A 54963-nucleotide genomic window follows, 5' to 3' on the forward strand; every position below is an offset into this window, starting at 1 on the left:
CGCCCCGGGCCCCACCCGGACGGCCGGTGGGCCGGCGGACCGGACGGGCACCGCCCGGTGTGCGCCGCTGCTGCATCACACCCCTCCCCCGGAGCCTCGCCGTCTCAGGCGGAACGGTAGCGCGGGAAGGCACCCACCCCGGCGTACCGCGCCGCGTCGCCCAGCTCCTCCTCGATGCGCAGGAGCTGGTTGTACTTGGCCACCCGGTCCGAGCGGGCCGGCGCGCCGGTCTTGATCTGGCCGCAGCCGGTGGCCACCGCCAGGTCGGCGATCGTGGTGTCCTCGGTCTCGCCGGACCGGTGGCTCATCATGCACCGGAACCCGGCCCGGTGCGCCAGGTCGACCGCGTCCAGGGTCTCGGTCAGCGAGCCGATCTGGTTCACCTTCACCAGGACGGCGTTGGCGGCACCCTCCGCGACGCCCCGGGCAATCCGCTGCGGGTTGGTGACGAACAGGTCGTCGCCGACGACCTGGATCCGGGCGCCGACCGAGGCGGTCAGGCCCTGCCAGCCGCTCCAGTCGTCCTCGGCGAGCGGGTCCTCGATCGACACGATCGGGTAGTCGTCGGCGAGCTTCATGTAGTACGCGCTCATCTCGTCGGCGGTCTTCGCCGTGCCCTCGAAGGTGTAGGTGCCGTCGGCGAAGAACTCCGTGGCGGCCACGTCGAGGGCGAAGACGATGTCGGTGCCGACCCGGTAGCCGGCCTTCTCGACGGCCTCGGCGATCAGGTCCAGCGCCGCCGCGTTGGTCGGCAGGTCGGGGGCGAAACCGCCCTCGTCGCCGAGCCCGGTGGAGAGGCCCTTCTTCTTCAGCACCGACTTCAGCGCGTGGTACACCTCGGCGCCGGAACGCAGCGCCTCCCGGAAGGTCGGCGCGCCGATCGGAGCGATCATGAACTCCTGCACGTCGACGTTGGTGTCGGCGTGCGCCCCACCGTTGAGGATGTTCATCATCGGCACCGGCAGCAGGTGGGCGTTGGGCCCGCCCAGGTACCGGAAGAGGCTCAGGTCGGCGCTGCTGGCGGCGGCCTTCGCCACGGCCAGGGAGACGCCCAGGACGGCGTTCGCGCCCAGCTCGCCCTTGTTGTCGCTGCCGTCGATGTCCAGCATCCGCTGGTCGATCAGCCGCTGCTCGCTGGCCTCGTACCCGATGAGCTGGTCGACGATCCGGTCCTCGATGTTCTGGACCGCCTTCTCGACACCCTTGCCCAGGTAGCGGTCGGTGTCACCGTCGCGCAGCTCGACCGCCTCGAAGGCGCCCGTGGAGGCGCCGGACGGCACCGCGGCGCGGGCGATCGTGCCATCGTCGAGCCCGACCTCGACCTCGACAGTCGGGTTGCCACGGGAGTCGAGAATCTCCCGGGCGACGATTGCTTCGATGGTTGCCACTGTCGCTCCTCGTTCCTGTGGTACCGGCGCGGTTCCGCCGCGCCGGGTATGCGCCGGAGGTGGGCTGATGAACGCAGCGTATCGGGCGCCGCTGAACGCTCCGGCGACACCCGGTACCCGTCGGCGAGGACGGACATTCCCGAATTCTCGTGGCCCAACCGGGCAACCAGTTTGCGCCTGGTGGACCTGATCGACAAGGCTGGGCGCCATGCCCGCCGCCACGACTACTCTCCGTGTGCTCGCCATCTCGGTCACCGCGTTGCTCACCGTCACCGGCTGCCAGACACTCGACGACGCCGGCCGCGTACTCGGGCGCTCCGACCTCGTCAACGACGTCGCCGCCCGGATGGACCAGGCGATGGAACTGACCTACACGGCCGAGTACCGGCTCGCCGGGGGCGAGGCCGCCTCGATCGCCCAGGAGCAGAAGCCGGCCCGCTCCGCGTACACGTACCCGGGTGGGAAGCTCACCGTCACCAAGGAGGCGACCACCGAGTGCGAGACCGCCGAGGGCCGGCCGGTCTGCACGGTCGCCGCGCCCCCGACCACCGGCAAGCCGACGGTGGCGGTCTTCACCGAGGCCAAGCGACGCGGCCTGGTCACCCCGCCGGTCGTGGTCGGGCTGCTCACCGCCGCCGCCCTGGAGCCGGCCGCGGTCATCGAGCAGAGCGACACCACCCTCGCCGGCCACCACGCCACCTGCGTGGCCGTCTCCCAGGTGCCCGACCCGTTCAGCGCCTGCGTCACCAGCGCCGGGGTGCTCGGCAGCTTCAGCGGCGCGGTGGACGGCACGACCGTCGAGCTGGCCCTGACCCGGTACACCACCACGGTCGACCAGGCCGCGTTCGAGGTGCCGGCCGGGGCGGGCGTGGTGGACCGCCGCCCGGCGGATTCGTGACCGGTCCCCGTCCCGACCCCGCGACCCACACTGCGGCCGATCCCGCGCCCGGCACTGCGGCCGACCTTACGGCCGACGCCGGGACCGGTGCCGGGACGGGCACCGGGGGCGGCCGGTTCGGGACGGGGCGGTTCGTGCCGGGTGCCGGATGCCCCGGGTCACCGGCGCCGGAGCACCCGGCCGTGGTGATGGCCGGCCGTGAGTTCCTGACCGGCCCGGCGGGTGAGATCCCCCGGGTGGCCGGGCTCCCCGCCGACACCGCCTGGCTGCCGCTGGGCACCCTCGACGGCGTACCGGTCTGGGGTACGGCGGTGGCGTCCACCGAGGGCCTCCCCGGTCGCTGGCTCGACTGGCGGGCGTACGCCGCCGAGGTGCCCGAGCCGCTGGCCGCGCTCGCCGGGCGGGCCCTGCAGGTCGTCACCTGGCGGGCGGCGCACACGTACTGCGGGTCCTGCCGCACCGAACTGACCGACGTACCCGGGGAGGCGGCCCGCCGCTGCCCCGACTGCGACCGGTACCTGCCGATGCAGCTCTCCCCCGCCGTGGTGGCGGCGGTCGTCCGACCCGGCGTGGCCGGGGCGGTGGCCGACCTGCTGCTGGTCCGGCACGCGTACGGGCCGACCCGGGTGTGGGCCCTGGTCGCCGGGTACGTCGAGGTCGGCGAGTCGCTGGAGGCGGCGGTACGCCGGGAGGTCGCCGAGGAGGTCGGGCTGGACGTCGGCGAGCCGGTCTACTTCGGCAGCCAGCCGTGGGCGATGTCCGGGCCGGGCGTGACCCTCGCCGGGTTCACCGTCCCCGTCACCGACCCCGCCGCCGAGCCGGTCGTGGACGGCCGGGAGCTGGTCGAGGCCCGCTGGTTCCCGCTGGACGCCCTGCCGGAGGCGTTGCCACCGGCGTACTCGATCTCCCGCTGGCTGATCGACGCCACGGTTACCCGCGCCGCCCGCCCGTCCTGACCCCCGCGCCACCCGCCCGTCCTGACGCCCCGCCCTCGCTCGCCCGGACGCCCGCGCCGCTCGCTGCCGGGGCCCGTCGCGCCGGGCCGAGGTGTTAACAGGGGGCCCTTCCTCTACCGAAAGCGTTAAGAGGGGGCCCTTCCTTACACCCCCAGGAGGGTGCGGAGGTGGCGGGGTGGGGGGCAGTCGTGGGCCAGCATCTCGTCGTGCCACTGCCGCACCGACACCCCGTCCGGACGGGACCGGGCGATCTCCGCCATCTCGGTGTAGCCGACGAAGTAGGTGGAGAGCTGGGTGGAGGTGAGCAGCGACCGGCGCCACTTGCCGACCGCCTCCCCCTCCTCCTGGAAGCCGCGCCCGGTCATCAGCGCCATCGCCTCCGACTCGGGCAGCCCGTCGCAGTGCACGAGCTGGTCGAGCAGGGCGTTGATGGTCATCCGGAGCTGCATCTTCAACTGCTGGAGCCGGACCGGCAGGCCGCCGAAGCCGCGCTCGACCATGACCTCCTCGGCGTGCACCGCCCAGCCCTCGACGAAGACGCCGGAACGGGTGACCGCACGGACCCGGGTCGGGCCGGCGTACCGGCGGGCGTGGGCGAGCTGGAGGAAGTGGCCGGGCATCGCCTCGTGCACGGTCAGGTTCCGGATCATGTGGTCGTTGTACTCGCGGTAGAACGACTCGACCCGGCTCGCCGGCCACCCGGCCGGGGTGGGCGAGATGCAGTAGAAGGTAGGGATTCGCGCCGTCTCCAGCGGGCCGGGCGCGTCGCAGTACGCCACCGCGACGCCCCGGGCGAAGTCGGGCATCTCCTGGATCACGCACCGGTCGTCGACCAGGCTGACCAGGTCGTGGGCCCGGACGAAGTCGGTCGTCTCGTCCATGGTGACCGAGGCCAGCTCGACGACGGTGTGGTCGTCGGGGTGCTCGGCGGCGAGCAGGTCCAGCGCCCGACGGACCGTCTCGTCGTCGGCCGGCCCGCCGACCAGCTCCACCGCCGCCGCGCGGATCTCCTCGGTGACCCGGTCCAGGTTCGCCCACGCCCGGCGTTGTATCTCCGCCGCGCCCAGTTCGGTGTCGAGGGTGTGCCAGAGCCGAGCCTCCCAGCGCCGCCGCCCCAGCCGGGGGTCCCGCCCCGGGCCGGCGTCGGCGGCCAGCCCGATCCGCAGCCAGGCCACGAACTCCTCCAGCGCGGCGATCGCGGCGGTGGCGGCGGGCTCGACCCGGTCGTGCAGCGCGGGCACCTCGGCGAGCAGCCCCGGCACCTCGTCGCGGATCAGCGCCGCCGTGCCGGTGAACTGCCCGACCGCCGTCTCGGCGTGGATCCGGGGCAGCTCACCCAGGGTGGCCCGCGCGGTCGCCAGGGCGTCGGGTACGGCGGCCAGCCGGCCGGCGAGGGCGGTCAGCCGCACCTCGGCCGGCGCGTACGGGCGGGCGAGCAGGGCGTGCAGGAGCGGGCCCGGGTTGTGCGCCAGCGGGTCCCACTCGTGGGCCCGGATCTCGGTGGACTCGAACAGCTCCCGGTCGACCAGCGCGGTGAGCAGCGCGTGGTCGACCTGCTCGGTGACGTCGAGGGCGTCCGGGTCCAGTTCGGAGAGCGCGTGGGAGGCGTCGGTGAGCATCGCCCGGTCGGCGGCGACCGCGTCGACCCCGAGGTCCGGCAGCCGGTCGTCGTACCGGTGGTCCCCGGCCAACGTGGCGAGGCCGGGCCGGCTCTCCAGCAGCGCGTCGACGATCCGTTCCGCGAGGGGCACGAACGACTCCATGTCCCGGCACCCTACCGCCCACTCACCCCCGGGGGTGGGGGTGAGTGGGTCAGCGGGTGGAGTGTTCGGCGGCGCGGACGCGGTCGGCGTACGCCAGGGTGGCGCGGCGCAGGGCGGCCTCGGGGTCGAGGCCGGCCTCGCGGGCGGCGGTGACCGTGGCCAGCAGGTCGGCGCCGAGGCGGTCCTCCGGCCCGGTCTGCGCGTCGGCCGGTGGCGGCGGCACGGCCAGGCCGACCCGGCCGGCCCGGTCCAGGATCTTCGCGGCCAGGGCCAGGGCGGGCTGGCTCAGGGCGATGCCGTCCAGCACCGAGGCGCGGGACTTCTCCGCCTGCTTGATCTTCTCCCAGCTCGCCTCGATCTCCTCCAGGGTGCCGGCCTCGGCCCCGGAGAAGACGTGCGGGTTGCGCCGGACCATCTTGTCCACCAGGGTCCCGGCCACGTCGTCCACGCTCCACCGGGCGCCCTCGGGCAGGTCCTCGGCGAGGCGGGCGTGCAGCAGCACCTGGAGCAGCACGTCGCCCAGTTCCTCGCGGAGCGCGTCGGTGTCGTCGGCGCTGATCGCGTCGTACGCCTCGTAGCACTCCTCCAGCAGGAACCCGGCGAGGCTGCGGTGGGTCTGCGCCCGCTTCCACGGGTCACCGCCGGGCGAGGCGAGCCGGTCCATCACCTCGACCGCGTCGAGCAGCCGGGCCCCGGGCGGGTCCCAGGAGCCGTACATCAGCTCCAGCTCGGCCAGGCCGGGCTCCCGGGCCAGCCGCAGGCCCAGCTCCCGGGCCAGGGACTCGTCCCCGGCCGGGCCGGCCAGCCAGACCACCGTGCCGTGCGCGGTCACCGCGTCGAGCAGCGCCCGGGTCGCCCCGGCCTCGACCACGGTGACCTCGCCGCCCGCCGCGCGCACGGCCGTGGCCAGCGCGCTCTCCGCGCCGGTCAGCACCGGGTTGCCGCGTACCACGTCCCAGGCGGACGCGGTCAGCAGACCGGCCGGGAGCCGGGGCGAGGTGACCAGCAGGACGATGCGTCGGGTCACCCTCAGTGCCCGTGACCGTCGTCGGGGGTGTGCTCCTCGGCGGCCGGCCTGGGGCTGGAGATGTCGGTCACCGGGCCGGTCCGGTCGATGTACGGCAGCGAGTAGAAGACCAGCGACTGGCCGGTGCTGACCACCGACGGGACGCCGACCGGGCGGTAGCGCGGGTTGATCGTCGTGCCGGCCCGCTCGGCCTCCTCGGTGAGGGCGGCGCTGAGCGCGCTGGCCTGGCGGACGAAGGCGCCCTGGCCGAACGCCTGGCGCACCTCGGCCACCGACAGCCCGGCCTGGATCGCGCCGGTCTTCTCGATCGCCTTGTACACCGCCATCACCGAGGCGTCGCTCAGCTCGGCCGGCGGCAGCGCGGCGCTGAGCGAGCCGGAGATGTTCAGCCACTCGCTCCACAGCCGGGCGTACTCGGCGGTCGGCGGCATCCGCAGCTGCGCCGCGAGCTGGTCCGGGGTGATCTCGTTGGCCACCTGCACGTTCTGCGCCTCGGCCACCCGCTTGCCCAGCTCGATGCTGACCAGCAGGTCGATGACGTCCTGCCGGGTGAGGTCCGCCCGGAGCTGCTCGGGCGCCGGGGTCACCCCGGTCTCCTCGCCCTGCTGGCGGATCACCGCGCTGTACTTGGTCTGGGCGTCGTCGAAGACCTCGTCCACCCGGTCGACGGAGTACCGGGTGTCACCGACGTACGCGGCGACGTCCGGCGAGGCATTGCCGCACCCGGCGACGGACAGGACACCGATGGCCGCGACGCTGGCAGCGGCGATGAGACGACGAACACGCATGCGCATCACTCTCTCACATCCCGGAAGGGGTCCTTTCCCAGCCAGGGGGTCATGTCCGGGCCCCGGCCGGGGTGGGGGCGCCGAGCACGTCGGCGAGGAGTTGGCCGCACCACTCCAGCAGGGCCTGGTCGCGCAGCGGCTCCCCGCCGACCCGGCGGGTGCTCGGGCGCGGCACGCTGACCTGGTCGGTGGCCTGCTTGTAGACCGAGTCCGGGTGGTACCGCTTGAGCCGCAACTGCTTCGAGTCGGGCAGCGGCAGCGGGCTGAACCGCAGGTGCTTGCCCTGCATGCTGACGTCGGTGAGGCCGTACCGGCGGGCCAGCAGCCGGAACCGGGCCACCGCGACCAGGTTCTGCACCGGGGCGGGCGGCTCGCCGTACCGGTCGGTCATCTCGGCGACCACCTCGCGCAGCCGGTCGTCGTCGCGGGCCTCGGCGAGCTTGCGGTACATCTCCAGGCGCAGCCGCTCCACCCCGACGTAGTCGTGCGGCAGGTGCGCGTCGATCGGAAGGTCGATCTTGACATCGATTTCCTCCTCGGGGCGCTCGCCCTTGAACGCCTGCACCGCCTCGCCGACCATCCGGACGTACAGGTCGAAGCCGACGCCCTCGATGTGCCCGGACTGCTCCCCGCCGAGCAGGTTGCCGGCGCCCCGGATCTCCAGGTCCTTCATCGCCACGTACATGCCGGCGCCGAGTTCGGTGTGCTGGGCGATGGTGGCCAGCCGCTCGTGGGCGTGCTCGGTGAGCGGCTTCTCCGGCGGGTACAGGAAGTACGCGTACGCCCGCTCCCGGCCCCGGCCGACCCGGCCCCGGATCTGGTGCAACTGGGCCAGGCCGAGCAGGTCGGCCCGCTCCACGATCAGGGTGTTGGCGTTCGGGATGTCGATGCCGGACTCCACGATCGTGGTGCAGACCAGGACGTCGAACTCCTTCTCCCAGAAGCCGACCATCACCTTCTCCAGGGCCTCCTCGCCCATCTGGCCGTGCGCCACCGCGACCCGGGCCTCGGGCACCAGCTCCCGCAGCCGCCGGGCCGCCCGGTCGATCGACTCGACCCGGTTGTGCAGGTAGAACACCTGGCCGTCGCGGAGCAGCTCCCGGTGCACGGCGGCGGCCACCTGCCGCTCGTCGTACGCCCCGACGGAGGTCAGCACCGGGTGCCGCTCCTCCGGCGGGGTGGCGATGGTGGACATCTCCCGGATGCCGGTGATCGCCATCTCCAGCGTGCGGGGGATCGGGGTGGCCGACATGGCGAGCACGTCGACGGAGGCGCGCAGGGTCTTCAGGTGTTCCTTGTGCTCGACGCCGAAGCGCTGCTCCTCGTCGATGATCACCAGGCCGAGGGACTTGAACCGGGTCGCCGCCGCCAGCAGCCGGTGGGTGCCGATGACGATGTCCACGGTGCCGTCGGCGACCATCTCCATGGTCCGCTCGGCCTCCTTCGGCGTCTGGAACCGGGAGAGCTGCCGGACGGTCACCGGGAACTGGCTCATCCGCTCGGCGAACGTGTTGTAGTGCTGCTGCACCAGCAGGGTGGTGGGCACCAGCACCGCCACCTGCTTGCCGTCCTGCACCGCCTTGAAGGCCGCCCGGACCGCGATCTCGGTCTTGCCGTACCCGACGTCGCCGCAGATCAGGCGGTCCATCGGGACGGTCTGCTCCATGTCCCGCTTGACCTCCTCGATCGCGGCGAGCTGGTCGGGGGTCTCCTGCCAGGGGAAGGCGTCCTCCAGCTCCCGCTGCCACGGGGTGTCCGGGGCGAAGGAGTGCCCCTTGGAGGCCTTGCGGGCGGCGTAGAGCTGGATGAGCTGGGCGGCGATCTCCCGGACCGCCTTGCGGGCCCGCGCCTTGGACTTCTGCCAGTCCGCGCCGCCCATCTTGTGCAGCGTCGGCTGCTCCCCGCCGACGTACCGGGAGAGCTGGTCGAGCTGGTCGGTGGGGACGAAGAGCCGGTCGCCGGGCTGGCCGCGCTTGCTGGCGGCGTACTCGATGACCAGGTACTCCCGGCTCGCGCCGTTGACCGTGCGCTGCACCAGCTCGACGTAGCGCCCGATGCCGTGCTGCTCGTGCACGACGAAGTCGCCGGCCCGCAGCTCCAGCGGGTCGATGGTGTTGCGCCGCCGGCTGGGCATCTTGCGCATGTCCCGGGTCGAGGTGCCCCGCCCGCCGGTGATGTCGTCGGAGGTGAGCAGCGCGAACCGGGACGCCTCGTCGACGAAGCCCTGGCGCAGCGAGCCGCAGGTGACCAGCAGCTCGCCGGGGGCGGGGGCGGCCGGCACCCGCTCGACCAGGCGGGCGCCGAGGCCGGCGTCGCGGAGCACCTCGACGGCCCGCTGGGCGGGACCGTGCCCCTCGAAGACCAGCGCGATCGACCAGCCCTCGCCGGCCCAGCGCTTCAGGTCGTCGACCAGGCGCGGGGCCTCCCCGTGGTAGAGCGGGGCGGGCTGGGCGGCGAGAGCGACGGCGATCGCGTCGTCCGGGGTGACGTCGGTGACGTCGGGCTCGTCCTCCCAGGGCTGCCGGACCGGGGCGGCCTCCCCGTCCACCAGCCCGAACGGCGACAACGTCCACCAGGGCTGACGCAGCGTCGCGGCGGTGGCGCGGACCTCCGCCAGGGTCTTGAAGGCGGCGGCGCCGAGGTCCACCGGGGCCTGGCCGCCGACGGCGGCGGCGGCCCAGCTCGCCTGGAGGAACTCGTCCGAGGTACGGACCAGGTCGTGCGCCCGGGTCCGGATCCGCTCGGGGTCGCACAGCAGCACGTGGGTACCGGCCGGCATGGTGTCCAGCAGCAGCTCCAGCGAGTCGGCGCCGACCAGGGCCGGGGCCAGCGACTCCATCCCCTCGACCGGGATGCCCTCGGCCAGCTTGTCGCAGATCTCGGCCAGCTCCGGGTGCCGAGACGCCAGGTCGGCGGCGCGCTGGCGGACCGCCGGGGTGAGCAGCAACTCCCGGCAGGGCGGGGCCCACAGCCCCGGTACCGCCTCGATGGTGCGCTGGTCGGCGACGGCGAAGGTGCGGATCTCCTCCACCTCGTCGCCCCAGAACTCGACCCGGGACGGGTGCTCGTCGGTCGGCGGGAAGACGTCCAGGATGCCGCCGCGTACCGCGAACTCGCCCCGCTTGGTGACCAGGTCGACCCGGGCGTACGCCAGGTCGGTCAACCGGCGGGCGACCGCCTCCAGGTCGGCCTCCGCCCCGGCGGCGAGCTGCACCGGCACCAGGTCGCCGAGCCCCTTGAGCTGCGGTTGCAGCAGCGACCGCACCGGTGCCACCACCACCCGCAGCGGGCCGGTCCGGCCACGTGCGTCGGCGGCGTCCGGGTGGGCCAGCCGGCGCAGCACGGCCAGCCGCCGGCCGACCGTGTCCGAGCGCGGCGAGAGCCGCTCGTGCGGCAGCGTCTCCCAGGACGGGAAGACCGCCACCTGCTCGGCCGGGAGCAGGCAGCCCAACGCGGCGGCCAGGTCGTCGGCCTCCCGGCTGGTCGCGGTCACCGCGAGCACCGGCCGCCCGGCCCCACCAGCCCCGCTGGTCCCACCGGCCCCGCTGGTCGCACCGGTTCCGGCGGCGTCGGCGGCGACGACGGCCGCCGCGAACGGGCGCAGCGCCGCGGGTGCGGTCACGTCGAGCCCGTCGGCCTGTGCCGCCCCGGAGCGGGCCAGGTCACGGACCCGGGCCAGGGCCGGGTCACCGAGGGCGGCGGCGAGCAGTCCGGCGAGCGTCGTCATAGCCTCTTCCAGGAGATTCGGTGCGGACAGGCGCCGGTGACCGGGGGCGTCCCACCCGCCCCGGCACACGACGAAGGCCCCGCGTCCGCGACGGACCAGGGGTACCTCCGCCAGGGTATCTCCGCTGCCGAGATCTGTGCGAACACGCCGTGACGCGCGCCTCGTACCCTGATCTTCCCCTGTCCGACCAGCAGTTGGAGCATCTCCGGTGAGCTACCCCCCGCCCGGCCCCCCGTCACCCGGCCAGCCGCCGCAGCACCCGTACGGCCACCAGCAGCCCGGCCACCCGCCCCAGTACGGCACACCGCAGCCCGGGTACCCGGGTCAGCCCGGCCAGCCGCAGCCCGGGTACGGGGCACCGCCGCCGTCGGCCTATCCGCCGCCCCCGGCGACACCGGTGACCAAGCGGATCCCGGAGGACCAGCCGTTCGTGGTCCGTCCCAGTGTCGCGAAACGGGGCGGGGTCATGGGCGGCGTCATGCTGGCGCTGCTCACCCCGATCGTCTGCTGCGCCGGCCTCGGCATCACGCAGGGCAGTGACGGCAGTCCCGTCCTCCCCGTGCTCGGCATGCTCGGCTGCCTGTTGCTCCTGATCGCCCTGCCGCTGGGCTTCCAGCTCTGGCTGATCGCCTCCGGCGGCCCGATCCTGGCGCTCAGTCCGGCCGGGGTGTGGATCCGCAGCCGGCCGACCCGGGGCCAGGCGGTCTGGCTGCCGTGGGAGGCCGTCGCGCAGGTCTCCCGCCGCCGGTGGAGCCTGGAGAAGATGCTGGTCGTCCAGCCCCACGATCCCCGGATGGTGCAGAACCTGGGCGTCTTCACCGCGCTGGACAGCGGCCTGCTCAGCGCCTTCTACGGCTCCGGCCTGGTGGCCACCCTCAACTTCGCGGACAAGCCGGAGGCCGAGATCATGGCCGCCGTCGCCCACTACAGCGCCGGCCGCTGCCCCATCACCTGACCCTGCCACCGCCGCGATTCGGCGTGTCGGGGCCAGAAGCGATACCGCGTTGGCGAGGCATACCCCCCAGGAATAAATATACCTGGGGGGTATGCGGCTCGCATGCAGTACCTCGCCCGGCCGCCCCAGCCGGAACGGGGCGGGTGGGCGGGGCGGGGGTGGACGGGGGTGGGGTGGTGGGTGACGATGCCACGGTGACTGAGGAGCGGGTGCGGGGCCACGGGGTCGTCGAGCAGTGGCGGGCGCGGTTCGACGCGGAGGTCTCCTTCGCCAACGGGGGCGGGTTGCGGACCGAGGGCTTCCGGCTGGACATCCCCGGGCCGGGGATCGACGACGCCGAGCTGGCCGCGCTCTTCGTCCGGCACCTCGGGCTGCTGATGGTGGCCGAGGTACGGATCACCAACGCGACCGTCATCCAAGAGGCGCACAAGGGCGGCCGGGGTGTCGCCCCCGACGGCGGGACGGGCCGACGGTACGTGGAGCTGAGTCACGTCGTCCGGGACGGGATGACCACCCTGCTGGACTGGCCGGCGCCCCGGATCACCGACTGGCTGTCCCGGGAGGACTCGCGCAGTCGGTACGCCCCCGGCACGGAGTTCCACGTCGGACGGATCGACATGATCGCCAACACCGGCACCTATCTGGACACCCCGGCGCACCGGTACGCCGACGGGTCGGACCTGTCGGGTGTCGGGCTGGAGCGGCTCGCCGACCTGCCCGGGGTGGTGGTGCGGGTTCCCGCCGGCACCCGGGCGGTCGACCGGTTGATGCTCGCCCCGTACGAGGTGGCCGGTCGGGCGGTGCTGCTGCACACCGGCTGGGACGTCCACTTCGGCACCGAGGGGTACTCCGCGCCGGAGGCGCCGTACCTGACCGGGGAGGGGGCCCGGTGGCTGGTCGAGGCGGGGGCCGCACTGGTCGGGATCGACGCGGTCAACATCGACGACATGCGGCCGGCCGCGCCCGGCACCCGTCCCGCGCACAGCACGCTACTGGCGGCCGGAGTGCCCATCGTGGAGCACCTGACGGGGCTGGCGGCGCTTCCTCCGGAGGGTTTTCGGTTCACAGCCGCCCCGCCGATGGTCGCCGGCATGGGCACCTTCCCGGTCCGCGCCTTCGCGGTCGTGTCCTCCTGAGCAGGCGTAACGACCCCCGTAGCGGGCTCAGTGGACAGTCCTGCCACAAGACCTCAGTAGCCGGAACTCGTCACTTTCGTTCTCCCGGATAAAAGTCTCGCCCGCCTCGTCGAAAGATATGGACAGCTCGATGGCAAGTCCGTTAGGGTCACGGCACACAGTTGTTTCACAGAGGTAACCGGCGGCGCGGTTATCTCACGGGACGTGGCAACGGGGCGAGCCTCACGCCTACGGCCACGGTCGCTCCGACGGCGTGGTAACCCCGCTTCGGAGCCACGACAGTCGCATTCGATCCGGCGCGACGGCACGCGCCATGCCCCCGGACCACCCGACTCAACCCGCCCTCCGGCGCGGTAAGCCGCACGCGGCCTCCGCCCGCCACCGCCAACCGTTCCGCCTCACACCACCGCCTCGCCTCACACCACCACCCTCGCCTCACACCGTTCGGTTTCGCCTCAGCGAGCCGGCCCACCTTCCGGTGCCGCGTGGCCCTCGTCGCCACCCGGCCGCCTGAGCGTGGGTCAGGCCGGGCTGCCGCGCGCCCATCACCCTTTCCGCCATCCGGCATGCCGGTGGAACCAGCCATTGGCATGCCCGACAAGTCTGACAAGGACCTTGATGAAAGGTATGCCGGACATGCCATTCCGCTCGCTCGGGCACGGCACCAGACGCCGCCAGCCCCGTCCCCCGACACCGTCCGCCAGCCGGCTCCGACGCCCGCTCGCCGCGCTCACCCTGGTCGCCACCCTGCTGGTCACCTCCGCGCTGAACGCCGTACCGGTGGGTGCCCGCGAGAGCACCGAGAAACAGCAGCAGCAGGAGCAGGTGCTCACCTGGACGGCGGGCAACGACGTCACCACCTACACGACCGCGCCCACCACGGCGGTGGCCGGCCCGGCGACGCTGGTCTTCGAGAACAGCGCCGCGACCGGCAACACCAGCGGCATGCAGCACACGCTGACCTTCGAGACCGGTGACCCGAGGTACAACCAGGACGTCGACGTCAACATCCTGGCCGACCCCTTCGACGCCAACGGCGGCCGGTGGACGGTGGACGTCGTCCTCACCCCCGGCACGTACCGCTACTTCTGCGCGATCCCCGGGCACGGCCTGATGGCCGGCCTGCTGGTGGTCACCGGCGACGACGAGGAGGACACCACCCCGCCGACGGTGAACGCCGCCCTCGCCGGCCAGCAGAACAGCTCCGGGGCGTACGTCGGCGCGGCCACGGTCACCCTGACCGCCAGCGACGCCGAGTCCGGTGTGGAGAGCATCGAGTACTCCCTCGACGGGGAGTCGTACTCGGCCTACACGGGTCCGCTGACCATCAGCGAGCCGGGTGAGTACACCGTCACCTACCGGGCCACCGACGTCGCCGGCAACACCTCGGCGACGCGGACGGTGGACTTCACCGTGGTGGCGCCCCCGGACCCGGACACCACGGCCCCCACCGTCAACGCGAGCCTCAGTGGCGAGCGGGACGGTGACGGCGCGTACGTCGGTGCGGCCACCGTCACCATCACCGCCTCGGACACCGAGTCCGGCGTGGCCACCATCGAGTACTCGCTCGACAGCCAGCCCTTCACCACCTACACCAGCCCGTTCGCGGTGAACCGGCCGGGCCAGCACACCCTCAGCTACCGGGCCACCGACAACGCCGGCAACACCTCGACGGCCGGGTCGCTCACCTTCACCGTGGTCATGGGGAGCTCCAACCCGGACTGCCCGGTGCTGGACACCCGGCCGACGGTCTGGTTCGGCACCACGAACAGCGGCCTGCCCAACCGGCCGGTGGGTAGCGGCTGCACGATCAACAACCTGATGCAGAGCGAGCGCATCTGGCTCAACCACAACGAGTTCATGACCCACGTCCGGGCGACCGTCGGGCACCTGATGCACCTCGGCGTGATCAACCGGGACGAGCGCCAGGCCCTCATCGACTCCGCCCGCGCCTCCAACGTCGGCAAGTCCGACGAGCAGACCGGCTACCGGTCGCTGCTGAGCCGTTCGGGCGCGTCGTTCGACCAGTGGGAGCACGTCGGGGCGGGCGGCTTCACCCGCAACGCCGACGGGTCGATCACCAGCAAGCCGGTCGCCGGCCTGGGCATGCTCTGGTTCCCGATCCGGACCTACGGCGACTTCTCGCTGAAGTTGCAGTGGCGCGACGACGCCCCCGGCGACGGCCGGGCCAACAGCGGCGTCTTCGTCCGGTTCCCCGGCGTGCACCAGCACCCGCAGGAGTCCCGGCCCGAGTGGGTGGCGATCAAGTACGGCCACGAGATCCAGATCCTCGACCGCACCGACGGTGACCAGTACAAGACCGGCTCGGTCTACGGCTTCGACCAGATCAACCTCGACGGGGCCGGCGTCACGCCGAAGGGCACCTGGAACGACTACGAGATCCGGGTGGTCGGGCAGCACTACTCGATCTTCCGCAACGGCGTGCTGATCAACGAGTTCGTCAACGACCCCGGAACGGTCTTCACCCCGCCCCGCTCGGACGACCCGGGCGGCGCCGGCCGGCAGAACGCCCAGGGCTACATCGGCCTGCAGGTGCACGGGGCCGACGACATCGTGAGCTTCCGCAACATCAGGGCGGCGACCCTGACCCCGTAACCCCCTCCGCCATTCCCACCACCCGTCAGCCGTGGCCGGCAGGGCCGCCGGCCACGGCTGACCGCAACGATTGGAACCACCGTGGAACGTGACGACCTTCCCGACAGCCAACCCGAACCCAAGAAACCGCCCAGAACCGCCGGCCTGCGGACCCTGCTGGCGGTGGCCGTGGCGACGATCACCCTGGGCAGCGCGGGCACCGCGCTCGCCGTGCAGTCCGGGTACTTCGCCGAGAAGCCGGACGGCTGCGTCGCGCCGGACCGCACCGTCCAGCTCTACGCGGTGGAGCTGCCCCGGGACCCGTCGACCAACCAGATCCGGCTCGGCTACGGGCTGACCCCCGAGACCGCGTCGTACCCGGGGCCGACGATGGAGATGATGGAGGGTGAGTGCCTGGCCCTCACCCTGCACAACCAGGTGCCGGAGGCGACCCTGGCGGCGCTGCGGACCGACCCGAACCACCCGCTCGGGGTGTCGCTGCACGTGCACGGGGTCAAGTACACCCAGAAGTCGGACGGCACCGTGCACAACCCCGGCTCGTACGTCGCACCGGGCCAGTCCCGCACGTACACCTGGTTCGCCAAGCCCCGCAACAGCAAGACCGGCTCGCCGGGCACCGCCGGGTACTGGTGGTACCACGACCACGTGGTCGGCGGCACCCACGGCACCCAGGGCCTCAACGCCGGGCTCTTCGGCGGGCTCGTGGTACGCCGACAGGGCGATCCCCGGCCGGACCGCACCTACGTCAGCTTCTTCGGCGACCGGCAAAGCATCAACCTGCGGCGCGGCGCGGAGGTCGACACCTGCGACCCGGTGAACCCGGTCCCCGGCCCGACCTGCCTGGTCGCCAAGGTCGGCGAGAAGGTCGAGTTCATCGTGGTCGGCATCGGCAACGACATGCACACCTTCCACCTGCACGGACACGCCTGGGCGGACACCCGCACCGGCCTGGTGGTGGGTGACAACAAGGCGCTTGTCGACTCGATCCCGGTGATCGACAACAAGACCCTCGGGCCCGGTGACTCCTTCGGCTTCACGGTCGTCGCCGGCGACGCGGTCGGCCCGGGACACTGGATGCTGCACTGCCACATGCAGTTCCACTCCGACCTGGGCATGGCGACGAGCCTGCACATCCTCGACGAGAACGGGCAGATGCCGCCGCACAACGGGCACGGCCCCGCGCACGTGCACGGGCCGGCCGCCGGGTCGGGCGCCCCTGCGGGTGCCGCGAACGCACCGGCCGGAAACACCGTCGCCGGGGCGGCCGACCACACCGCGCACCAGCCCGCCGGTTCCTGACCTGCCACCACCCCCACCCGTCCACAGAAGGAGCTGAAATGGCCCAAAAACGCCATTTCCGACTAGCCCGACTGACCTCGTCGTCCCGGCGCGCGCTCGCCGTGACCTCCGCCGCCGTCCTGACCGCCGGCCTGCTCGCCGTGAACCCGACCACGGCCGAGCCGGCCAGCGCGGCACCCCCCACCTGGGGCGCCCGCGTGGTCAACGTCCTGGTCTTCCACGGCCCCGCCGCCGACCAGGACGACCCGGTGAACCGGGCCACCAACATCATCAAGAAGCTCGGTAGCGACAACGGCTTCTACGTCCACTCCTCCGACGACCCGGGCGTCTTCACCGCCGACAACCTGGCCAAGTACCGCAGCGTCGTCTTCCTCTCCGCCGACGGCGTGACGCTCGACGACAGCCAGGAGGCGGCGTTCCAGGCGTACATCAAGGGCGGCGGCGGCTTCGTCGGCGTCCACGACGCGGCCTACGCCCAGCCCGGCTCGGAGTGGTTCACCGGCCTGATCGGCACCCGGCCGGCGCCCAGCCTGCCGGCCGCCGAGAAGGTGGTGGAGGCGACCGCCAACGGCAACAACCCGCCGAACGAGACCGCCACGCACGCCTTCGACGGCACCACCAGCACCAAGTGGCTGGTCCGGACCACCACCGGCTGGCTGGCCGGCAAGCTGGCCGAGCCGACGGTGGTCAACCGGTACGCCCTCTCCTCGGCCAACGACTCGCCGAGCCGGGACCCAAGGGACTGGACCCTGCAGGGCTCCAACGACGGGCAGACCTGGACCGACCTGGACCGGCGCACCGGGGAGAGCTTCCCCCAGCGTTTCCAGACCAAGCAGTACTCGTTCGACAACAGCACGGCGTACCTGCACTACCGGCTGAACGTCACCGCCAACAGCGGCGACACGATGATCCAGCTCTCCGAGCTGTGGCTGATCGGCAACGACGCTCCCCCGGCGCCGGAGACGAAGGTGCAGGAGGCCGTGGTCCAGGTGACCGACCGGCAGCACCCGGCCACCGAGGGCCTGCCGCTGACCTGGACCCGCTCCGACCAGTGGATCAACTGGGACCCGAGCCCGGTCGGCCGGGTGCACACCATCGCCCAGGTCGACGAGACCAGCTACGACGCCGGGCTCGCCGGCAACGGCCCCTTCCACCCGATCTCCTGGTGCCGGGACTACGACGGCGGCCGGTCCTTCTACACCGGGATGGGCCGCACCGAGGACAGCTGGACCAAGGACACCCAGTTCCGCAACCACCTGCTCGGCGCGCTCCAGTGGACCGCCGGCACGGTCCGGGGCGACTGCCAGGCGACCATCGCGTCCAACTACCGGGTGGAGCGGCTCACCACCGCCAACGCCTCCGGGCAGCTCGACCAGATCGGTGAGCCGCACGGGCTGACCATCGCCGGTGACGGTTCGGTCTTCTACATCGGCAAGGCGGCCTGCCCATCCGGCCCGATCGCCGACTGGAACAACCCCAACGTGGGCCTCGGCTGCGGCACGATCCACCGGTGGGACCCGGAGACCAAGCAGGTCAAGCTCCTCACCACCCTGCCGGTGATGGGGAACCGGGGCAGCGGCAGCGAACTGGTGAAGAACGAGGAGGGCCTGATCGGCATCACCCTCGACCCGAAGTTCGCCGAGAACGGCTGGGTCTACGCGTTCTGGATGCCGCACGAGTCCATCGACCGGGAGCGGCGGGTCGGCAAGCGGACCGTGTCCCGGTTCACCTACGACAAGCAGGCCGACAGCATCGACCAGGGCACCCGCAAGGACCTGCTGAGCTGGGAGACCCAGATCCACAGCTGCTGCCACGCCGGTGGCGGGATGGCCTTCGACAACGAGGGCAACCTCTACATCGGCAGCGGGGACGCCAACTCCTCCGGCGGCTCCAACGGCTACTCCGGCAACAACTGGACCCAGGAGTACGCGGGCATCTCCTTCCAGGACGCCCGCCGTACCTCCGGCAACACCAACAGCTACAACGGCAAGATCCTGCGGATCCACCCGGAGGACGACGGCACCTACACGATCCCGGAGGGGAACCTCTTCACCGGGCAGGAGGAGGGCGGCGGCAAGACCCTCCCCGAGATCTACGTGATGGGGGTCCGGAACATCTCCCGGCTGAACTGGGACCCGGTCAACAACTGGCTGACCGCGGCCTGGGTCGGCCCGGACGCCGCCGCGCCGAGCCCGGAGCTGGGCCCGGCGAAGTACGAGCACGCCACCATCATCACCTCCGCCGGTAACCAGGGCTGGCCGTACTGCATGGGCAACAACCAGCCCTACCGGGACCGCAGCAACACCGACGCCAACGTGCTGACCGGCTGGTACGACTGCGACAACCTCAAGAACACCTCGCCGCGCAACACCGGTCTGGTGGACATTCCGCCGTCCCGCCCCAGCATGATCTGGTACTCCCCGCAGGGCGGCGGCCCGGTCTACCCGACCCGGACCGACGGCAGCGGGCTCCCCTCGTACGTGCTCGGTGAGGAGACCTTCACCCGGCCGTGGCTGCGCGGTGGCGGGCAGGCCGTGATGGACGGCCCGACGTACCACCGGTCGAAGGTCGACACCAACAGCGGGGTCGCCTGGCCGGCGCACTGGGACAACAAGTGGTTCATCGGTGACCAGTCGAACTCGAACAACCGGGTGGCGGTCACGGTCGACCCGGCCAACGTGCCCGACCAGGGTGCCCCGGCCTTCGCCGAGGACCTGCGGGCGATCATCCCGGGCGGCAGCGGGGGCACCCAGCTCCAGTCCTGGATGGACGCGAAGTTCGGCCCGGACGGCGCGCTCTACATGCTCGACTACGCGGGCGGCTTCTTCAGCCTGCACGGCAACCAGAAGCTGATCCGGATCGTCTACACCGGCGGCGAGCCCACCCCGGGTCCGAGTCACGCCTCCGCGCAGGTGACCGCCAGCAGCAACTACCGGACGGTCTCCTTCTCCAGTGCGAAGGTCGGCGGCATCGCCTGGGAGTGGGACTTCGGTGACGGCACCAAGGGCTCGACCCAGCCGCACCCGACCCACACGTACCGCACCCACGGCACGTACCAGGCGACGGTGAAGGTGAAGTACGCCGACGGCACGACCGCCACCAGCACCATCGAGGTCAGCACCGGCTGTGTCGCCCCGGACACCCGGAGCACGGTCTGGCTGCTCGACACCGACACCGGGCTGCCCAACCGGCAGGCCAACGGCGGCTGCACGATCAACGACCTGATCGACGACGAGCGCAGCTGGCCGAACCAGGGGTCCTTCCTGGCCCACCTGGACGAGACGCTGGACCACCTGCTCAAGACCCGCGTGATCAACAACGAGGAGGTGACCGCGCTGCGGGCCGCCGGGGTCGCCTCCCCGATCGGCCGGGTCCCCGGTTACCAGCCCATCTTCGACGGCACGGCGTACTCGTTGGCGGACTGGCGGCAGGCCCCCGGTGGGTCGTTCGCGCTGAACCCCGACGGCACCATCCGCAGCATCGGCGGCATGGGCATGCTCTGGTACGCCGGTCAGGAGCTGGCCGACTACTCGATCAAGCTCAAGTTCCGGGACTCCTCGCCGGGCACGACCCGGGCCAACAGCGGCGTCTTCGTCCGGTTCCCGGACCCCCGGACGCCGCTGGAGGACCGGCCCGAGGGCAGTTGCTCCACCCTGGGCTCGGCCCGCACCTCGCAGGCCTGGGTGGCGATCATGTGCGGCCACGAGATCCAGCTCTACGACGGAGCGACCGGTGAGACCCAGAAGACCGGCTCGGTCTACAACTTCCAGCCGCTGACCCTGGACCGGGCGGGAGCCACCCCCAAGGGCCAGTGGAACGACTACGAGATCCGGGTGGTCGGGCAGCAGTACACGATCATCCGCAACGGGGTCACCCTCAACGTGTTCGACAACGTCCCGGGCAAGCAGTCCTCCCGGGCCGGGGACCCCCCGACCGACCTGCGTCAGTTCACCAGCGGGTTCGTCGGGTTGCAGAACCACGGCAACAGTGACGTGATGGACTTCCGGGACATCCGGGTCCGCGCGCTCTGACCGACGGCCGCGCGGCGGTACGGGACTCCTCCCGTGCCGCCGCGCGGTGCTGTGCGCCCCCGACCAGGTGACCGTGCGGCCGGAAGGTCACCAGGGCGACGGCACGGGGTGTGTTTGATCACGTGCGCCCGCCACGGGGCCGCCCGACCCCACCCCACCCCTCCGGCGCACCCCTTCCCACCTGCGTGAACACGCCTCGTCACGACGTCGACACCGGTCCCGGCGGCGGGCCGGGAAGCCGCTCCGGGCAGAGACGAAAAGACAGGGCCCCTCCTGTCCGCAGGGGTCGCGCGGATACGATCAGGGGGAGTCGGACAGCGCTGTCCTTCGTACTCCCGGGAGGAGCGCACCGTGACCGACCAGCACGACCACGACGGGCCCGACGCCGCCCTGCGGGCGGACATCCGGCGACTCGGCACCCTGCTCGGGCAGACCCTCGCCCGGCAGGAGGGCCGCCCGCTGCTCGACCTGGTCGAGGAGATCCGCGCCCAGGTCCGCAGCGACGCCCCGGCCGCCGCCCAGCGCCTCGGCGGGCTCGACGTCACCACCGGCACCAAGCTGGCCCGCGCCTTCTCCACCTACTTCCACCTGGCCAACATCACCGAGCAGGTGCACCGGGCCCGGGACCTGCAACGCCGCCGGGCCGTCCACGGCGGGTGGCTGGACCAGGCGGCCAAGATGATCGCCGAGCGCGGGGTGCCGGCCGAGGAGATCGCGGCGGCGGCCCGCCGGCTCGCGGTCCGGCCGGTCTTCACCGCCCACCCCACCGAGGCGGCCCGCCGGTCGATCCTGTCCAAGCTGCGCGCGGTCGCCGACGAGCTGGACGCCGAGACCACCAACGCGATCCTCTACGGCGCCAGCGACGAGGGCCCGGCCAACCGCCGCCTCGCCGAGCTGCTGGACCTGATGTGGCAGACCGACGAGCTGCGGCTGGACCGGCCGGACCCGACCGACGAGGCCCGCAACGCCATCTACTACCTGCGTGACCTGTACGCCGAGGCCGCCCCGCAGGTCCTCGACGACCTGGCCGACACGCTGCGCACCCTCGGGGTGGAGACCTCCCCGACGGCCCGCCCGCTGACCTTCGGCACCTGGATCGGCGGCGACCGGGACGGCAACCCGTTCGTCACCCCGCTGGTCACCCGCGAGGTGCTGACCATCCAGCACGAGCACGGCATCGCCGCCACCGAGGCGGCCATGGAGGAGCTGATCAACGAGGTCTCCGTCTCCCGCCGGCTGCGCGGGGTGTCGCTGGACCTCTCCGCCAGCCTCGCCGCCGACCTGGACGCGCTGCCCGAGGTGGCGCCCCGGTTCCGCCGGGTCAACGCCGAGGAGCCGTACCGGCTCAAGGCCCGGTGCGTGAAGGCGAAGCTCGCCAACACCCGGGCGCGGCTGCGCCAGGCCACCCCGCACGTGCCCGGCCGGGACTACCGGGGCAGCGCCGAGCTGATCGCCGACCTGGAGCTGCTGCGCGCCTCGCTGGCCCGCAACGCCGGTCAGCTCACCGCCGTCGGCCGGCTCGCCTCGACCATCCGGACCGTCTCCGCGTTCGGGCTGCACCTGGCGACCCTGGACGTCCGCGAGCACGCCGAGGCCCACCACGCGGTGCTGGCGCAGCTCTACGCGGCCGTCGGCGAGGTCTCCGACTACCCCGCGCTGACCCGGCTGGAGCGGACCAAGCTCCTCGCCGACGAGCTGGCCGGCCGGCGTCCGCTCTCCGCCCTGGACACCCCGCTGACCGAGGGCGCCCGCAAGACCTTCGACGTCTTCGGCACCATCCGGGAGGCACAGGACCGGTTCGGCACCGAGGTCATCGAGTCGTACATCATCTCGATGACGCTCGGCGTCGACGACGTGCTCGCCGCGGTGGTGCTGGCCCGCGAGGCCGGCCTGGTGGACGTGCACAGCGGGCGGGCCCGGATCGGGTTCGTGCCGCTGCTGGAGACCCCGGCCGAGCTGAACGCCGGTGGCGAACTCCTCGACGAGCTGCTCTCCCTGCCCGCGTACCGGGCGCTGGTGGCGGCCCGGGGCGACGTGCAGGAGGTGATGCTGGGCTACTCCGACTCCAACAAGGAGGCCGGCATCACCACCAGCCAGTGGTCCATCCACCGGGCCCAGCGGGCGCTGCGGGACGTGGCCGCCCGGCACGGCGTGCACCTGCGGCTCTTCCACGGCCGGGGCGGCACCGTCGGGCGCGGTGGCGGGCCGACCCACGAGGCGATCCTGGCCCAGCCGTACGGCACCCTGGACGGCGCGATCAAGGTCACCGAGCAGGGCGAGGTCATCTCCGACAAGTACACCCTGCCGGCGCTGGCCCGGGAGAACCTGGAGCTGACCGTCGCGGCGGTGCTCCAGGCGACCCTGCTGCACACCGCGCCCCGGCAGCCGGCCGAGATGCTGGAGCGCTGGGACGCGGCGATGGACGTGGTCTCCGAGTCCGCGTACCGCCGGTACCGGTCGCTGGTGGAGGACCCGGACCTGCCGGCGTACTTCTGGGCGTCCACCCCGACGGAGCTGCTCGGCGCGCTGAACATCGGCTCCCGGCCGGCGAAGCGGCCGAACACCGGGGCCGGCCTGGCCGGGCTGCGGGCCATCCCGTGGGTGTTCGGCTGGACCCAGACCCGGCAGATCGTCCCCGGCTGGTTCGGGGTCGGCACCGGCCTGGCCGCCGCCCGGGAGGCCGGCCTGTCGGACGTCCTCGCCGAGATGCACCGCAACTGGCACTTCTTCCGGACGTTCCTGTCGAACGTCGAGATGATGCTGACCAAGACCGACCTGACCATCGCCCGCCGGTACGTCGAGACGCTGGTGCCGAAGAAGCTGCACCCGATCTTCGCCAAGATCGAGGAGGAGTACGAGCTGACCCGGCAGGAGGTGCTGGCGGTGACCAGCTCCCCGGACCTGCTGGACGGCTCCCCGGTGCTCCAGCGCACCCTCGCCGTCCGGGACACCTACCTGGAGCCGCTGCACCACCTCCAGGTGGCGCTGCTGCGGCAGTACCGCGACTCCGGCGCCGCCGGGCGGGCCGTGGTCACCGCGCCGGGCGGCCGACGGGCCCCGAGCGACGGTACGGCCCTGGAGCGGGCCCTGCTCACCACCGTCAACGGCATCGCGGCCGGGATGCGCAACACCGGCTGAGCCACCGGGTACGGACCGAAGCCCCCTGCTGCCGCCGGTGCAGCAGGGGGCTTCGGCGTGCCGGGACGTCCGTACGGAGTCAAGAACCTGACTTCGCGTCGAACCATTCACGTTGCACCATGTCTGGACGGGCCCACCCTGAGCATGGCGCGTCAGGAGCCGGGCACGGCGCACGAGAAGACGCGACGACGTGTTCGCGCCCCCGCAGCCCCGCAGGAGGCGACCCCGTGAAGGCCATCGTCCAGGACACCTACGGCCCGGCAGACGTGCTCCACCTGCGCGACGTCGACCGGCCGACCATCGGCGACGAGGAGGTGCTCGTCCGGGTCCGCGCGGCCGGGGTCGACCCCGGGGTGTGGATCTTCATGGTCGGCCGCCCCTACCTGGTCCGTCTCGCGAGCGGGCTGCGCCGCCCCCGGGTGGCGGTACGCGGCCGGGACCTCGCCGGGGTGGTGGCCGAGGTCGGCGCCCGGGTGACCCGGTTCCAGCCGGGCGACGAGGTGTACGGCACCTCTCCGGGCGGTTCGTACGCCGAGTTCGCCGCCACCACACCGGACCGGCTCGCCCGCAAGCCGGCCAACCTGTCGTTCGAGCAGGCCGCCGCGGTGCCGGTCTCCGGCATGGCGGCCCTGCGCGCGGTCCGCGACAGCGGTGCCGTCCGCCCGGGGCAGAGGGTGCTGGTGATCGGCGCGGCGGGTGGCGTCGGCTCCCAGGCCGTACAGATCGCCAAGGCGTACGGCGCGACGGTGACCGGGGTCTGCGCCCCGGCGAAGACCGGGTTCGTCCGTTCCCTCGGCGCCGACGACGTCCTCGACTACACCCGGGCGGAGATCGACCGCGACGGCGCGGTGTACGACGTCGTCATCGACACCGGCGGTGACCGCCCGCTGTCGCTGCTGCGGCGCGCGCTCACGCCCCGTGGCACGCTGGCGCTGGTCGGCGGCGGGTACACCAGGGGTCGGCTACTCGGCGGCTACGGCCGGCAGATGTTCCGCGCGCCGCTGCTGTCGCTGGTCGTCGGCCAGCGGCTGCGCACCGTGAGCGCGGTGGAACGCGCCGAGGATCTCGACGAACTGCGGGACCTGATCGAGTCCGGCGCGCTCACCCCGGCCGTCGACCGCAGCTACCCCCTCGCGGAGGCACCGGAGGCCCTCCGGTACTTCACGCGGGGGCACCTCGCGGGGAAGGTCGTGCTGACCGTCTGACCGTCCGACCGGCTGACCGGCTGGCCGGCTGGCCGGCTGGCGGTCTGGCCGGCGCGGGCCGGGACGGCTCAGAAGTCCCCGCCGAAGTCCCCACCGAAGTCGCCGCCACCGAAGCCACCGAAGTCGCCCCCGCCGAAGTCACCGCCGCCGAAGTCACCACCCATGTCGCCGCCGGCGTCACCCATGTCCCCCATGTCGCCGGCCTCGCCGAGGCCGTCCTGGTACCCGGCGGCGTAACCCGGGTCGCCGAAGCTCGGCGAGAAGAGGGCGTCCGCGATCAACATGCCGCCGAGCACACCGGCACCGGCCCCGAGGGCCGTCTTCCACCACGGGGTCGAGTACCACCCGGCCGGGACCGGCCGGCCCTGCATCCGCCCACCCGGGTAGTAGTACGGGGTGTCCCGGCCGGGCTGCGGGCCCGCCTTGAAGGTCTGCCCCTGGACGTTGACCTCGCGCTCCTTGGTGAGCGCCCCCGCGCCCTGCGCGGCGGCCAACTGCGGCAGCTCGGGCCCCGGGTCGATGCCAAGCGCCGTGCGGGCCGCCCGGACGTACGCCAGCCCCTCCAGGGCGGTCTCCCGGGCCAGCCGGAACTGCTGGGCCGTGCGGGCCTGCTCCAACTGGCTGCCGGCCGCGTTGTACCGCTCACCGGCGTCGACCAGGGCCTGACGGACCGCCGGCTCGTCGCCGTGCAGGTTCATCACCTGGCCGCCCAGCCGTTCGTACCACCGCTGGGCGTCGGCGCGGACGTCGGCCAGTTCGCGGGCCTGCCGCGCGGCCTGCTCCCGCCGCCACCACACGAACGCGCCCCCGAGGAGGGCCACCAGCACGACCACCAGCAGAAATTCCATACTTCGACGGTACCCGGGCCCGGCCACAACCACCTGTGCCGCCGGTCGCCGGTGATCAACCTCGCCCACCGCCAGCCGCCTGTTGCGCCCGCCCGCACCGCCACCACCCGCCCGCCGCCCGCCCCGGCGGGTGTTAAGAAGGGGCCCCTGCTCTACCGGAAGCGTTAACAGGGGGCCCTTCCTTGCACAGCGGAGGGCGGGGTGGTTTGGCAAGCTTCGGGGATGGACTTCTCGACGCTGGCCGTGGTGGTCGTCTGCCTCGGCGCGGGTGGCGCGGTGGGGTGGTACGCGGCCCGGAGCCGGGGGGCGGCGGAGCTGGCCCGGCTGGAGGCGACCCTGGCGGCCACCCGGGCCGGCGAGGGCCGGCTGGAGCAGTCGATGCGGGCGCTGAGCTACGAGGCGACCGCCCAGTCCCAGGAGGCGGTGGCCCGTGCGGTCGCCCCGCTGCACGACACCCTGCGCCGGTACGAGTCCCGGGTGGCCGAGCTGGAACGGGACCGGGTGGACGCGTACGCGGAGCTGCGGGAGCAGGTCCGGTCGATGGGGGCGGTCTCCGGCGAGCTGCGCACCGAGACCAAGCAACTGGTGGCGGCGCTGCGCGCGCCGCAGGTCCGGGGCCGGTGGGGCGAGCACCAGTTGCGCCGGATCGTCGAGGCGGCCGGCCTGCTGGAGCACTGCGACTTCGACGAGCAGGTGACCGCCGCCGTCGAGCACCGGACGGTCCGTCCCGACCTGGTGGTCCGGCTGCACGGCGGGCGGAGTGTAGTGGTGGACGCGAAGGCGCCCTTCGACGCGTACCTGACCGCGATGGAGGCGCGCGACGAGCGGGGCCGGGACACCCACCTGGACGCGCACGCGCGGCACCTGCGGGCCCATGTGGACGCGCTGGCCGCCAAGTCGTACTGGGCGGCGTTCGACAGCGCCCCGGAGTTCGTGGTGCTCTTCGTGCCGGCCGACCCGTTCCTCGACGTGGCGTTGCAGCGCGACCCGACGCTGCTGGAGCACGCCTTCGCCCGCAACGTGGTGCTGGCCACCCCGGCGACGCTGGTCGCGCTGCTGCGGACGGTGGCGTACTCGTGGCGGCAGGAGGCGCTGGCCCGCAACGCGGTGGCGGTGCACTCGCTGGCCCGTGAGCTGTACGGGCGACTGTCCACCCTGGGTGATCACGTCAGCAAGCTGGGTTCCTCGCTCGGCGGGGCGGTGACCGCGTACAACCGGGCGGTGGGCAGCCTGGAGGCGCGGGTGCTGGTCAGCGCCCGCAAGCTCGCCGAGCTGGGCGTTTCCGATCAGGAGCTGGCCACGCCGGCCCAGGTCGAGGTGGCGCCGCGCCAGCCGCAGGCTCCCGAGCTGGCCGAGCGCTCCGGGCCGGAACCGTCCACTGCGGTCAATGGCTGAGTCGGCTGTCCGACTCTCATCAGCGGCCCCGCCACCCGACGCGACGCTGAAAGTCACGACCTGATCACAACGTACGACCGGGTGGTGGACATCGACGGCTGCGACCACGAAGGATTCCGCTCACACGTGCCCCGGGACTTCCCGGGGCCCTCACCATCCTGGGGGATACCGAACGTGAGCAAACCCCGCAGTCGGAGTCGGCGGACCTCCGCCGCCTTCATCGCGTCGGTCATGGCTGCCGGAGCCATGTCCGTGGTGGGTGGCGCCGCCACCGCGAGCGCCGCACCCCGCACCACCGAAGGGTCACCGGCCACCGCCGCCGAGACCCTCGGCGCGCACGATGCCAAGCTCCTGGCCAAGGCCGAGGCGACGAAGGCACCGACCGTCACGCTGATCGTGGCCGCCGAGAAGGGCGCCGCGAAGCGGGTCGCCGACGGTGTGCGCAAGCTGGGCGGCTCGGTCAGCCAGCAGTACGACCGGGTCGGGTACGTCCTGGCCAAGGTGCCGACCGCGCAGGTCCTCAAGGCGGCCACCCTGCCGGGTGTCGCCGCCGTCGACCTCGACGAGGAGATCAAGCTGCCCGACCCGGCCCCGGAGCGGGCGCCGGACGGCAGCACCGCCGCCGCGCAGGGCGGCACCCTCGCCGGTCCCGGCGCGGACACCGCGGGGGTCAACCCGTACATGCCCACCAACGAGACGGGCGCGGAGGCCTTCAAGGCCGCCAACCCGCAGTGGGACGGCCGGGGCGTGACCATCGGCATCATGGACTCCGGGGTGGACCTGGACCACCCGGCCCTCCAGCAGACCACCACCGGCGAGCGCAAGATCGTCGACTGGGTCACCGCCACCGACCCGCTGGAGGACGCGAGCTGGCGGCCGATGATCACCCAGGTCACCGGGCCGAGCTTCACCGTCGCCGGGGCCACCTGGACGGCGCCGGCCGGCACGTACCGGTTCAACCTGTTCAGTGAGTCGATCACCGCGGCCACCGACCACCGGGGCGACGTCAACCGCGACGGTGACACCACCGACCAGTTCGGGGTCCTGTTCAACCCGGCCACCAACGACATCTGGGTGGACGCCAACCAGGACCGGGTCTTCGCCGAGACCGAGAAGATCCGTCCGTACAAGGAGCAGTTCCAGGTCGGCCACTTCGGCACCGACAACCCGGGCACCCCGGTCCGCGAGCAGACCCCGTTCGTGGTCGAGTACCGCAAGAACGTGGACACCGCCCCGGTCGGCGGCCCCGGCCTGGTCGACTACGTCAGCATCGGCATCGTCTCCAGCGCCCACGGCAGCCACGTCGCCGGCATCACCGCCGCCAACGACATGCTGGGCAACAGCGCGTTCGACGGCGCGGCCCCCGGGGCGAAGCTGGTCTCCTCCCGGGCCTGCTCGTGGAGCGGTGGCTGCACCGCCGCCGCGCTCACCACCGGCATGGTCGACCTGGTGGTCAACCGCAAGGTCGACGTGCTCAACATGTCGATCGGCGGTCTGCCCACGCTGAACGACGGCGCCAACGCCCGCGCCCAGCTCTACAACGACCTGATCGACATCTACGGCGTGCAGATGTTCCTCTCCGCCGGCAACTCCGGCCCGGGGCTGAACACCATCGGCGACCCGTCGGTGGCCACCAACGCGGTCAGCGTCGCGGCGAGCGTCAGCAAGGACACCTGGCTGGCCAACTACGGCTCGGTGGTGAGCAAGGAGAACGCGCTGTTCAACTTCTCCTCGCGCGGACCTCGTGAGGACGGCGGGTTCAAGCCGAACATCGCCGCCCCCGGCTCGGCGATCTCGACCGCGCCGCTGTGGCAGGCGGGCAACCCGGTGCCGGAGGCCGGCTACCCGCTGCCGCCGGGCTACCAGATGCTCAACGGCACCTCGATGGCCTCCCCGCAGGCCGCCGGTGCCGCCGCGCTGCTGCTGTCGGCGGCCAAGGCGACCGACCGGGGCGTCACCCCGGCCGCGCTGCGCCGGGCGCTCTACACCTCCGCCAAGCCGATCGCGGACGTCCCGACGTACGCGCAGGGGTACGGCATGGTCGACGTGCCGGGCGCCTGGGACCTGCTCGCCGACGGCGTGGAGGCTCGGACGTACCTCTCCGAGGCGCCGGTCTGCACCCCGCTCTCCGGCAGCCTCACCCGGTACGACGCCGACCTCGGCGCCTTCGTGCCGAACCCGCACCGGGGCGCCGGCGTGTACAACCGGTGCGCCACCGCCGACGGGGGGCACCGGATCAACCAGTCCCGTTCGTACGATGTGACCATCACCCGGACCGGTGGCCCGAGCGGGACCATCCCGCACCAGATCACGCTGCGCGGCAACGACGAGGGGACCTTCCGGATCCGCCAGCAGGTCTCGCTGCCCCGCAACATCCCGGTCACCATCCCGATCCACGCCCGGCCGACCTCGCGCGGGGTGCACAGCGTGCTGGTGGAGATCGACGACCCGAACACCTCCGTGGTGGACTTCGAGATCCCGGCGACGGTGGTCGTGCCGCACGAGCCGACCTCGCCGAGCCACTCCTTCTCGGCCGAGGGTTCGGTCGACCGGAACGGCTACACCTCGTACTTCGTGACGGTGCCGCCGGGCGCCGGCGCGCTCCAGGTGAACCTCTCCGGTATCGCCACCGGGTCGCAGACCCGGTTCATCGCGATCAACCCGCTGGGCGTCCCGGTGGAGAACACGGTGAGCACGGTCTGCTTCACCAACTTCTCCGACCCGAACGTCTGCAAGCCGCAGGAGCGGGACTACCAGAACCCGATCCCGGGCATCTGGGAGATCGAGGTCGAGTCGCGGCGGACCTCGCCGACGCTGAACAACCCGTTCCACATCCGGGCCCGGGTCCAGGGCGTCTCGCTCTCCCCGGCCACGGTCGAGCTGCCCAGCGTCACCGCCGGCCAGCCGACCCCGGTGAACTGGGAGCTGACCAACTCCTTCGGCCCGGTCTCGGTGACCGGTCAGGGCGGTCCGCTGGTCAGCGCGCACACCGAGCGGCCGACCATCACCGACGGTGACCTGCAGGAGTACACGGTCGAGGTGCCGGCGGGCGCCACGACCTTCACCGCGCGGATCGGCAACACCGCCAACCCCGGCGCCGACCTGGACCTGTTCGTCTACCGGGGCACCACCCTGGTCGGCCAGCAGGCCGACGGCGACTCCGAGGAGGCGGTGACCATCACCAACCCGGCACCGGGCACCTACCGGGTGGTGGTGGACGCGTACTCGGTCGACGGGCCGGGCACCAGCACCGCGTACGACTACCGGGACTCGTTCTCGGCGCCGTCGCTCGGCAGCCTCTCCGCCCCGAGCACCCCGCTGCGGCTGACGCAGCTCGCCACCGCCACCCTCACCGGTACGGTGACCGCCCTGTCCACCCCGGCCGCCGGCCGGGAGTTGCAGGGTGAGCTGACCGTGGTGACCACCGAGGGCGCGGTCGTCGGCCGTGGCGCGGTCTCCATCGACGCGGTGAACTGACCGACGCGGAACTCACCAGCGCGGTGAGCTGACCGCACCGGCAACACAGCGGAGCCCGTCCCCGAACGTCGGGGACGGGCTCCGTCGCCGTTGGACCCTCGTCGTCGGGCTGTCGGGCCGGTCGGGGGGGGTCAGGCCGGGGTGGCGGAGGACACCACGAAGGGGGTGCCCTGCTGGCAGGTGGTCATCATGCCCTCCTCGACCTTCCCGGTGACGGTCACCCGGGCGCCGGCCTTGACCACGTCCTTCGCGCCGCCGAGCAGCAGGTACCCGTCGAGCAGCAGGCAGCCCGGCTCCACCCCGGCGGTGACCGTGCCGGTCAGCGTCGTGGTGCCCGACTTCGCCGGGGCGCTGGCGGCGGGGCGGCTGGGACGATGGGCCGGCGGGGTCGCGGCCGGGTCGGTCGGGTCGGCGGCCGGGGTCGAGGGGTCGGTGGACACCGAGGTCTCTCCTGTCGTGCCGGGGGCGGGGGTCACGTCGCCGCCCTGGGCGCCGCAGGCGCTCAGCAGGGCACCGGCGACCAGTGCGGCGACGAAGATCCGAAGGGTCCTCATACCCGCTTGGACGCGACCGGGCACCGGTCCGTTCCCACCGGTCGCGCCGGCCCCACCCACCCCGACCGGACCGGGGGCGGTCAGCGCGACCGGACCGGGGGCGGTCAGCGCGCGGGCGTCGGCGAGACCGGGCTCAGCCACGGGCGGCGGCCGCGGCGGCCTTCATGTCCCGCTTCAGCTCCTGCGGCAGCGAGAAGGTCAGCCGCTCGTCGGCGGTGGTGATCTCCTCGACGTCGGTGAAGCCCCGCTCGGCGAGGTGGGCCAGCACCTGCTGCACCAGCTCCTCCGGCACGCTCGCGCCGGAGGTGAGGCCGACCGTGGTCGCACCGGCCAGCCAGGCGTCGTCGATCTCGTGGGCGAAGTCGACCAGGTACCCGGCGCGGGCCCCCGCGTCCAGGGCCACCTCGACCAGGCGGACCGAGTTGGACGAGTTCCGCGACCCGACGACCAGCACCACGTCGCACTCGGCGGCGATCTCCTTGACCACGTGCTGGCGGTTGGAGGTGGCGTAGCAGATGTCGTCGCTGGGCGGCGACTGGAGCAGCGGCAGCCGCTTCTTGAGCCGGGCGACGGTCTCCAGCGTCTCGTCGACCGAGAGGGTGGTCTGGGAGAGCCAGACGACCTTGTTCGGGTCGCGGACGGTGACGTTCTCCACGTCCTCCGGGCCGTCGACGAGCTGAATGTGCGCGGGCGCCTCGCCGGCGGTACCGATGACCTCCTCGTGGCCCTCGTGGCCGATGAGCAGGATGTCGTAGTCCTCCGCGGCGAACCGGCGCGCCTCGTGGTGCACCTTGGTGACCAGCGGGCAGGTGGCGTCGATGGCCTTGAGCGACCGCACCCGGGCCTGCTCGTAGACCTCCGGGGCCACCCCGTGCGCGGAGAAGATCACCGTGGCGCCCTCGGGCACCTCCTCGTTCTCCTCCACGAAGATCGCGCCCTGCGCCTCCAGCGTCTGGACCACGTGCTTGTTGTGCACGATCTGCTTGCGCACGTAGATCGGGGCGCCGTAGAGCTTCAGCGCCTCCTCCACGGTCTGCACCGCACGGTCGACGCCCGCGCAGTAGCCACGGGGCTTGGCCAGGAGCACGCGCTTGCCGGTCTGGGGGGTCGCCTGAGCCTCGGTCACCCGCCCATCGTACGTGCCACCCCACCACCCGCCACCCGACCGCCACCCTCCGGTGATCATGGAGTTGACGGCAGCCCCGACGCGGACGGCCCACGCTAACCCCATGATCACCGGGGCGGGCCGTAGGGTGGGCGGGTGAGTGCGGGAGTGGGGGCGAGCAGCGCCGAGGAGCCGTGGCCGGTACGGGTGGTCAGCCAGAAGGTGGGCGCGTGGATCGCGCGGCTCGGGTGGGTCTGGGTGGACGGGCAGGTGGCGCAGATCAGCCGCCGGCCGGGAGCCAGCACCGTCTTCCTCACCCTGCGTGACCCGGCGGCCGACCTGAGCCTGACCGTCACCACCAACCGGGACGTCCTCGACGCCGGGGCGCCCGAGCTGCGCGAGGGCGCCCGGGTGGTGGTGCACGCCAAGCCGGAGTTCTACGCCGCCCGGGGCACGCTCAGCCTGCGCGCCGACGAGATCCGGCAGGTGGGCCTCGGTGAGCTGCTGGCCCGACTGGAGAAGCTCAAGAAGCTGCTCGCCGCCGAGGGGCTGTTCGACCGGGCGCGCAAGCGCCGGCTGCCGTTCCTGCCCGGCCGGATCGGCCTGATCACCGGGCGCGCCTCCGCCGCCGAGCGGGACGTGCTGACCAACGCCCGCCGCCGCTGGCCGGCGGTGGAGTTCCGGACGGTCAACGTGGCGGTGCAGGGCGCCGGCGCGGTCGCCCAGATCGTCGACGCGCTGAAGGTCCTCGACGCCGACCCGGGCGTCGAGGTGATCGTCCTGGCGCGGGGCGGCGGCAGCATCGAGGACCTGCTCCCCTTCTCCGACGAGGCGCTCTGCCGGGCGGTCTTCGCCTGCCGTACCCCGGTGGTCAGCGCGATCGGCCACGAGACCGACACGCCCCTGGTCGACTACGTCGCCGACGTCCGCGCCTCCACCCCGACCGACGCGGCGAAGCGGGTCGTCCCCGACCTGACCGAGGAGGTACGCCTCATCGGCCAGGCCCGGTCCCGGCTGGAACGCGCGGTCCGCAACCTGGTCGACCGGGAACGGCACCGGCTGGACCTGCTCCGCTCCCGCCCGGTGCTGGCCCGCCCGCAGGTGATGGTGGACCAGCGGACGACCGAGGTGGCCGCGCTGCGCCAGCGCGCCGGGCGCTGCCTGGACCACCGGCTGGCCGCCGCCGGCAACGACCTGCGGCACACCCTCGCCCGGCTGCGCGCCCTCTCCCCCGCCGCCACCCTCGACCGGGGGTACGCCATCGTCCAGCGCGGCGACGGCCAGGTGGTGCGCGCGGCGGGCGACGTGGACCCGGGCGACCACCTGCGGGTACGCCTCGCGGAGGGCGACCTGGCCGTGACGGTCGAGGGGTGAGTCCCCGCTCCCGGTCGACCGGACCGCCGCCGCCCCGGCCCGCCGCCGCCCTGACCCGCCGCCGCCCCGGCGGGCCACCGGATCGTCGGGGCCGCCACCGGCGGCGGCACGGATCATCGGGGTTGCCACCGGCGGCGGCACGGACCGTCGGGGTTGCCACCGGGGCGGCACGGCGTCGGGGCCGGGGCGCCGGTGTGCTGAGATGGGACCGATGACTGACGAGAAGAAGGCCGGGCCGGACGAGCGGCTCAGCTACGAGCAGGCGCGGGCCGAACTGGCCTCGGTGGTCGAGCGGCTGGAGGCCGGCGGCACGTCCCTGGAGGAGTCGTTGGCCCTCTGGGAACGCGGCGAGGCGCTGGCCGCCATCTGCCAGCGCTGGCTGGACGGGGCCCGCAGCCGGCTCGACGCCGCCAGGCAGGCCGCCGACTCCTGACCCCGGTCAGCGACCGGAACCGACCGGCGGCCGGGCCCGGCACCGTGGCGTGTCGGGTCCGGCCGCCGGTGGTCAGGTCACTTGAACAGGTTGTACAGCTCGGCCGGGGCCTCCACGACCTGGTCCGCCGGCGGCTGCTGCGCCGCCGTGGCGTTGCCGTAGTCCGCGTACGTGACCTTCACGTCCTGGGCCGGGGTCTGCCCGGTGGCCGGGACCTGGATGGTCAGTTCGCTGAGCCGCCCCTGCGGGTCGAGGCGGGCGGTGAAGGGCAGCGACCGGGCCTGCTCCCCGAGCGCGGTGACCAGCGCGGCGTCGAAGGAGTCCGACTCGGTCGCCTTCGAGACGTCGACGGTGCCGGCGTACGTGCCCTCGCCGGTGCGGCGGACGTCGGTCACGGCCTGGGTGAGCGCCGCGCTCCCGGCCGGGTCGAGCTTGTCGAAGTCGAACCCGAGGTTGCGGTTGCCCTGGATCCGGGACTGGTCGAGGTGCTGGTACTTGCCGAGGTTGAGGTCGCGGATGGCGGGCAGGCTCGGCGCGGTCCGCCCGCCGACCTCCACCTTCACCCAGCTGTCCGGCTGCACGTGGACGAGGTCGAGGGCCAGCATCAGGTCGGAGTCGGCGTCGCCGACGGTGATCTTCATCTGTGCGCTCTGGCTCGGCTGGTGCACCTGCCCCTCGGCGGTCGACCCGACGCCGGACATGGTGAACCGGAAGTTGCCGTTGCGGATCTCGTTCGTCGAGTTGATCAGGGCCTGCTTGGCGTCGCCGTCGACCGCGCCGGAGGGGCCCGGCGAGGCGCTGCCGGAGGGGTCGGGGACGGCGCTGCCGGAGACCGTGGGGGTGGCGGAGGCGCCGGGCTCGCCGGCTCCGGTCTCGGCGCAGGCGGCCAGGGCGGGGGTGAGGAGCGTCGCGGCGAAGACCGCCGCGCTGAAGCGCCGAATCGTCACGAGAGGCCTCCAGGGATCGTCCGGCCCGCACGCGGGCGCAGGTGGGCCGCCGGAGCGTGCTCCCGCCCCGGCGCGGGCCCGTCCGGCCGGGTGGTACCGGCCGGGTGGGTCCGTACCTTCTGTTCCCGGACGTCGGCTTCGGTAATCCCCGTCCGGCGGCGCTAGCGCAGGGCGGTGACCAACTGGCGCAGCTCGTTGTCGCGCGCGTCGCCGACGATCAGCACCGTCCGCTGGGGTTCCAGCAGCACGTACGCCTGCTCGTTGCCCCGGGCGGTGTACCGCTGCCAGCTACGCCCGTCGAGGTCGATCGTCCCCTGCGGCTGCCCCTCGGCGGTCAGCTCGGCCGGGAGCAGCCGCTCCGCCGGTACGTTGCTCTGCACCAGTTGGGCGCCCCGGCCCTCCGGGGTGACGTACCCGATCCGCAGGTTCGAGCCGCCCTCGACGGACTGGAAGGTGGCCCGGACCGGCCGCCACTGCTCGTCGAGCCCGGTCGGCGCGTCGATCGGGAAGAGGTTCGCCGAGCGGGCCTGCTCGATGGCGGGCGCGGTGTCGACCACGGCCGGCTGGTCGCCACCGAGGAAGCCCCGGTAGAAGGCGAGCAACAGGGCGATCGGGACCAGCAGCACGAGCAGCGAGATCGCCATGTCCCGGGGGCGGCGGCCACCCCGGTCCCGGGCGACCGGGGCCACCTGCGGGGCGGCCTCGTCCGTGGTCTCGCCCGGCGGGGTGGCCGGGGTCGCCGGCGGCTGGCCGTCCGGCGGCGTCGGGTCGGCGGGTACGCGGTTGGCAGGCTGTCCGGGCTCCACCTCTCCATCTTGACAGCCGCCGGTTGCCCGGAACCGGGCCACCACCACCCTGTCCCGGCGTTAGATTGACCACCGTGTGCGGACGCCGATTCGGCCACCGTGTGAGGATCAGCGGCAAAGCCGGCAGCGGGGCCGTACCGCCGGTCCACCCCGCAGCGTCGCGAGGAGAGCCGTCATGACGAACACCAGGACCCGGATCCCCCAGAACCTCGACCGGAACCTCGCCCTCGACCTGGTCCGGGTGACCGAGGCCGCGGCGATGGCCGCCGGTCGGTGGGTCGGTCGGGGTGACAAGGAGGGCGGTGACGGGGCCGCCGTCGACGCCATGCGCAAGCTGATCAACTCGATCCCGATGCGGGGCGTCGTGGTGATCGGCGAGGGCGAGAAGGACAACGCCCCGATGCTGTTCAACGGCGAGGAGGTCGGTGACGGCACCGGCCCGGAGGTGGACGTCGCGGTCGACCCCATCGACGGCACCACGCTGATGAGCAAGGGCATGCCGAACGCCCTGGCGGTGCTGGCCGTCGCCGAGCGGGGGGCGATGTTCGACCCCAGCGCGGTCTTCTACATGGAGAAGCTCGCCGTCGGCCCGGCGTACGCGGACGTGGTCGACATCGAGGCCGGCCCGGCGGAGAACATCCGCCGGATCGCCCGCGCCAAGGGCACCGACGTGTCCGAGGTCACGGTCTGCGTGCTCGACCGGTCACGGCACGCGGACCTGGTCGAGCAGATCCGCCGGACCGGGGCGGGCATCCGGTTCATCTCCGACGGCGACATCGCCGGCGCGATCGCCGCCGCCCGGGGCGAGTCCGGCGTCGACGTGCTGATGGGCATCGGCGGCACGCCGGAGGGGATCACCGCGGCCTGCGCGCTCAAGTGCATGGGCGGGGTGATGCAGGCCAAGCTCTGGCCCCGCGACGAGGACGAGCGGGCCAAGGCGCTCGCCGCCGGCCACGACCTGGACCGGGTGCTCACCACCGACGACCTGGTCACCGGGGACAACTGCTTCTTCGTGGCGACCGGGATCACCTCCGGCGACCTGCTACGCGGGGTCAGCTACCGGGCCGGTGGGGCGTACACCCAGTCGATCGTGATGCGCTCCAAGAGCGGTACGATCCGGGTGATCGACTCGTACCACCGGCTGGAGAAGCTGGCCCTCTACTCGGCGGTCGACTTCGACGGCCGCCCCCTCGCCGAACAGGAGTAGGACGACGGAACGCCCCTCCCCACCCCCGGCCCGACGGATCGCGGGGGTGGCGCTGGCGACCGCCGGTGGCGTCGCGGTGGCCGTGCAGTCCCGGATCAACGGCGAGTTGGGCGTCCGGCTCGCGGACGGGATCGCCGCCGCGGTGGTCTCCTTCGGGCTGGGTCTGCTGGTGCTCCTGGTGCTGGTGCCCACCACCGCCTCCGGGCGGCGCGGGCTGGCCGCCCTGCGGACCGCCCTCGCCCGGGGGGCGCTGCGCCCGTGGCACCTCCTCGGCGGGGTGTGCGGCGCGTTCCTCGTCGCCACCCAGGGGCTGACCATCGGCACGCTCGGCGTGGCGGTGTTCACCGTGGCGGTGGTCGCCGGGCAGTCCGGCAGCAGTCTGCTGGTGGACCGGGCCGGGGTCGGCCCCGGCGGGCCCCAGCGGGTCACCGCCAGCCGGCTGGCCGGCGCGGTGCTCACCGTGCTCGCGGTGCTGATCGCCGTGGGCGACCGGCTCGGTGACCCGGGCACCCTGGTGCTGGCGGTGCTGCCGCTGCTCGCCGGGGTCGGCATCGCCTGGCAGCAGGCGGTCAACGGCCGGGTCCGGGCCGCCGCCGCCAGCACCATGACCGCCACCCTGGTCAACTTCGTCGTCGGTACGGCGGCGCTGCTGGCGGCCTTCGCGGTGGAGGTGGCGGTACGCGGCTGGCCGGCCGGGGCGTTCCCCACCGAGCCGTGGCTCTACCTGGGCGGCCCGCTGGGCGTCTCGTTCATCGCGCTGGCCGCCGCGCTGGTCGGCTTGACCGGGGTGCTGCTGCTCGGCCTGGCGACCATCGCCGGGCAGATCGTCGGGGCGGTCCTGCTCGACCTGCTGCTGCCCACGGCGGCCTCGGCACCGGGCCCGGCGACCCTGTTCGGCGCGGCGCTGACCCTGGTCGCCGTCCTGGTCGCCACCCTCGGCCCCCTCCGCCGGTAAGGAAGGGCCCCCTCTTAACCCATTCGGTAGAGGAAGGGCCCCTTATTAACCACCGGCAGGCCCCCGCGCGACACCGGCAGGCCCCCGCGCGGCGGGGGCCGGAGCGCGTCAGGGCGCGGCGCGTCAGGGCGCGGCGGGCCGGGGCGCGGCGGGTCAGGGCATGGTCAGCGGGGACTCGGCGTACGGGTCGGGGTCGGGGCGACGACGGCGGAAGACGATCGCCGCCACCATCCCGCCGACCAGCCCGAACAGGTGCCCCTGCCAGGAGATGCGCTCGTCGGTCGGGAGGATCCCGATCAACTGCCACCCGTAGAGCAGGCCGACCAGCAGCACCACCGCGAAGTTCCACCAGCTCCGCTCGACGATGCCGCGCATGAGCAGCAGCCCCAGGTACCCGAAGATCACGCCGCTGGCGCCGACCACGATGGAGTTCGGTGACCCGGTGAACCACACGCCGAAGCCGCTGACCAGCACGATGACCAGGGTCGACCAGAGGAACCGGCGGACCCCGGCGGCCAGCACGAAGGTGCCGAGCAGGATCAGCGGGATGCTGTTGCTGTAGAGGTGGTCGAAGCCGTGGTGCAGGAACGGGGAGAAGAAGACCCCGTCGAGCCCCTCGATGCTGCGCGGGATGATCCCGGCGGCGGCGTCGAAGCCGGCTCCCAGCCACACGTCGAGGGCCTCGATGAGGAAAAGGATCGGCACCACCGCGCACATGGCGACGAAGGCTCGGCCCAGCGAGGCGTAGAACGCCTCGGTGCCGAACCGGTTGGGGTCGTTACCACCCGGGCCCAAGGTCACCCCCCAAGAGCTATCAGCAAAAGGCGCGACCCGCCACTACGGGACCGGGCGGAATCCGGCCGGTGCACGACGACGGCGGGGTCGGGTGGCGTCATCCACCCGACCCCGCCGTCGCGTCGTCACGCCGGTCAGTACCAGCCGGAGCTCTGCGACTTCGCCCAGGCCTTGCACGGGGTGCCGTACCGGCCCTCGATGTAGCCGAGGCCCCACTTGATCTGGGTCACCGGGTTGGTCTCCCAGTCGTCGCCCACCGAGGCCATCTTGCTGCCCGGCAGCGCCTGCGGGATGCCGTGCGCCCCGGAGGAGGAGTTGTGCGCCCGGGGGTTCCAGCCGCTCTCCTTGTTCCAGAGCTTGTTCAGGCAGGGGAACTGGTCGATGCCGTGGCCGGCCTGCACCATCAGGGCGCAGCCGGTGCGGCGGTGGCCGCTGAACTCGTTGCAGGAGTCCGGGACCGGCCCGTCGTACGGCCGGTTCGCCTTGGCGGCGGCCTCCTTTGCCGCCTTCTCCTCGGCGGCCTTGCGGGCGGCCTCCTCCCGAGCCTTCTTCCGGGACGCCGCGGCGGCCTCGGCCTCCTTGGCCCGCTGGGCGGCCTCCTTCGCCGCCTTGGCGGCCCGCAGCTTCGCCTGGTACTCGGCGCTGCGTTGCTGGGCGGACTGGATCTGGTGCAGGGCCTGCCGCTCGCGCTGGTACTCCTGCTCGGCCCGGTCGACCTCGACCGCGACTCGCGAGGTCAGGCCCTGTTGCTGGGTCTCCTGGTGGTCGCCCAGGTAGACGCCGCCGGCAACGCCCACGGAGAGCAGCACGACAGCGGCCGTGCGGGCGCCGAACCGGCTCCACAGCCGACTCACGAAGTGGTCCCTTCGTCGGGGGCAAGGACACGGTGCCGGGCCCGGCCCCGCGTGGGGCCGCTCGGCACCGTGAGCGCCCCGACCGTGTCGCCGGTCGCCGCCGACGCACCAGCCGGCACCGGGTGCCCGGTGGCCGCCGGTGACGAACGATCACCAGCGATGTGCCTGGTGCGCGGGCGCTCGTGGGACACGATCGCGCACAGTGAGACGGATGGGAAACCAATGGCATCATTTGTGATCTGCACCACACTTAGAATGCCATCAAAACCGCCCAGAGCGCCCGCGCCACACCGGTCAGAGCGGGACGTCCTCCAGCAGATCGGTGACCATCGCGGCGATCGGCGACCGCTCCGAACGGGTGAGCGTGACGTGCGCGAAGAGCGGATGTCCCTTCAGCGCCTCGATGACCGCCGTCACCCCGTCGTGCCGCCCCACCCGCAGGTTGTCCCGTTGGGCCACGTCGTGCGTGAGCACCACCCGCGACCCCTGGCCGATCCGGGACAGCACGGTGAGCAGGACGCCCCGCTCCAGCGACTGGGCCTCGTCCACGATCACGAAGGCGTCGTGCAGGCTCCGGCCCCGGATGTGGGTCAGCGGCAGCACCTCCAGGATGCCCCGGGAGGTCACCTCCTCCAGCACGTTCTCGTGCACCACGGCGCCGAGGGTGTCGAAGACCGCCTGCGCCCAGGGCGACATCTTCTCCGACTCGGACCCGGGCAGGTAGCCCAGTTCCTGCCCGCCGACGGCGTACAGCGGGCGGAAGACGACCACCTTCTTGTGCCGGCGGCGCTCCATCACCGCCTCCAGCCCCGCGCAGAGCGCCAGCGCCGACTTGCCGGTGCCGGCCCGCCCGCCGAGCGAGACGATCCCGATCGACTCGTCCAGCAGCAGGTCGAGGGCGACCCGTTGCTCGGCCGAACGACCGTGCACGCCGAACGCCTCCCGGTCGCCCCGGACCAGCCGTACCGTCTTGTCGGGCAGCACCCGGCCGAGCGCCGAGCCCCGCGCCGAGTGCAGCACCAGCCCGGTGTGGCAGGGCAGCCCGGCGGCCTCGTCCAGGTCGAGCGCCTCCCCGCCGTACAGCGCGCCGATCTGCTCCTCGGCCAGCTCCAGCTCGGCCATCCCGGTCCAGGTCGGGTCACTGGCCTGGCCGTGCCGGTACTCGTCGGCGTGCAGGCCCACCGAGGCCGCCTTGACCCGCAGTGGCATGTCCTTGCTGACCAGGGTGACCTGCCGCCCCTCGGCGGCGAGGTTCAGCGCGACGGAGAGGATGCGGGCGTCGTTGGACTCGGTGCGGAACCCCGGCGGCAGCACCCCGTCGTCGGTGTGGTTCAGCTCCACCCGCAGCGTCCCACCGGTGTCGTTGGCCGGCACCGGCTGGTCCAGTCGACCGTGCGCGATCCGCAGTTCGTCCAGCATCCGCAGCGACTGCCGGGCGAACCAGCCCAGCTCCGGATGGTGTCGCTTGCCCTCCAGCTCGGAGATGACCACCAGCGGCAGGACCACCTCGTGCTCGGCGAACCGGTGGAAGGCCGCCGGGTCGGACAGCAGCACCGAGGTGTCCAGGACGTACGTCTGGCCCGCTGGTCGGGGCTCCTTGGGTTCGGCCGGCGCGGCAGCCGCCGAGCGGCGGCTCCGGGTGGCACGGCGGGTCGTGGCTGTCGCGGCCGGGGTCTGGTCGGCCCCGGCATCGGTACGGCGAGTCGTCACAGGCCTGCTCCGACGGATGGGCACCCGCCACCCGCGTTCCCGCTCCTCCGGTGCCCGGGGACACGGGGTCGGATGCGGGCCCCATGTGCGAGGTCGCAGATCCGGGCTGGCCGGCTGGCCCGGGAGAACCCCGTGCCATGCCTAGACGCTAGCGGCGCAACCGCGCCGGGGCTAGGGTTCGACCGCGGATCTTCGAAAACGAACACGTTAACAGAGCCGCCGGGGCAGCCGGCGGGCGGGGGTGGCGGGCCGGCCGGGATGCCTGCCCCCTGCGCGCATCCCGGCCGGCGGGACCATCGCCAGGGGTCCGGCGTGGCCCCACGGTGCGCGTCCGCCGCGGACGACGCACCGGGTCCCGGGGACCGGTCACCCGGTCCGCTGCACGAGCGTGCCGGCGGGGTACCGGCCGCTGGCCGGGGTGGGCGGCACGACGGACGAGGACCCGGTGTACGTGGTCCCCGGCCGGGTCGCCGACCCGACCTGGCGGGCGGGGGCCGCGAGCGCGGAGGCGATGGCCGCCTGCGCGTCCCGTCGCCGTCGGTTCCAGGCGCCCCGGTCGCCGTCGAAGTAGCCCTGCCGGTACCCGAACCGGTACCCGATCCGGTAGCTGAGCTGCCCGTGCAACCGCCCGGCGGCGTAGCTGCTCGACCCGAGCAGCAGGACGAGGAAGACCACGAGGAAGGGACTCATCCGGCGGCTCCGCTCCGTCGTGTCGGCCGACTCATCGTTCCTCCGGTTCGGCGAGGTGGTCGGTGGTCAGGAGCCGTTCGAGGTCGCCGGTGCCGACCTCCTCGACCAGCTCCACACTGATCCGGCAGCCGTCCACGACGACCTCGGCCACCGAGACCCGGCGGATCTCGCCGCCCGCGTCGTAGACCCGGACGCTCACCTCCGGGCAGCCGAGGTGGGCACGCCAGGCGTCCCACTCGGCGCGGTCGCCGACGGTCAGCGACAGGTAACGGCAGCCCCGTGCGAGGTACAGCCGCCACGGGGCGCTGAGGCCCGTGGCCACCCCCTCCGCGACCAGGCCGAACGTCTGGGCACGGGTTGCGAGTTCGGTCACCACACCCCCCTCGATCCGGGGGCGTCACACCTGTGGGCACTGGCGGTCTCCGGCACGTGCCACACCGTAGATTGTCCCATGAACGTGACAGTATCAGCTTTTCGTCTGATTACGGTCACACCTACCGACATCTATTCTGCATCGGCTAATTGCCTGATCAAGAGCGCAATCGCGAGCCCGGGAAAGCCGATAAGTGTGTCACTTTCACGTGACAGGAAAGCGCTCGCCTGGCTTGTCGTGGACAACTGGCCGTACCGTCACGGAGTGACCGGGACCGCTCACGCACGGAAGATCGCCTTCGCCACCTTCGTCCGCCGGGCGCTCGACGACGCCCGCGCCACCCGCGCCTGGAGTGGCACAGAGGTGTCCCGCCGCACAGGCGTCTCCCGGCAGACGATCAACCGTTGGGTCCGCGGGGACTGGGCCAGCGACCCCGAGGCGGAGCGGGTGGTGGCCTTCTGCGAGGGGCTCGGCCTCAACCCGGCGGCGGCCTTCGCCGCGCTCGGGTGGGACCGCACCGCCCCGCCGCGCAGCGCCCCCACCCCGCCCCCGATGGACCCGGACGTCGAGGCGCTGTTGCGCCGCCTGGTCGACCCGAACGTCTCCGACGCGGAGAAGTTCCACATCCGGGAGACCATCCGGTATCTGGCGTACCGCCCGACGTTGCCCCTCGACGGGCGAAAACGGGGCCGAAAGGCCGGCTGAGAAGGGAAACGCCCTGGCCCGGCCAGTTCTCAGATGGCGAAAGAACGGTCGACCGGTACCGAAGGTTTCGCTCCGGGGTCGGACGCCGCGCGCTAGCGTCCAGTGTGTGCTGCTTGGGCTCGTCGTCGGCGGGGGGACGGGACACGGCCGAACCAAGCCCTGCGGGACAGAAGGAGGGGTCTGTCCATGACCCTGAAATGGTTGGCAGTCGTGATCGCGTCGGTCTCCCTGACCGGGTGGCTGACCGGAAACGTGGTGCTCGGCCTGGTCGACGGCGGGGAGTTGCCGCTGCCCGTCAACCTGCTCGCGCTCACCGTCGCCGGCACCGCCGTCGTCCTGGCCGTCCTCGCCGAGCTGAACGACCGGCTCAACGACCGGCTCACCGCGATCACCGAGTTCCTGGTGGGCCGGCTGGACGAGATCGAGGCCCGGGCCGGCGACCGGAACGCGGGCTTCGTCGAGGGGTACCTGCTCCACCACGACCGGGAGGCGACCGTGGTGCCGTTCGTCCGTCCCGGCCGGGACGCCGCCGAACGGTGACCCCGCCGGCCGCCCCGGCGACACCCGCGATGCTACTCGTCGATGCCTGCGCGTCACCCGGGCGTCGGATCGATGCCGTGAATGAGGCGTCCGAACCGGGGTACGCTGTCGCGCGTGCCGCCGTTGAACTTGGGCAACCAGCCGCAGATCCCGCTGAACGCCGACCAGGCCTGGCGGGCCACCGCCCCCCGCGCCGCCGAGACCGTGCTCTTCTTCGACTTCGACGGCACGCTGGCGCCGGTCGACGACGACCCGACCGCGGTGCAGCCCGCGCCGAAGGTGCTCGCCGCCATCCAGGCGCTGGCCCCGGCCGTGCAGCGGGTGGCGATCGTCTCCGCCCGGCCGGTGGACTTCCTCCGGGACCACTTCGGCGGGCTGCCCGGCGTCGACCTGTACGGGCTCTACGGGCTGGAGCACAGCCACTCCGGCGGTGAGACGGTGACCGAGCCGGCCGCCCTGCCCTGGGTGCCGACCATGGTCGAGCTGGCCGACCTGGCCCGCGCCGAGCTGCCCGCCGGGACCCTGACCGAGTACAAGCGGCTCTCCGTGGCGCTGCACTACCGCACCGCGCCGGAGCTGGGCCCCGCCGTCGAGCGGTGGGGCCGGGAGCAGGCCGAACGGCTCGGGCTGCGGGTGCAGGCGGGGCGGATGGTGCTGGAGCTCAAGCCCCCGGTCGACCAGGACAAGGGCCGGGTCATCGGGGAGGCGGTGAAGTCCGCCGCCGGCGCCTGGTACTTCGGGGACGACGTGTCGGACATCAAGGCGTTCGCCGCGCTGCGGGCGCGGGCCGCCGCCGACCCGGACTTCTTCGGCGTCTGCGTGGCCGTGGCGAACCCGGAGACCGGCCAGGAGGTGGCCGAGGCCGCCGACCTGACCATCGACTCCCCCGCCGCGCTGGGTGACTTCCTCACCACCGCCGCCCACCACCTGACCTGAGCCTCGGCCCGGCCGGCCCCACCGCCATCGGGCCACCGGGCCGCCCGGTCGACTCCGGGCGCCGGTCAGGCAACCGGGCGCCGGAACGCGCCGGTCAGGTGCCGAACCGGCGTTGCCGGTTGGCGTACGAGCGCAGGGCCCGCAGGAAGTCGATGTGCCGGAAGTCGGGCCAGTTCAGCTCGCAGAAGTAGAACTCCGAGTGGGCCGACTGCCAGAGCATGAACCCGGAGAGGCGCTGCTCGCCGCTGGTCCGGATGACCAGGTCGGGGTCCGGCTGCCCGCGCGTGTAGAGGTGCTCGGCGATGTCCTCGACGTCCAGGGTCTCGGCCAGCTCCTCCAGGGTGCCGCCGGCCGCCGCGTGCTCCATCAGCAGCGAGCGGACCGCGTCGGCGATCTCCCGCCGGCCGCCGTACCCGACCGCGATGTTGACCTCGGCGCCGCCGCTGCGGTCCCGGGTCCGCTCCTCGGCGGCCTTGAGCGCGGTGGCGGTCTGCGCCGGGAGCAGGTCGAGCGCCCCGACCATCCGCAGCCGCCACGGGTTGCCCACCTCGGAGAGCTCGACCACCAGATCCTCGATGATCTTGAGGAGGGGGTCCAGCTCGCTGGCCGGCCGGCGCAGGTTGTCGGTGGCCAGCAGGTAGAGCGTGACGTGACCGATACCGGCCTGGTCGCACCAGCCCAGCACGTGCTTGATCTTGGCGGCACCGACCCGGTGCCCGTCGTTCGGGTCGACGAACCCCATCTCCCGGGCCCACCGGCGGTTGCCGTCACACATCACTCCGACGTGCCGGGGCACCGGCTTACCAGCGAGCCGGGCCGTCAGCCGACGCTCGTACACCGAGTACATGAGGTCCCGCAGATTCATCACCTTGCAGAGTAGCGACCCGTCCGCAGGGTCAGGGCTGCGGAGCCGGAACCCGCCGGACGAGCCCCCCGGCGATCCGCCCGAGGGTGCGCGCGTCCAGCCGACCGTCGCCGAGCCCCAGCTCCACCACGGTCGAGTAGACCCGGTCGTCGCGCCCGGCCGCCCGGACGGCCGCGTCGACGACCGGGCGGTGCCGGGCCAGCCAGGCCGCCGTCGAGCTGTGCCGCAGGTGCGTGCCGAGGCGGCGACGCAGCGCGGCGGCGTACCGCCGGGCCGCCCCCGCCGGCTCCCCGGCCGCCGCCGCGCCGGCCAGCGCCCCGGAGAGCAGGGCGTAGAAGATGCCCTCCCCGGTGAACGGGTTGATCAACGACAGCGCGTCCCCGGCGAGCAGGATCCGACCCCGCGCCGGCGGCGGGCGGTGCGTGGAGAGCGGCAGGTGGTGCGCGCGCAGCCGGTCGGTGGCGCCCGGGTCGGCCCCTGGCAGCAGCGCCGCCATCCGGTCCAGCAGCTCCGCCCGGGTCAGCCGGTCACCCCGCAGCACCTCCCCGTACCCGACGTTCGCCCGACCGTCGCCGATCGGGAACGACCAGGCGTACGCCGGCCAACGGGCCGCCGACGTGATGATCAACTGCTCGGGCGGGCCGGGCAGCGCCGGGGCGTACCCCCGGATGGCCAGCGCCAGGTGGCGGGCGGGGTTGGCGGGCTGCCCGAGCGCGCGGCGGACCACCGACCCGGCGCCGTCCGCGCCCACCACGACCCGGGCGGCCAGGTCGCCGTCCAGCACCACCCGGTCGGCCCCGGCCTCGACCCGGCGGACGGTGTGCCGCCGCAGCTCGACCCCGGCGGCCACCGCCGCCGCCACCAGCCGGGCGTCGAAGACCGCCCGGGGCACCGTGTACGCCGGCCGGGGCAGCGGTCGGGCCACCTCGCCCCCGCCCGGCCCGACCAGGCGCAGCGCGGGCAGCGGAGCGTACCCGTCGACCGCGCCGGTCACCCCCAGCGCGTCGAGGACGTCCAGCGCGTGCGCCGCGATCCCGTCGCCGCACGCCTTGTCCCGGGGAAAGTCGGCGCGGTCCAGCAGCAGCACCCGCGCCCCACCCCGCCGCGCGGCCAACGCCGCCGCCGACCCTGCCGGCCCCGCCCCCACCACCACCACGTCGAATTCATCCCCCACTCCCTCATTCTGCCCCTTTACCCCTTTTCTCCACCGCGTCGATCAAGGGCGTTTCGGCGTCGATCAGGGGTCTTCGGTCAGGCAGCCACGAACCGCCGACCCGAACCCCTTGATCAACCGGCGCTCGGGTGGGGGTGAGCGGGGGTGGGGCGGGCGCGATGCAGGGAGTAGAGAGCCAGGGCGGCGGCGGCCAGGAGGGGGACGGCGTCGCGGAGCAGGCCGTCGAGGCCGAGGAGCCACCAGCACAGGGGCAGGTGGACGGCGAGGACGCCGAGGGTGATCACCACCAGCAGGCGGCGGGCCCAGCGGTGGCCGCGCAGCAGGAACGCCGTGCAGAGCAGGGTCAGGTAGCTGACCGCGATCCCGGCGGCGAACCAGCACAGCACCGCCGGCACGGCGAGCAGCCGCCCGTCCAGCACCGCCCCGGCGGCGACCAACGCCGGCACCAGCATCAGCGGGCTGTAGGTGAGCGCGGCGACCCGGCTGGTGAGCAGCCAGCCGGTCGCCTCGGGACGTCTCGGGACGACCTCCCGCCAGGCGAGCCGGCGGTCGGCGAGGACCAGGCCCCTACGGTGCCGGACCAGGTGCGCGGTGACCCCCGGCGAGCGGTACAGCAGCCAGACCACGGTGGCGCAGAGCCCGCCGAGCAGGGTGAACCCGAGCAGTCCGGGCAGCGGCGGCACCCCCTCCCGGGGGACGATCAGCCGGCCCACCGCGAAGACGGTGGTCACGGCGAGGATCAGGCCGAGCGGCCGGGCCGCCACCCGCCCCCGCCGCACGTGCCCGATCAACATCAGGAAGCCGACGGTACGCAGCAGCGCCCAGCCGGTCCGCACCGCGAGCCCGTACCCCTGCTCCGGGGCGTACCAGAAGTTGAGCAGCTCGACCGCGACGGTGGCGGCGGCGGTCACGCCGAGCAGGACCACCAGCGCGCGGACGGCGGACGGCCGCCGGACCTGTGCGGTCCCGGCGGCCGTCTGCGGGGCACCCGTGGGCACCCGGGCCGTGCTCGTGCCGTCCGACGCGGTGCGTCTACCGTCCGACGCGGCGCGGGTGCCGTCCGACGGTGCCCGGGGCGGTTCCATGGCACCCGATGGTGCCCGGTCCGGACAACCCGTCGCCCGCGGGGGCGACGGCGCTGCCACGTCTCAGCGCTGCGGCGCCTCCGCGTCCAGGCGGGCCCGCAGCGCGTCCAGCTCGGCCCAGAGCACGCCCGGCAGCTTGTCGCCGAACTTCTCGAACCACTCGGTGACCAGCGGCAGCTCCCGGCGCCACTCCTCCGGGTCCACCTTGAGGGCGATCCGGACGTCCTCCGGGGTCATGTCCAGACCGTCGATGTCCAGCGCGTCCTGGGCGGGGACCATCCCGATCGGGGTCTCCACCGCGTCGGCGCGGCCCTCGATCCGCTCGACGACCCACTTGAGCACCCGGGAGTTCTCCCCGAAGCCCGGCCAGAGGAAGTTGCCCTCGGCGTCCTTGCGGAACCAGTTGACGTAGTAGACCTTCGGCAGCTTGGCCTCGTCGCCGTCGGCGCCCTTGCCCATCTCGATCCAGTGCCGGAAGTAGTCACCCGCGTGGTAGCCGATGAACGGCAGCATCGCCATCGGGTCCCGGCGCACCACGCCGACCGCGCCGGAGGCGGCGGCGGTGGTCTCCGAGGAGAGCGTCGCGCCCAGGTACACGCCGTGCACCCAGTCCCGGGCCTCGGTCACCAGCGGGACGGTGTCCCGCCGCCGGCCGCCGAAGAGGATCGCGTCGATCGGCACCCCGTTCGGGTCGTAGTAGTCCTCGGCGAGGATCGGGCACTGGGTGATCGGGGTGCAGAACCGGCTGTTCGCGTGCGAGGAGAGCCCCTCGCTCTGCGGCGTCCAGTCGTTGCCCTTCCAGTCGGTCAGGTGGGCCGGCGGCTCACCCATCCCCTCCCACCAGATGTCCCCGTCGTCGGTGAGCGCCACGTTGGTGAAGATCGAGTTGCCCCGGTCCAGGGTCCGCATCGCGTTGGCGTTGGTCTTCCAGTCGGTGCCCGGCGCGACGCCGAACAGGCCGTACTCCGGGTTGACCGCGTAGAGGCGACCGTCCGGGCCGAACCGCATCCAGGCGATGTCGTCGCCGATGGTCTCGACCTTCCAGCCGGGCAGGGTCGGCTCCAGCATGGCCAGGTTGGTCTTGCCGCAGGCCGAGGGGAAGGCCCCGGCGATGTGGTACGTCCGGCCCTCCGGGGAGGTGATCTTCAGGATCAGCATGTGCTCGGCGAGCCAGCCCTCGTCCCGCCCCATCACGCTGGCGATCCGCAGCGAGTAGCACTTCTTGCCGAGCAGCGAGTTGCCGCCGTACCCGGAGCCGTACGACCAGATCTCCCGGGTCTCCGGGAAGTGCGAGATGTACTTGGTCTCGTTGCACGGCCACGCCACGTCCTGCTGGCCCGGGGCGAGCGGGGCGCCGATGGAGTGCAGCGCGTGCACGAAGTCCGCGTCGTCGCCCATCGCCGCCAGGATCTTCGATCCCATCCGGGTCATGATCCGCATGGAGGCGACCACGTACGGGCTGTCGGTGATCTCGACGCCGAACATCGGCTTCTCGGCCTCGACCGGGCCCATCACGAACGGGATGACGTACATGGTGCGCCCGCGCATGCTGCCGCGGTACAGCTCCGTCATCGTCCGCTTCATCTCGGCCGGCGCCATCCAGTTGTTGGTGGGGCCGGCGTCCGCCTCGTCCACCGAGCAGATGAAAGTGCGCTCCTCCACCCGGGCCACGTCCGACGGGTCGGTACGGGCGTAGAACGAGTTCGGTTTCTTTTCCGGGTTCAGCCGGATCAGGGTGCCGGCCTCGACCAGTTCGTCGGTGAGCCGACGCCATTCCTCGTCGGAACCGTCCACCCAGACCACACGGTCCGGGGTGGTCAGTTCGGCGACTTCTTTCACCCAGGCGAGCAGTTTGGGGTGGGACGTCGGGGCCTGATCGATTCCGCGAACAGTAGCCGGAGCAACCATGTCACATCTCCTTGTGGTCGACGCTGACCGAGCTGTGGGATGCACGAGTTCTGGCGGGCGCGAGCCGCGTCGCCGTCGTGAAAACCTGGGATTGGGCTCAGGGTAGACCGGGCTGCCCGGCCAGTCAGTCGGACTGGTTGTGAAGAACTGCACAAGGTGCGGCGGGAGTGCGGCATCACGATCTGATACCCGCTTTCCCGCGCAGTTTCACGCAAATCTTCCGGTGGCGCCCGGCACCGCTCACCGAGTGCAGCCGGGGCGTCACGATCCCCATCGGGTTGCGAAAAACCACCTCTCCCCTCCGCTTCCGGCCACGCTCCATCCATCCGCGCCGGCACCGGATCACCCGCCGGGGGCCGGGCGGGTAGCGCCCGGTCGGTCCCGCCCGACGACGTCAGGTCCGGCCGGTCGGTGGTTACCCGCGGGATTCGCTTCCAACCGGTACGCTCGCCCCCGTGGCCGCGACGATGACCGACGGGCAGTCAGGCGCCCCGCCGACCCGCCCCGGGCTGATCGGATCGCTGCTCGACCGCTTCGGGCACCTCGTCCGGGAGCTCAGCAAGTTCGCCACCGTGGGCGGGATCGCCTTCGTCGTCGACTTCGCGCTCTTCAACTACCTGACCGCCGCGCAGGGCGTCGAGCAGGTCACCGCGAAAACGATCTCCACCGTGATCGCCGCCACCTTCGCCTTCCTCGGCAACCGGTTCTGGACCTGGCGGCACCGCCAGCGCTCCAACCCGGCCCGGGAGTACGCGCTGTTCTTCCTCTTCAACAGCGTGGGCCTGGGCATCGCCGTCGCCTGCCTGGCGATCAGCCGGTACGGGCTGGGCAGCGTCTGGCCGGGTGTGTTCCAGACCACCCTCGCCGACAACATCGCCAGCTACGTGGTGGGCACCGGGCTCGGCACCCTGTTCCGGTTCTGGTCGTACCGACGGTTCGTCTTCGTCGAGGCGGGAAACCGAGAGGCCACGGATGCGGAGCGTGACCCAGCGTCCGGGGCGTGACCTGCCGCCCATCCCGTCCCCGCCGACCCGACTCGGCACCGTCCACTGGCCTAAGGTGTTTCGCATGCGTCTTGTCCGATTGCTGCCTGAGCGCTGGCAGAAGTTCATCCGCGAGGCGCTCACGTTCGGCATCGTCGGCGGCATCAACACCGTCATCAATTACGCGGTGTTCAATGCGCTGGCCCTGACCATCTTCGTCGACGGCCAACTCAAGGCGACGGTGGTCGCCACCATCGTGGCGACGATCACGTCGTATCTGATGAATCGTCACTGGACGTACCGGGATCGCCCGAAATCGGCGATGCGCCGGGAATACGCCCTGTTCTTCCTGTTCAACGCCACCGGCCTGCTCATCGAGCTGGGCGTGCTCGCCCTGGCCAAGTACGGCATGGGCGTGACCGGCCTGCTGGCGCTGAACGTGGCCAAGACGGTCGGTGTCGTGCTGGCCACCCTGTTCCGGTTCTGGTCGTACCGGACCTTCGTCTTCCAACCCGCCCCGGTGGCCGCCGAGGCGAGCCCGCCTCCGGTCCCGCGCGACGAGTGGGACACCATGGCCGAGCTGGACCCGGTCGCGGACCTGGCCGAGTCGGTCAGCGAGCTGGAGGAGGCGGCGGAGCCCGGCGCCACCGCCGGCCAGTCGCCACCGGCCACCGTCGGCCCCCGGGCCCCGGCCGCCGACCCGGGGTACGGGTCACCCACCGCCCCGGCGCAGGGACGCTCCCTGTCGCTGGAGCCCGGCCTGCCCGCCGCCCTGGACCGGGAGCTGGAGGCGGAACTCGCCGCCGAACTGCACGCCGGCACCCGCCGCCCCGGACAGTGACCAAGCCAGGGCAGTCACCCGGCCAGGACAGGTGACCGGGCCGGGGCGGTGACCCTGGCCCGGTACCCACACCGCGCTAGCCGGCGGACGGGGTCTGGTCCGCCCGGGGGGCCCGCCCGGCCCGCCCACCGTCCGCCCCGGCGGGCCGCTCGCCGACCGGCCGGCCGTCCAGGGTCTCGGTGAGGATCTCCCGCAGCTCGCCGTCGTCCAGCGACCGCCGGTCGTGGTCGGCCTCGACCAGCTCGTACAGCTTGGTCTGCACCTGCCCGACCCCGGGCACGTGCGGCAGCACCGACTGGCCCCGCTCACCGGCGGACTCGATGGTGAGCGTGCCGCTGCCGAAGATCCGGTCGACGACCCGCTGGTTCATCGAGTGGTCGTTGATCCGGCCCAGCGGGATGTCCCGCCGCTCCCGGGCGAACACCCCGTGCTGGAGCAGTACCCGCTCGTTGGTGAACAGGTAGTGCGTGGTCCGCCAGACCAGGAACGGCCAGAGCGCGAAGCGCAGCACCGCCAGCAGGGCCAGCCCGGTGAGGACGTACCAGACGATCCGACCGCCGTCGGGCAGCAGGAACGCCCCCGCCACCACCACGGCGACGGCGAGCACGAGCACCCCGACCGGGCGGACCAGCGCACGCCAGTGCGGATGCAGGTGCAGTACGACGTGCTCGTCCTCGGTGAGCACGTCTTCGGGAAACGCCACGGACAACCTCCTCGCGCAACGGGACGCGCTGACGGTAACCGCCCACCGCTCGTGTCCGCGTCAGCCGCGCGGGCGTCCCCGACGGCCGCCCAGTCAACGCAGGTGCAGGACGTCCCCGGCGGCCAGGTGGCGGGGGCCGGCGGCGGTCGCCACCACCAGGTGGCCGTCGGCGTCCACACCGGTGGCGTCGCCGGTCACCTCGCCGCCGCCGGGGAGCAGCACCCGGACCGGACGGCCCACGGTCAGGCAGGAGTCGAGGTAGGCGTCGCGCAGCCCGCTGGCCACCGCGTCCCCGCCGGCCGCCCGCCAACGGTCGTACCAGGCGGCGACGGCACGCAGCAGGGCGCGCAGCAGCGGGTCCCGGTCGGTGGCCGCCGCGCCGGCCAGGTGCAGCGAGGTCGCCGGCAGGCCGGTCGGGTTCGTCGGCAACTCGTCGGCGCGCAACGTGACGTTGAGGCCGATCCCGAGCACCACGGCGGGTGGCGGGCCGGGCTGGTCCGGCGGCACCGCCTCGGCCAGCACCCCGGCGCACTTCGCGCCCTCGACCAGCAGGTCGTTCGGCCACTTCAGCCCGGCGTCCAACTCGGCCAACCGCCCCACCGCCTCGACCAGCGCCACCCCGGCGAGCAGCGGCAGCCAGCCGTACCCGGTCGCCGGGACCGGCCGCCAACCGCGCTCGGCGACGGCCTCGCCGGGCCGGAGCAGAACGCTGGCCGCGATCCCGGCGCGGGCCGGCGACTGCCAGACCCGGCCGCGCCGGCCCCGGCCGTCGGTCTGCCGCTCGGCGACCACCACCAGCCCCTCGGCCGCACCGGCACGGGCCGCCTCGGCGGCGTCCGCGTTGGTGGAACCGGTCTCCGTCCGCAGGTCCAACTGCCGCCACGGGCCGTGCGGGGCGACCAACGCGCGGCGCAGCCGGGCCGCCGACAGCGGCGGCCGGTCCAGATCGGTGTACGGGGAGCCCGGCATCCCGCCAGCCTACGGGCCGGGCGCGACCGGGGCGGACCGGGCGCGACCGGGGCGGACCGGGCGCGACCGGGGCGGGTTGAGGCGCGGCCGGGGCTCGTTGAGGCGCGACCGGGGCGCGTTGAGGCGAACTGCACAGCTCGCGGGTGGCTGAACGGTCGTTATCCTCGCCTGGTGACTACGGAGACCGGGAGCAACCCGCACAGCACCGCCGGCAAGCTGGCTGACCTGGAGCGACGGGTCGACGAGGCGGTGCACGCCGGCTCCGCGCGAGCGGTCGGCAAGCAGCACGCGCGGGGCAAGAAGACCGCCCGGGAGCGGATCGCGCTGCTGCTCGACGAGGGCTCCTTCGTGGAACTGGACGAGCTGGCCCGGCACCGGTCCACCAACTTCGGGCTGGACCGCACCCGCCCCTACGGCGACGGGGTGATCACCGGGTACGGCACCGTCGACGGCCGGCAGGTCTGCGTCTTCGCGCAGGACTTCACGGTCTTCGGCGGCTCCCTCGGCGAGGTCTTCGGCGAGAAGATCGTCAAGGTGATGGACCTGGCGATGAAGATCGGCTGCCCGGTCGTCGGGATCAACGACTCCGGCGGCGCGCGGATCCAGGAGGGCGTGGTCAGCCTCGGCCTGTACGGGGAGATCTTCTTCCGCAACGTCCGCGCCTCCGGCGTCATCCCGCAGATCTCCCTGGTGCTGGGGCCGTGCGCGGGCGGCGCGGTGTACTCCCCGGCGGTCACCGACTTCACCGTGATGGTCGACCAGACCTCGCACATGTTCATCACCGGCCCCGACGTGATCAAGACGGTCACCGGCGAGGACGTCGCGATGGAGGAGCTGGGCGGCGCGCGGACCCACAACACCCGCAGCGGCAACGCGCACTACCTCGCCAGCGACGAGGACGACGCGGTCGAGTACGTCAAGGCGCTGCTGGCGTACCTGCCGTCGAACAACCTGGACGAGCCGCCCGTGGTCGACGCCCCCGCCGACCTGACGGTCACCGACACCGACCGGGAGCTGGACACGCTCATCCCCGACTCGGCCAACCAGCCGTACGACATCGTCCAGGTCGTCGAGCACGTCCTCGACGACGGCGAGTTCCTGGAGGTGCAGCCGCTCTACGCGCAGAACATCGTGGTCGGTTTCGGCCGGGTCGAGGGGCGTCCGGTCGGGGTGGTGGCGAACCAGCCGATGCACCTCGCCGGCACCCTGGACATCGCCGCCTCGGAGAAGGCGGCCCGGTTCGTGCGCACCTGCGACGCCTTCAACATCCCGATCCTCACCTTCGTGGACGTCCCCGGCTTCCTGCCCGGCACCGGGCAGGAGTGGGACGGGATCATCCGCCGGGGCGCGAAACTCATCTACGCCTACGCCGAGGCGACCGTCCCGAAGGTCACCCTGATCACCCGCAAGGCCTACGGCGGGGCGTACGACGTGATGGGCTCCAAGCACCTCGGCGCGGACCTGAACTTCGCCTGGCCGACCGCGCAGATCGCGGTGATGGGCGCGCAGGGCGCGGTGAACATCCTGTACCGGCAGGAGCTGGCCGCCGCCGAGGACCCGGCCGCCGTCCGGGCCGAGAAGATCGCCGAGTACGAGGACACCCTGGCCAACCCGTACGTGGCCGCCGAGCGGGGGTACGTCGACGCGGTGATCCCGCCGCACGAGACCCGTACCCAGATCGTCCGGGCGCTGCGGATCCTGCGGACCAAGCGCGAGACCCTGCCCCCCAAGAAGCACGGCAACATCCCGCTGTAGGTGTAAGGAGGGGCCCCTTATTAACAGACGTCTGTTAATAAGGGGCCCC

At 72.9% G+C, this 54963-nt stretch carries 42 protein-coding genes; 21 read left to right on the plus strand and 21 right to left on the minus strand.

Features of this window, described 5'->3' with window-relative positions:
• Positions 1-104 precede the first annotated feature (104 nt).
• On the minus strand, positions 105-1388 hold the full coding sequence (gene eno, locus AWW66_RS11715; protein WP_067364165.1) for a phosphopyruvate hydratase: 1284 nt from the start codon (positions 1386-1388) through the stop codon (positions 105-107).
• A gap of 208 nt (positions 1389-1596) precedes the next feature.
• On the opposite strand from eno, the gene AWW66_RS11720 reads away from it, so the two are divergent.
• Both AWW66_RS11720 and AWW66_RS11725 read left to right on the plus strand, forming a co-directional pair.
• Positions 1597-2286, plus strand: a complete 690-nt coding sequence (locus AWW66_RS11720) for a hypothetical protein (protein ID WP_067364168.1) — start codon at positions 1597-1599, stop codon at positions 2284-2286.
• A gap of 188 nt (positions 2287-2474) precedes the next feature.
• The gene (locus AWW66_RS11725; protein WP_083978411.1) at positions 2475-3242 is read left to right on the plus strand and encodes an NAD(+) diphosphatase; all 768 of its coding nucleotides are present in this window, start codon (positions 2475-2477) and stop codon (positions 3240-3242) included.
• 143 nt (positions 3243-3385) lie between these two features.
• On the opposite strand, the gene AWW66_RS11730 is transcribed toward AWW66_RS11725, so the two are convergent.
• From AWW66_RS11730 to mfd, 4 genes are read right to left on the minus strand one after another with little or no spacing between them, the layout of a single operon-like run.
• Positions 3386-5005, minus strand: coding sequence for a DUF885 domain-containing protein (locus AWW66_RS11730; RefSeq protein WP_067364173.1), 1620 nt, complete (start codon positions 5003-5005; stop codon positions 3386-3388).
• 49 nt (positions 5006-5054) lie between these two features.
• Positions 5055-6032, minus strand: coding sequence for a nucleoside triphosphate pyrophosphohydrolase (locus tag AWW66_RS11735; protein ID WP_067364175.1), 978 nt, complete (start codon positions 6030-6032; stop codon positions 5055-5057).
• A gap of 2 nt (positions 6033-6034) precedes the next feature.
• The gene (locus AWW66_RS11740; RefSeq protein WP_067364176.1) at positions 6035-6820 is read right to left on the minus strand and encodes a hypothetical protein; all 786 of its coding nucleotides are present in this window, start codon (positions 6818-6820) and stop codon (positions 6035-6037) included.
• Positions 6821-6869: 49 nt separating this feature from the next.
• Positions 6870-10547: a transcription-repair coupling factor gene (gene mfd / locus AWW66_RS11745; RefSeq protein WP_067364179.1), complete on the minus strand. Its 3678-nt coding sequence runs from the start codon at positions 10545-10547 to the stop codon at positions 6870-6872.
• 208 nt (positions 10548-10755) lie between these two features.
• On the opposite strand from mfd, the gene AWW66_RS11750 reads away from it, so the two are divergent.
• From AWW66_RS11750 to AWW66_RS11780, 7 genes are all read left to right on the plus strand, one after another.
• A complete protein-coding gene (locus tag AWW66_RS11750) occupies positions 10756-11502 on the plus strand; it encodes a hypothetical protein (RefSeq protein ID WP_157527395.1) in 747 nt (248 codons plus the stop codon).
• Between the two features lie 194 nt (positions 11503-11696).
• On the plus strand, positions 11697-12638 hold the full coding sequence (locus tag AWW66_RS11755; protein ID WP_245648185.1) for a cyclase family protein: 942 nt from the start codon (positions 11697-11699) through the stop codon (positions 12636-12638).
• Between the two features lie 627 nt (positions 12639-13265).
• Positions 13266-15254 carry an OmpL47-type beta-barrel domain-containing protein gene (locus tag AWW66_RS11760; protein WP_396890512.1) on the plus strand — a complete coding sequence of 663 codons (1989 nt, stop codon included), beginning with the start codon at positions 13266-13268 and terminating at the stop codon, positions 15252-15254.
• Between the two features lie 81 nt (positions 15255-15335).
• On the plus strand, positions 15336-16553 hold the full coding sequence (locus AWW66_RS11765; protein WP_067364185.1) for a multicopper oxidase domain-containing protein: 1218 nt from the start codon (positions 15336-15338) through the stop codon (positions 16551-16553).
• A 38-nt stretch (positions 16554-16591) separates the two neighbouring features.
• Entirely contained in the window at positions 16592-20584 is a 3993-nt protein-coding gene (locus AWW66_RS11770) for a ThuA domain-containing protein (protein WP_067364187.1), read from the plus strand.
• A 351-nt stretch (positions 20585-20935) separates the two neighbouring features.
• Complete coding sequence (gene ppc, locus AWW66_RS11775; RefSeq protein WP_067364190.1) at positions 20936-23722, plus strand: phosphoenolpyruvate carboxylase; 2787 nt, start codon at positions 20936-20938, stop codon at positions 23720-23722.
• 227 nt (positions 23723-23949) lie between these two features.
• On the plus strand, positions 23950-24927 hold the full coding sequence (locus AWW66_RS11780; protein ID WP_067364191.1) for an NAD(P)-dependent alcohol dehydrogenase: 978 nt from the start codon (positions 23950-23952) through the stop codon (positions 24925-24927).
• 68 nt (positions 24928-24995) lie between these two features.
• On the opposite strand, the gene AWW66_RS11785 is transcribed toward AWW66_RS11780, so the two are convergent.
• A complete protein-coding gene (locus AWW66_RS11785; RefSeq protein WP_067364194.1) occupies positions 24996-25775 on the minus strand; it encodes a hypothetical protein in 780 nt (259 codons plus the stop codon).
• A gap of 222 nt (positions 25776-25997) precedes the next feature.
• On the opposite strand from AWW66_RS11785, the gene AWW66_RS11790 reads away from it, so the two are divergent.
• Positions 25998-27170 (plus strand): DNA recombination protein RmuC, encoded by a 1173-nt coding sequence (locus tag AWW66_RS11790; protein ID WP_067364198.1) that lies wholly within the window; start codon positions 25998-26000, stop codon positions 27168-27170.
• A 174-nt stretch (positions 27171-27344) separates the two neighbouring features.
• Positions 27345-30647 (plus strand): S8 family serine peptidase, encoded by a 3303-nt coding sequence (locus AWW66_RS11795; RefSeq protein WP_067364200.1) that lies wholly within the window; start codon positions 27345-27347, stop codon positions 30645-30647.
• A 131-nt stretch (positions 30648-30778) separates the two neighbouring features.
• Here the strand turns inward: AWW66_RS11795 and AWW66_RS11800 are convergent, their stop codons facing one another.
• Positions 30779-31201 (minus strand): hypothetical protein, encoded by a 423-nt coding sequence (locus AWW66_RS11800; protein WP_067364259.1) that lies wholly within the window; start codon positions 31199-31201, stop codon positions 30779-30781.
• Between the two features lie 133 nt (positions 31202-31334).
• A complete protein-coding gene (locus AWW66_RS11805; RefSeq protein ID WP_157527397.1) occupies positions 31335-32327 on the minus strand; it encodes a 4-hydroxy-3-methylbut-2-enyl diphosphate reductase in 993 nt (330 codons plus the stop codon).
• 186 nt (positions 32328-32513) lie between these two features.
• Between AWW66_RS11805 and xseA the strand changes: the two genes are divergently transcribed.
• On the plus strand, positions 32514-33680 hold the full coding sequence (xseA, locus tag AWW66_RS11810) for an exodeoxyribonuclease VII large subunit (protein ID WP_067364262.1): 1167 nt from the start codon (positions 32514-32516) through the stop codon (positions 33678-33680).
• Positions 33681-33891: 211 nt separating this feature from the next.
• The gene (locus AWW66_RS11815; protein ID WP_067364206.1) at positions 33892-34113 is read left to right on the plus strand and encodes an exodeoxyribonuclease VII small subunit; all 222 of its coding nucleotides are present in this window, start codon (positions 33892-33894) and stop codon (positions 34111-34113) included.
• A 77-nt stretch (positions 34114-34190) separates the two neighbouring features.
• Here AWW66_RS11815 and AWW66_RS11820 read toward each other — a convergent pair whose 3' ends face one another.
• Together AWW66_RS11820 and AWW66_RS11825 are read right to left on the minus strand one after the other, a co-directional pair.
• Complete coding sequence (locus tag AWW66_RS11820; protein ID WP_067364209.1) at positions 34191-35060, minus strand: hypothetical protein; 870 nt, start codon at positions 35058-35060, stop codon at positions 34191-34193.
• Positions 35061-35221: 161 nt separating this feature from the next.
• Positions 35222-35866: a DUF4245 domain-containing protein gene (locus AWW66_RS11825; RefSeq protein WP_083978409.1), complete on the minus strand. Its 645-nt coding sequence runs from the start codon at positions 35864-35866 to the stop codon at positions 35222-35224.
• A 175-nt stretch (positions 35867-36041) separates the two neighbouring features.
• Between AWW66_RS11825 and glpX the strand changes: the two genes are divergently transcribed.
• On the plus strand, positions 36042-37073 hold the full coding sequence (glpX, locus tag AWW66_RS11830; protein WP_067364213.1) for a class II fructose-bisphosphatase: 1032 nt from the start codon (positions 36042-36044) through the stop codon (positions 37071-37073).
• A gap of 46 nt (positions 37074-37119) precedes the next feature.
• Entirely contained in the window at positions 37120-38028 is a 909-nt protein-coding gene (locus AWW66_RS11835) for a DMT family transporter (protein WP_211271919.1), read from the plus strand.
• 153 nt (positions 38029-38181) lie between these two features.
• Here the strand turns inward: AWW66_RS11835 and AWW66_RS11840 are convergent, their stop codons facing one another.
• The 5 genes from AWW66_RS11840 to AWW66_RS11860 form a co-directional block, all read right to left on the minus strand.
• Positions 38182-38829, minus strand: a complete 648-nt coding sequence (locus AWW66_RS11840; RefSeq protein WP_067364219.1) for a rhomboid family intramembrane serine protease — start codon at positions 38827-38829, stop codon at positions 38182-38184.
• A 128-nt stretch (positions 38830-38957) separates the two neighbouring features.
• Positions 38958-39677, minus strand: coding sequence for an aggregation-promoting factor C-terminal-like domain-containing protein (locus AWW66_RS11845; RefSeq protein WP_067364222.1), 720 nt, complete (start codon positions 39675-39677; stop codon positions 38958-38960).
• Between the two features lie 294 nt (positions 39678-39971).
• Complete coding sequence (gene phoH2 / locus AWW66_RS11850) at positions 39972-41387, minus strand: RNA 5'-3' helicase PhoH2 (protein ID WP_067364224.1); 1416 nt, start codon at positions 41385-41387, stop codon at positions 39972-39974.
• Positions 41388-41753: 366 nt separating this feature from the next.
• Positions 41754-42077: a hypothetical protein gene (locus tag AWW66_RS11855; protein WP_067364227.1), complete on the minus strand. Its 324-nt coding sequence runs from the start codon at positions 42075-42077 to the stop codon at positions 41754-41756.
• A gap of 31 nt (positions 42078-42108) precedes the next feature.
• A complete protein-coding gene (locus AWW66_RS11860) occupies positions 42109-42450 on the minus strand; it encodes a hypothetical protein (RefSeq protein ID WP_067364268.1) in 342 nt (113 codons plus the stop codon).
• Between the two features lie 264 nt (positions 42451-42714).
• Between AWW66_RS11860 and AWW66_RS11865 the strand changes: the two genes are divergently transcribed.
• The 3 genes from AWW66_RS11865 (at position 42715) to otsB (ending at position 44631) form a co-directional block, all read left to right on the plus strand.
• Positions 42715-43155, plus strand: coding sequence for a helix-turn-helix domain-containing protein (locus AWW66_RS11865; protein WP_067364271.1), 441 nt, complete (start codon positions 42715-42717; stop codon positions 43153-43155).
• Positions 43156-43341: 186 nt separating this feature from the next.
• Positions 43342-43695, plus strand: coding sequence for a hypothetical protein (locus tag AWW66_RS11870; protein ID WP_067364230.1), 354 nt, complete (start codon positions 43342-43344; stop codon positions 43693-43695).
• A 114-nt stretch (positions 43696-43809) separates the two neighbouring features.
• Positions 43810-44631 carry a trehalose-phosphatase gene (gene otsB / locus AWW66_RS11875; RefSeq protein WP_067364233.1) on the plus strand — a complete coding sequence of 274 codons (822 nt, stop codon included), beginning with the start codon at positions 43810-43812 and terminating at the stop codon, positions 44629-44631.
• A 94-nt stretch (positions 44632-44725) separates the two neighbouring features.
• Here otsB and AWW66_RS11880 read toward each other — a convergent pair whose 3' ends face one another.
• The 4 genes from AWW66_RS11880 to AWW66_RS11895 form a co-directional block, all read right to left on the minus strand.
• A complete protein-coding gene (locus tag AWW66_RS11880; RefSeq protein WP_067364235.1) occupies positions 44726-45496 on the minus strand; it encodes an isoprenyl transferase in 771 nt (256 codons plus the stop codon).
• A gap of 31 nt (positions 45497-45527) precedes the next feature.
• A complete protein-coding gene (locus AWW66_RS11885; protein WP_067364237.1) occupies positions 45528-46670 on the minus strand; it encodes a geranylgeranyl reductase family protein in 1143 nt (380 codons plus the stop codon).
• Positions 46671-46783: 113 nt separating this feature from the next.
• Complete coding sequence (locus AWW66_RS11890) at positions 46784-47755, minus strand: hypothetical protein (RefSeq protein ID WP_342671920.1); 972 nt, start codon at positions 47753-47755, stop codon at positions 46784-46786.
• 63 nt (positions 47756-47818) lie between these two features.
• On the minus strand, positions 47819-49663 hold the full coding sequence (locus AWW66_RS11895) for a phosphoenolpyruvate carboxykinase (GTP) (protein ID WP_067364239.1): 1845 nt from the start codon (positions 49661-49663) through the stop codon (positions 47819-47821).
• Between the two features lie 467 nt (positions 49664-50130).
• Between AWW66_RS11895 and AWW66_RS11900 the strand changes: the two genes are divergently transcribed.
• Complete coding sequence (locus AWW66_RS11900) at positions 50131-50667, plus strand: GtrA family protein (protein WP_067364277.1); 537 nt, start codon at positions 50131-50133, stop codon at positions 50665-50667.
• Positions 50668-50731: 64 nt separating this feature from the next.
• The gene (locus tag AWW66_RS11905; protein WP_067364242.1) at positions 50732-51487 is read left to right on the plus strand and encodes a GtrA family protein; all 756 of its coding nucleotides are present in this window, start codon (positions 50732-50734) and stop codon (positions 51485-51487) included.
• A 76-nt stretch (positions 51488-51563) separates the two neighbouring features.
• On the opposite strand, the gene AWW66_RS11910 is transcribed toward AWW66_RS11905, so the two are convergent.
• Positions 51564-52190, minus strand: coding sequence for a PH domain-containing protein (locus AWW66_RS11910; protein ID WP_083978410.1), 627 nt, complete (start codon positions 52188-52190; stop codon positions 51564-51566).
• Positions 52191-52283: 93 nt separating this feature from the next.
• Complete coding sequence (locus AWW66_RS11915) at positions 52284-53159, minus strand: biotin--[acetyl-CoA-carboxylase] ligase (RefSeq protein ID WP_067364245.1); 876 nt, start codon at positions 53157-53159, stop codon at positions 52284-52286.
• 171 nt (positions 53160-53330) lie between these two features.
• On the opposite strand from AWW66_RS11915, the gene AWW66_RS11920 reads away from it, so the two are divergent.
• Positions 53331-54914, plus strand: a complete 1584-nt coding sequence (locus AWW66_RS11920; protein ID WP_067364248.1) for an acyl-CoA carboxylase subunit beta — start codon at positions 53331-53333, stop codon at positions 54912-54914.
• Positions 54915-54963 lie beyond the last annotated feature (49 nt).

The organism is Micromonospora rosaria (assembly GCF_001567585.1).
In the GTDB taxonomy this organism is placed as follows: Bacteria; Actinomycetota; Actinomycetes; order Mycobacteriales; family Micromonosporaceae; genus Micromonospora; species Micromonospora rosaria.

Bases quoted from the DNA above. Each gene is read 5' to 3' on its own strand.
- glpX (WP_067364213.1), top strand. From the start codon at position 36,042: ATGACGAACACCAGGACCCGGATCCCCCAGAACCTCGACCGGAACCTC.
- AWW66_RS11740 (WP_067364176.1), bottom strand. From the start codon at position 6,820: ATGCGTGTTCGTCGTCTCATCGCCGCTGCCAGCGTCGCGGCCATCGGT.
- AWW66_RS11905 (WP_067364242.1), top strand. From the start codon at position 50,732: ATGCGTCTTGTCCGATTGCTGCCTGAGCGCTGGCAGAAGTTCATCCGC.
- AWW66_RS11890 (WP_342671920.1), bottom strand. From the start codon at position 47,755: ATGGAACCGCCCCGGGCACCGTCGGACGGCACCCGCGCCGCGTCGGAC.
- AWW66_RS11870 (WP_067364230.1), top strand. From the start codon at position 43,342: ATGACCCTGAAATGGTTGGCAGTCGTGATCGCGTCGGTCTCCCTGACC.
- AWW66_RS11895 (WP_067364239.1), bottom strand. From the start codon at position 49,663: ATGGTTGCTCCGGCTACTGTTCGCGGAATCGATCAGGCCCCGACGTCC.
- AWW66_RS11730 (WP_067364173.1), bottom strand. From the start codon at position 5,005: ATGGAGTCGTTCGTGCCCCTCGCGGAACGGATCGTCGACGCGCTGCTG.
- AWW66_RS11725 (WP_083978411.1), top strand. From the start codon at position 2,475: ATGGCCGGCCGTGAGTTCCTGACCGGCCCGGCGGGTGAGATCCCCCGG.
- AWW66_RS11880 (WP_067364235.1), bottom strand. From the start codon at position 45,496: ATGAATCTGCGGGACCTCATGTACTCGGTGTACGAGCGTCGGCTGACG.
- AWW66_RS11855 (WP_067364227.1), bottom strand. From the start codon at position 42,077: ATGAGTCCCTTCCTCGTGGTCTTCCTCGTCCTGCTGCTCGGGTCGAGC.
- AWW66_RS11770 (WP_067364187.1), top strand. From the start codon at position 16,592: ATGGCCCAAAAACGCCATTTCCGACTAGCCCGACTGACCTCGTCGTCC.
- AWW66_RS11760 (WP_396890512.1), top strand. From the start codon at position 13,266: ATGCCGGACATGCCATTCCGCTCGCTCGGGCACGGCACCAGACGCCGC.
- AWW66_RS11720 (WP_067364168.1), top strand. From the start codon at position 1,597: ATGCCCGCCGCCACGACTACTCTCCGTGTGCTCGCCATCTCGGTCACC.
- AWW66_RS11785 (WP_067364194.1), bottom strand. From the start codon at position 25,775: ATGGAATTTCTGCTGGTGGTCGTGCTGGTGGCCCTCCTCGGGGGCGCG.
- AWW66_RS11800 (WP_067364259.1), bottom strand. From the start codon at position 31,201: ATGAGGACCCTTCGGATCTTCGTCGCCGCACTGGTCGCCGGTGCCCTG.
- AWW66_RS11790 (WP_067364198.1), top strand. From the start codon at position 25,998: ATGGACTTCTCGACGCTGGCCGTGGTGGTCGTCTGCCTCGGCGCGGGT.
- AWW66_RS11815 (WP_067364206.1), top strand. From the start codon at position 33,892: ATGACTGACGAGAAGAAGGCCGGGCCGGACGAGCGGCTCAGCTACGAG.
- AWW66_RS11900 (WP_067364277.1), top strand. From the start codon at position 50,131: ATGACCGACGGGCAGTCAGGCGCCCCGCCGACCCGCCCCGGGCTGATC.
- mfd (WP_067364179.1), bottom strand. From the start codon at position 10,547: ATGACGACGCTCGCCGGACTGCTCGCCGCCGCCCTCGGTGACCCGGCC.
- AWW66_RS11915 (WP_067364245.1), bottom strand. From the start codon at position 53,159: ATGCCGGGCTCCCCGTACACCGATCTGGACCGGCCGCCGCTGTCGGCG.